The 46,262-nt window shown below is 72.3% G+C and carries 44 protein-coding genes; 15 read left to right on the top strand and 29 right to left on the bottom strand.

All coding sequences use genetic code 11. The annotated features are described in order from the left end of the window. Positions 1 to 99: 99 nt before the first annotated feature. Positions 100 to 804 (bottom strand): tyrosine-protein phosphatase, encoded by a 705-nt coding sequence (locus EJC77_RS12200; RefSeq protein WP_125612976.1) that lies wholly within the window; start codon positions 802 to 804, stop codon positions 100 to 102. A gap of 5 nt (positions 805 to 809) precedes the next feature. Continuing rightward, positions 810 to 1,421, bottom strand: coding sequence for a GNAT family N-acetyltransferase (locus EJC77_RS12195; RefSeq protein ID WP_125612974.1), 612 nt, complete (start codon positions 1,419 to 1,421; stop codon positions 810 to 812). Between the two features lie 124 nt (positions 1,422 to 1,545). Between EJC77_RS12195 and EJC77_RS12190 the strand changes: the two genes are divergently transcribed. The 4 genes from EJC77_RS12190 (at position 1,546) to EJC77_RS12175 (ending at position 5,348) form a co-directional block, all read left to right on the top strand. Further along, positions 1,546 to 2,244, top strand: coding sequence for a lysoplasmalogenase (locus tag EJC77_RS12190; RefSeq protein ID WP_125612972.1), 699 nt, complete (start codon positions 1,546 to 1,548; stop codon positions 2,242 to 2,244). Positions 2,245 to 2,265: 21 nt separating this feature from the next. Next, positions 2,266 to 3,216 (top strand): 1,4-dihydroxy-2-naphthoyl-CoA synthase, encoded by a 951-nt coding sequence (locus EJC77_RS12185; RefSeq protein ID WP_205787213.1) that lies wholly within the window; start codon positions 2,266 to 2,268, stop codon positions 3,214 to 3,216. A 6-nt stretch (positions 3,217 to 3,222) separates the two neighbouring features. Beyond that, the gene (gene menE, locus EJC77_RS12180) at positions 3,223 to 4,401 is read left to right on the top strand and encodes an o-succinylbenzoate--CoA ligase (RefSeq protein WP_125612970.1); all 1,179 of its coding nucleotides are present in this window, start codon (positions 3,223 to 3,225) and stop codon (positions 4,399 to 4,401) included. A gap of 68 nt (positions 4,402 to 4,469) precedes the next feature. Continuing rightward, on the top strand, positions 4,470 to 5,348 hold the full coding sequence (locus tag EJC77_RS12175) for a 1,4-dihydroxy-2-naphthoate polyprenyltransferase (RefSeq protein WP_125612968.1): 879 nt from the start codon (positions 4,470 to 4,472) through the stop codon (positions 5,346 to 5,348). A 50-nt stretch (positions 5,349 to 5,398) separates the two neighbouring features. Here EJC77_RS12175 and EJC77_RS12170 read toward each other — a convergent pair whose 3' ends face one another. Both EJC77_RS12170 and EJC77_RS12165 read right to left on the bottom strand, forming a co-directional pair. Further along, the gene (locus EJC77_RS12170) at positions 5,399 to 6,037 is read right to left on the bottom strand and encodes a TIGR03085 family metal-binding protein (RefSeq protein WP_125612966.1); all 639 of its coding nucleotides are present in this window, start codon (positions 6,035 to 6,037) and stop codon (positions 5,399 to 5,401) included. Positions 6,038 to 6,049: 12 nt separating this feature from the next. Then, positions 6,050 to 6,367 (bottom strand): DUF4229 domain-containing protein, encoded by a 318-nt coding sequence (locus tag EJC77_RS12165; RefSeq protein ID WP_125612964.1) that lies wholly within the window; start codon positions 6,365 to 6,367, stop codon positions 6,050 to 6,052. A 74-nt stretch (positions 6,368 to 6,441) separates the two neighbouring features. Between EJC77_RS12165 and EJC77_RS12160 the strand changes: the two genes are divergently transcribed. The 7 genes from EJC77_RS12160 (at position 6,442) to EJC77_RS12130 (ending at position 13,728) form a co-directional block, all read left to right on the top strand. Further along, entirely contained in the window at positions 6,442 to 6,843 is a 402-nt protein-coding gene (locus tag EJC77_RS12160; protein WP_125612962.1) for a PLDc N-terminal domain-containing protein, read from the top strand. 350 nt (positions 6,844 to 7,193) lie between these two features. Beyond that, the gene (locus EJC77_RS12155) at positions 7,194 to 8,378 is read left to right on the top strand and encodes an amidohydrolase (protein WP_125612960.1); all 1,185 of its coding nucleotides are present in this window, start codon (positions 7,194 to 7,196) and stop codon (positions 8,376 to 8,378) included. After that, on the top strand, positions 8,375 to 9,994 hold the full coding sequence (locus tag EJC77_RS12150; RefSeq protein ID WP_125612958.1) for an ABC transporter substrate-binding protein: 1,620 nt from the start codon (positions 8,375 to 8,377) through the stop codon (positions 9,992 to 9,994). The genes EJC77_RS12155 and EJC77_RS12150 overlap by 4 nt, the downstream gene beginning before the upstream one ends. A gap of 52 nt (positions 9,995 to 10,046) precedes the next feature. Beyond that, positions 10,047 to 10,988: an ABC transporter permease gene (locus tag EJC77_RS12145; protein ID WP_125612956.1), complete on the top strand. Its 942-nt coding sequence runs from the start codon at positions 10,047 to 10,049 to the stop codon at positions 10,986 to 10,988. A gap of 10 nt (positions 10,989 to 10,998) precedes the next feature. Beyond that, positions 10,999 to 11,898, top strand: coding sequence for an ABC transporter permease (locus tag EJC77_RS12140; protein WP_125612954.1), 900 nt, complete (start codon positions 10,999 to 11,001; stop codon positions 11,896 to 11,898). Next, positions 11,895 to 12,893 (top strand): ABC transporter ATP-binding protein, encoded by a 999-nt coding sequence (locus EJC77_RS12135; protein WP_125612952.1) that lies wholly within the window; start codon positions 11,895 to 11,897, stop codon positions 12,891 to 12,893. The genes EJC77_RS12140 and EJC77_RS12135 overlap by 4 nt, the downstream gene beginning before the upstream one ends. Then, positions 12,886 to 13,728, top strand: a complete 843-nt coding sequence (locus tag EJC77_RS12130) for an ABC transporter ATP-binding protein (RefSeq protein ID WP_125612950.1) — start codon at positions 12,886 to 12,888, stop codon at positions 13,726 to 13,728. Before EJC77_RS12135 ends, EJC77_RS12130 begins: the two co-directional genes overlap by 8 nt. Before the next feature lie 170 nt (positions 13,729 to 13,898). On the opposite strand, the gene EJC77_RS12125 is transcribed toward EJC77_RS12130, so the two are convergent. From EJC77_RS12125 to EJC77_RS12005, 23 genes are all read right to left on the bottom strand, one after another. Continuing rightward, entirely contained in the window at positions 13,899 to 15,335 is a 1,437-nt protein-coding gene (locus EJC77_RS12125; protein ID WP_125612948.1) for a DUF6519 domain-containing protein, read from the bottom strand. A 9-nt stretch (positions 15,336 to 15,344) separates the two neighbouring features. Beyond that, complete coding sequence (locus EJC77_RS12120) at positions 15,345 to 17,567, bottom strand: hypothetical protein (protein WP_125612946.1); 2,223 nt, start codon at positions 17,565 to 17,567, stop codon at positions 15,345 to 15,347. Continuing rightward, positions 17,564 to 20,686, bottom strand: coding sequence for a putative baseplate assembly protein (locus EJC77_RS12115; RefSeq protein ID WP_125612944.1), 3,123 nt, complete (start codon positions 20,684 to 20,686; stop codon positions 17,564 to 17,566). The genes EJC77_RS12120 and EJC77_RS12115 overlap by 4 nt, the downstream gene beginning before the upstream one ends. Further along, positions 20,683 to 23,247, bottom strand: a complete 2,565-nt coding sequence (locus EJC77_RS12110; protein ID WP_125612942.1) for a putative baseplate assembly protein — start codon at positions 23,245 to 23,247, stop codon at positions 20,683 to 20,685. The genes EJC77_RS12115 and EJC77_RS12110 overlap by 4 nt, the downstream gene beginning before the upstream one ends. Then, positions 23,244 to 23,612, bottom strand: coding sequence for a GPW/gp25 family protein (locus tag EJC77_RS12105; RefSeq protein WP_205787211.1), 369 nt, complete (start codon positions 23,610 to 23,612; stop codon positions 23,244 to 23,246). Before EJC77_RS12105 ends, EJC77_RS12110 begins: the two co-directional genes overlap by 4 nt. After that, on the bottom strand, positions 23,609 to 23,932 hold the full coding sequence (locus EJC77_RS12100) for a hypothetical protein (RefSeq protein ID WP_125612940.1): 324 nt from the start codon (positions 23,930 to 23,932) through the stop codon (positions 23,609 to 23,611). The genes EJC77_RS12105 and EJC77_RS12100 overlap by 4 nt, the downstream gene beginning before the upstream one ends. A 34-nt stretch (positions 23,933 to 23,966) precedes the next feature. Beyond that, on the bottom strand, positions 23,967 to 24,476 hold the full coding sequence (locus EJC77_RS12095; RefSeq protein ID WP_125612938.1) for a phage baseplate assembly protein V: 510 nt from the start codon (positions 24,474 to 24,476) through the stop codon (positions 23,967 to 23,969). 2,080 nt (positions 24,477 to 26,556) lie between these two features. Next, positions 26,557 to 27,024 carry a hypothetical protein gene (locus tag EJC77_RS12080; protein ID WP_125612936.1) on the bottom strand — a complete coding sequence of 156 codons (468 nt, stop codon included), beginning with the start codon at positions 27,022 to 27,024 and terminating at the stop codon, positions 26,557 to 26,559. Positions 27,025 to 27,051: 27 nt separating this feature from the next. Beyond that, positions 27,052 to 27,897, bottom strand: coding sequence for a hypothetical protein (locus tag EJC77_RS12075; protein ID WP_125612934.1), 846 nt, complete (start codon positions 27,895 to 27,897; stop codon positions 27,052 to 27,054). Then, positions 27,894 to 28,385, bottom strand: a complete 492-nt coding sequence (locus EJC77_RS12070; protein WP_125612932.1) for a hypothetical protein — start codon at positions 28,383 to 28,385, stop codon at positions 27,894 to 27,896. Before EJC77_RS12070 ends, EJC77_RS12075 begins: the two co-directional genes overlap by 4 nt. Before the next feature lie 8 nt (positions 28,386 to 28,393). Continuing rightward, entirely contained in the window at positions 28,394 to 29,251 is an 858-nt protein-coding gene (locus EJC77_RS12065; protein WP_125612930.1) for a hypothetical protein, read from the bottom strand. Further along, positions 29,248 to 29,487: a hypothetical protein gene (locus tag EJC77_RS12060; protein ID WP_125612928.1), complete on the bottom strand. Its 240-nt coding sequence runs from the start codon at positions 29,485 to 29,487 to the stop codon at positions 29,248 to 29,250. The genes EJC77_RS12065 and EJC77_RS12060 overlap by 4 nt, the downstream gene beginning before the upstream one ends. Further along, complete coding sequence (locus EJC77_RS12055) at positions 29,477 to 31,663, bottom strand: ATP-binding protein (RefSeq protein ID WP_240630185.1); 2,187 nt, start codon at positions 31,661 to 31,663, stop codon at positions 29,477 to 29,479. Before EJC77_RS12055 ends, EJC77_RS12060 begins: the two co-directional genes overlap by 11 nt. After that, positions 31,660 to 32,958, bottom strand: coding sequence for a Pvc16 family protein (locus EJC77_RS12050; RefSeq protein ID WP_164520394.1), 1,299 nt, complete (start codon positions 32,956 to 32,958; stop codon positions 31,660 to 31,662). The genes EJC77_RS12055 and EJC77_RS12050 overlap by 4 nt, the downstream gene beginning before the upstream one ends. Next, positions 32,955 to 33,791, bottom strand: coding sequence for a hypothetical protein (locus EJC77_RS12045; protein WP_125612923.1), 837 nt, complete (start codon positions 33,789 to 33,791; stop codon positions 32,955 to 32,957). Before EJC77_RS12045 ends, EJC77_RS12050 begins: the two co-directional genes overlap by 4 nt. Continuing rightward, positions 33,788 to 34,438: a phage baseplate protein gene (locus EJC77_RS12040; protein WP_125612921.1), complete on the bottom strand. Its 651-nt coding sequence runs from the start codon at positions 34,436 to 34,438 to the stop codon at positions 33,788 to 33,790. The genes EJC77_RS12045 and EJC77_RS12040 overlap by 4 nt, the downstream gene beginning before the upstream one ends. Before the next feature lie 7 nt (positions 34,439 to 34,445). Next, positions 34,446 to 34,973, bottom strand: coding sequence for a phage tail protein (locus EJC77_RS12035; protein WP_125612919.1), 528 nt, complete (start codon positions 34,971 to 34,973; stop codon positions 34,446 to 34,448). Between the two features lie 9 nt (positions 34,974 to 34,982). Continuing rightward, entirely contained in the window at positions 34,983 to 36,752 is a 1,770-nt protein-coding gene (locus EJC77_RS12030) for a phage tail sheath family protein (RefSeq protein ID WP_205787209.1), read from the bottom strand. A 179-nt stretch (positions 36,753 to 36,931) separates the two neighbouring features. After that, the gene (gene ccsB / locus EJC77_RS12025; RefSeq protein ID WP_125612915.1) at positions 36,932 to 38,008 is read right to left on the bottom strand and encodes a c-type cytochrome biogenesis protein CcsB; all 1,077 of its coding nucleotides are present in this window, start codon (positions 38,006 to 38,008) and stop codon (positions 36,932 to 36,934) included. Beyond that, a complete protein-coding gene (gene resB, locus EJC77_RS12020) occupies positions 38,008 to 39,741 on the bottom strand; it encodes a cytochrome c biogenesis protein ResB (RefSeq protein ID WP_125612913.1) in 1,734 nt (577 codons plus the stop codon). The genes ccsB and resB overlap by 1 nt, the downstream gene beginning before the upstream one ends. Before the next feature lie 33 nt (positions 39,742 to 39,774). Then, on the bottom strand, positions 39,775 to 40,530 hold the full coding sequence (locus tag EJC77_RS12015) for a cytochrome c biogenesis CcdA family protein (protein ID WP_125612911.1): 756 nt from the start codon (positions 40,528 to 40,530) through the stop codon (positions 39,775 to 39,777). 15 nt (positions 40,531 to 40,545) lie between these two features. Then, positions 40,546 to 41,148 (bottom strand): TlpA family protein disulfide reductase, encoded by a 603-nt coding sequence (locus tag EJC77_RS12010; protein ID WP_240630182.1) that lies wholly within the window; start codon positions 41,146 to 41,148, stop codon positions 40,546 to 40,548. 110 nt (positions 41,149 to 41,258) lie between these two features. After that, positions 41,259 to 41,921, bottom strand: a complete 663-nt coding sequence (locus EJC77_RS12005) for a histidine phosphatase family protein (protein WP_125612909.1) — start codon at positions 41,919 to 41,921, stop codon at positions 41,259 to 41,261. Between the two features lie 199 nt (positions 41,922 to 42,120). Here EJC77_RS12005 and EJC77_RS12000 point away from each other — a divergent pair, with 199 nt between their 5' ends. The 3 genes from EJC77_RS12000 to EJC77_RS11990 all read left to right on the top strand — a co-directional run bounded on the left by EJC77_RS12000 (position 42,121) and on the right by EJC77_RS11990 (position 44,187). After that, positions 42,121 to 42,678: a YceI family protein gene (locus EJC77_RS12000; protein WP_125612907.1), complete on the top strand. Its 558-nt coding sequence runs from the start codon at positions 42,121 to 42,123 to the stop codon at positions 42,676 to 42,678. A gap of 201 nt (positions 42,679 to 42,879) precedes the next feature. After that, positions 42,880 to 43,320, top strand: a complete 441-nt coding sequence (locus EJC77_RS11995) for a hypothetical protein (protein WP_125612905.1) — start codon at positions 42,880 to 42,882, stop codon at positions 43,318 to 43,320. A gap of 132 nt (positions 43,321 to 43,452) precedes the next feature. After that, positions 43,453 to 44,187 (top strand): DUF6264 family protein, encoded by a 735-nt coding sequence (locus EJC77_RS11990; RefSeq protein WP_125612903.1) that lies wholly within the window; start codon positions 43,453 to 43,455, stop codon positions 44,185 to 44,187. Between the two features lie 55 nt (positions 44,188 to 44,242). On the opposite strand, the gene EJC77_RS11985 is transcribed toward EJC77_RS11990, so the two are convergent. After that, on the bottom strand, positions 44,243 to 44,941 hold the full coding sequence (locus EJC77_RS11985; protein ID WP_125612901.1) for a redox-sensing transcriptional repressor Rex: 699 nt from the start codon (positions 44,939 to 44,941) through the stop codon (positions 44,243 to 44,245). Between the two features lie 109 nt (positions 44,942 to 45,050). Beyond that, entirely contained in the window at positions 45,051 to 45,335 is a 285-nt protein-coding gene (locus EJC77_RS11980) for a glutaredoxin family protein (protein WP_125612899.1), read from the bottom strand. Between the two features lie 106 nt (positions 45,336 to 45,441). On the opposite strand from EJC77_RS11980, the gene EJC77_RS11975 reads away from it, so the two are divergent. After that, positions 45,442 to 46,254 carry an HAD family hydrolase gene (locus EJC77_RS11975; RefSeq protein ID WP_125612897.1) on the top strand — a complete coding sequence of 271 codons (813 nt, stop codon included), beginning with the start codon at positions 45,442 to 45,444 and terminating at the stop codon, positions 46,252 to 46,254. Positions 46,255 to 46,262 lie beyond the last annotated feature (8 nt).

Raw genomic sequence — 46,262 nt, 5'->3', positions numbered from 1 at the left:
CAGGCGGTGGCCGCCGCCTGTGCAAGCACGCCGGCACCGACACCCGGCAAGCACCAGCAACACAGGTTAAATCTCAAGCTGAGCGCACCACTCTTCCACCTACAGGATAGTGCCGGTGCAGCGGGCGACCAGCGCCGCGACCAGCCCCGGGGTGACGCCGTTGGCGAGCAGGAACGCGCGCACGTCCAGTCCGGCCACGAAGCCGTCCAGCGCCCGGCCGCGCCCGGCGATCAGCGGGGCCAGCTCGTCGTCGCCCAGGTACGACTCATGCGGGTGCTTCACCGGGCTGATACGGTGCCAGTCGTTGATGCCGCGCGCGGCTGCCATATCCTCCGCCCGGGCGCGGCCGGCCTCCGCACCCGCCAATTGCAGCAGCATCGTGGCGATGAGCCCGGTCCGGTCGCGCCCGGCCGAGCAGTGGATGACGACCTTGCCCTCCGCCATGGCCAGCTCACGGAAGACGTCGGCCACGCGGTCCGGGAACAACCGGACGATGTCGCCGTACAGGCGTGGGTGGTTCATGTACGGGGTGCACAGGGCCTGGTACTCGGCATTGTCCGGGTCCTCGGTCGGCGCGTTGACGACAGCGAAGCGCGCCATCGCGGCATCGCCCACCACCGGGTCGGTGGGCCGTCGCCGGCGCTCACCCGGGTTGCGCAGATCGATCACCGTGCGGACGCCGTCGTCGTACACCTGCCCCCAACCGCGTTCGGTGAGCCACTCGCTGCGCCCCATGCGGTAAATGTCACCGATCAGCAGGCGCGCATTGACGGCCCCCTCCCAGTGCGGCACGGCATCCGGCATCGGCGTCAGCCACGGTCCTTGGCCAGGCGCAAGTCCAGCCCGCTGCGCACCATCGGCCATTCGCCCGCCAGGATGGAGAACACCACCGTGTCGCGCAGCGATCCGTCGGGCATGCGGCGTTCGGAGCGCAGCACGCCGTCCTGCTTGGCGCCGAGGCGGGCGATGGCCCCGCGCGACTGCATGTTCATCCAGTGGGTGCGGAATTCCACCGCCACGCAGCCGAGGGTCTCGAAGGCATGCCCCAGCAGCAGCCGCTTGCTGTCCGGGTTGGTGCCGGTGCCGTGCACGCCCGCGGCGTTCCACGTGTAGCCGATCTCGACGCGCGGCAGGTCGGCGGCGATGTTGCAGTATGTGGTCATGCCGATGACCCGGCCCGGTTCCCCCGTGGCGGCGTCGTTCAGGCGGGTGGTGAACGGCAGCATCATGCCGGACTCCTGCAGGGCCAGTCGGTGCCGGATCTCGCCGCGCATGTGCTCCGGGCGCGGGACGGCCGTGTACCACAGGTTCCACAGCTCACCGTCGGACGCCGCCTCGACCAGTCCGTCATGGTGGTCCTCGGCGAGGGGTTCGAGCGTGACGTATTTTCCGCGCAGGGTGACGGGTGCAATCGAGGTCATGGAAAAACCCTATAACGGGGGTGAAACGCGGGAGGACACCGGTGGTGCGGTGCTACATTTCAGGAACGTTGCCTGATGCCGCGGCAACGGTCCCCCGGTCCGCCCGCGAAGGATTCCAGGCCCCATGTTGACTGACCCGGCCGCGCACCCCGCCACCGTCTGGCTGATCCTGGCCGCCTGCCTGGCCATCGCCGACTGGCTCCTGACGGCGCGGCACCGAATCGGGCCACGGGCGATCAGCAAGCCGGGCACCATGGTGTTGCTGCTCGGGGCGGCCCTGACCATGGCCGGCACGGCCGGGTGGACCGTCGGCGCCGCCTTGATCACGGCCGGGCTGTTCTGCTCCCTGTGGGGCGACGTGTTCCTGCTCCGCGAACGGCCCGGCTCGCGGTTCCCGTGGTTCCCGGCCGGGGCCGCGGCGTTCGGGCTGGCCCACCTCCTCTACGCGGCGGCGTTCATCGACCTCGCCGCGGTGCGGTTGGCGGACGGGACGACCAGCCCCGAGGCCCTGTTCGCCGCCGCGGTGACGGGCGTGCTCACGGTGGGCGCCGCCGTCGTACTCGTGGGCCGGCGCATCGTGGCGGCGGCCGGCAAGGAGCGGGCGCTGGCGGCCGGCTACGTTGCGCTGATCTCGCTGATGGCCGCCACGGCCATCGGCACCGCGAATGCGTGGGCGGTCGCGGGGGCGCTGCTGTTCTATGCGTCGGACTCGATTCTGGCGTGGAAGCGGTACCGGGACAGCGTGCGGCTGCGCGACTGGCACGTCATGGTGACCTACCACCTGGCTCAGTTCTCGTTCGTGGGGCTGCTCGCCTTCGGGTAGCGCCCGGCTATCATCGAGACTGTGAGCGCGCAGAACATTCCCGAGCAGGTATCCGACATCTTCGACCCGATCCGGTGGCGCGTCGTCGAGGGTTTCGACTTCACCGACCTGACCTACCACCGGCAGGTCGAACGGGTCTCGACGGGCTCGACCACCGACCTGCCCACCGTGCGCATCGCCTTCAACCGGCCGGAGGTGCGCAACGCGTTCCGGCCCGGCACGGTCGATGAACTGTACCGCGCCATGGACCACGCCCGCATGAGCCCGGACGTGGCCACCGTGCTGTTGACCGGCAACGGGCCCTCCGCCAAGGACGGCGTCCATTCGTTCTGCTCCGGCGGCGACCAGCGCATCCGCGGCCGCGACGGGTACCGGTACGCGCAGGGGGACACCAGCGAGACCATCGACCCGGCCCGCGCCGGCCGGTTGCACATCCTCGAGGTCCAGCGGCTCATGCGCACCATGCCGAAGGTCGTCATCGCCGTCGTCAACGGCTGGGCGGCCGGCGGCGGGCACTCGCTGCACGTCGTCGCCGACCTGTCCATCGCCTCCCGCCAGCACGGCAGGTTCAAGCAGACCGACGCGACCGTGGGCTCCTTCGACGCCGGGTACGGCTCGGCGCTGCTGGCTCGCCAGGTGGGGCAGAAGACGGCCCGCGAGATCTTCTTCCTGGCGCGCGAATATTCCGCCGAGGACATGGTCCGGATGGGCGCCGTCAACGAGGCCGTGGACCACGAACGGCTCGAGGAGGTGGCCCTGGAGTACGCGGCCGACATCGCCCGGCAGTCCCCCCAGGCCATCCGCATGCTGAAGTTCGCGTTCAACCTGGCCGACGACGGGCTCGCCGGCCAGCAGGTGTTCGCCGGCGAGGCCACCCGGCTGGCGTATATGACCGACGAGGCGGTCGAGGGCCGTGACGCGTTCCTGCAAAAACGCGACCCCGACTGGTCCGGCTTCCCCCACTATTTCTAGGCGCAGATGAACGTCGAACCACTCCTGAAAGCGCTGGCCGCCGCCCTGGCCGGCGAGGGCCCGGCCGTCCAGGTCTCCGCCCCCGCCTCCGGGTCCGGCTCCGGGCACGACGGCGACCCGGTCGTCACGCTGGTCCCGCGCGAGGCACTGGGGCTGGGGGCCGGCAGTGACACGGACATCGCGGCAATCGTGGCGACGTCCGGCTCGACCGGGACACCGAAACGCACCATGCTCGGCGTCGACGCGTTGGCCGCCTCCTCGGCGGGCACGGCCATGGCGCTCGGCGGCGAGGGGCAATGGCTGCTGGCGCTGCCCGTGCACTATGTGGCCGGGTTGCAGGTGCTGGTCCGGTCCCTGTTCGCCGGTACGCGTCCGTGGGTCATGGACCTCTCCGGCGGCTTCACGGCGGAGGCGTTCACGGCCGCCGCCCGGGAACTGACGGACCGGATCCGGTACACGTCGCTGGTGCCCACGCAGCTGACCCGCCTGCTGGACGACCCGGCGCCGGAGACCCTGGCCGTGCTGCGCCGCTTCAACGCGATCCTGCTCGGTGGGGCGCCGGCCTCCGCCGGCCTGCTCGAGACGGCCCGCGGGCTGGGCGTGCGCGTGGTCACCACGTACGGCATGAGCGAGACGTGCGGTGGCTGCGTGTACGACGGCGTGCCCCTGGACGGCGTGCGGGTGGCCATCCGCGACGGCCGGGTCTGGCTGGGCGGCGAGGTGCTGGCCGACGGCTACGTGGACGACGCCGCCCGGACCGCGGACGCGTTCCTGACGGAGGACACGCCGGACGGCCCCGCGCGCTGGTACCGGACCGGGGACCTGGGCGAGCTCACCGCGGACGGACGCCTGGTCATCCACGGCCGCGCCGACGACGTCATCATTTCCGGCGGGGTGAAGATCTCCCCGGCCGCCGTCGCCGACGGCCTGCACCGGGTGCCCGGTGTCCGCGAGGTCTTCGTGGGCGGGGTGGACGACCCGGACTGGGGCCAGCGCGTGGCCGCCGCCGTCGTCGGCTCCTGCACCGAGGCGCAGCTGCGCACCGCCGCGGCCACCCTGCTGGCAGCCCACCTGGTACCCAAGACTGTGGTGTTCGTCTCCGAGCTTCCGGTGCTGCCCACCGGGAAACCCGACCGGGCGGCCATCCTGGCGCTGCTGGCCGCGGCCGCCGGCACCGGGAACTGAGCCCGACCCGGCACAATAGGGGGAGGGCGGCGCGCCCCCATCTCGAACCCTCGTAAGGAGCTTTAGCTGTGGCCACTGTCGGTCAATGGATTGAAGGGGCCCGGCTGCGGACCCTTCCGATGGCAATTGCCCCGGTGATCGTCGGCACGGCCGCCGCCTACGACCTGGGCGGGCTGCACTGGCCGCGCGCCGTGCTGGCCGCGCTCGTGGCCCTGCTGCTGCAGATCGGCGTGAACTACGCCAACGACTACTCCGACGGCATCCGCGGCACCGACGACATGCGCGTGGGCCCGCTGCGGCTGGTCGGCTCCGGCGTGGCGAAGCCCGGACACGTGAAACTGGCCGCGTTCGCGGCCCTGGGCCTGGCCATGGTGGCCGGGCTGGCACTGGTCATCCTGTCCCAGGCGTGGTGGCTGCTGCTGGTCGGCGCCGGCGCCGTGCTGGCCGCCTGGGGCTACACCGGCGGCCGCAACCCGTACGGGTACCGCGGCCTGGGCGACGTGTTCGTGTTCGTGTTCTTCGGCCCCGTGGCGACGCTCGGCACCACGTACACGCAGGCCGGGTCGGTGAGCGCGGCGGCGGTCATCGGTTCCATCAGTACCGGGCTGATCGCCGTCGCACTCCTCATGGCCAACAATGTCCGCGACATCCCCACCGACACCGAGGTGGGCAAGCGGACGCTGGCCGTGCGGCTGGGCGACGCGAACGCCCGCCGCAGCTACGTGGCCATGCTGGCGGTGTCCCTGCTGATCGTGATGGTCCTGGTGCCGGCGAAACCGTGGCTGCTGCTGGTGCTGCTGCTGGTGCCGGCCATGCTCATGCCGAGCTGGCTGATGCTCACGGGCAAGGCGCGCAAGGCCCTCATCCCGGTGCTCAAGCAGACGGGGCTGATCAACCTGGGCTTCAGCCTGCTGTTCGCCGCGGCCATGGTGCTGACGCACCTGTAGCGATTCAGTGCTGACGCACCTGTAGCGATTCAGCGTTCACGCACCTGTGGCTATGGGCGCGCCGCCCAGACGCGGAAGTCCTCGACGGCGTCCTGGGGGCCCGTGACATCGAGGCGCGCCGCGGCGCGGCGGCCCAGCGCGAACAGGGCCAGCTCCACCGGATCCGCCGCCACCGTCACCGTGCGCCCGCCCCGATGGACGACGATGGGCGGCTCCCCGGGCACTTGCACCACGACACCGACCGGGCTCTTGCGGAACGCGAGCCGGAGCTGGACGCGCAGCTTCGCCCACAGCGCCTCCTGCTGGCCTGCCGGCAGCCGGCGCGGCTCCCAGCCCGGCCGGGCGCGCCGGACGTCCTCATGGTGGATGACGTATTCGAGGTGGTAGACGGTGTCGCCCAGGTGGGCCATGGGGCTCCAGGCCGGTGGGCGGGCGGCGAACCGGTCGATCAGCCGGGCGTACCCCTCGGGCGTGCGGGCCGTCTCAACGAGGGTGCCGAGGTGTTTTTCGCTGCCGGGCGGGCGGCGGGCCAGGTCGTCGGCCAGTTTCAGCCAGGGCGCGTGCTCGCGCTGCACCACGTGGGCCAGCAGGTGACGGACGTCCCAGCCCGCACACAGCGTGGGTGCGTCCGGGTCCGCGGTGCGCAACGTGTCCACGAACGCGTCGCGCTCGGTTTCCATCCAGCCCATCGAGGCTCCCGGTTACGCGGTGCCGTGTTTGCGGGGGGCCCGGTCCGAGTCGATCCGGATCCCCGGGTTTTCCTCGACCAGAGCGTCCTCGGCGTCGGCGTCGGCCAGGGCCCGCTCCGAGAGCGTGGTGGTGGCCTGCGGGGCGAACCGTTCGGCGATGACGGCGGTGGCCGCCGCGCGCTGCTTGCGGAAGAAGAGGTAGGAGACCACGAACGCGCCGAGGACGCCGAACACGGCGGAGGTCAGCGGGCTGAAGTTCAGCAGCATGAACACGGTGAAGAACGCCGCGAACAGCACCAGCCGCAGGAGGGAGTACTTGAAGAAAGCCACGGGCGCCAGTGTAGCGGCCGAACCTGAGCGGTCGCCCGGGGGGTCGTTCTGGGGCCCGGACGATAGAATGAGGGATGCGTTACATCCCGGTGGTCTTCCTGGTGGTCGTGTACATCTACGGGCTGATCGACTGCCTTCGCAGCGATCCGCGGGACGTGCGCAGCGTCCCGAAACCGGTGTGGCTGGTGGTGGTGATCCTGTTGCCTGTCATCGGCGACGTCCTGTGGTTCTTCCTGGGCCGACCGCAGTACGACACGGCCCCCGCGGCGCCGTCCGGTGCCGTGTCCCGCGGCCCCGTGGCGCCCGACGACGACCCCGCGTTCCTGCGCAACCTGGAGTCCAGCCGCAAGAACCAGGCCGAGGCGGCCCGGCTGCGCAAGCTCAAGGATGAGCTGGAGGCGCGCGAGGCCGCCGTGCGCCGCAAGCTCCACGGCGAGCACGGCAGCCAGCACCCGAACGACGAGTCGACGAAGTAGGCGGGGGTCGGGCCTGGGCCCACGGCCGCGCAATCGGCGCCCAGGCAGCGCCTGGCCGCAGCCCCACGCAGCGCAGCACCCTGCCCCGGGGTTTCGCCAGCGGTCACACCGAGATCCCATCCTGGTATTCCATACTCCCTCCCGGCGTGCGCTGCCAAGGAACATGCCGAAGCCGAAAGCGCGCGGGACGTGCGCATCAGGCAGTCAATTCGCATTTTAAGCACGATGCCGTCATGTGACTTGCGTCTCACGCTGAAACCGCTACTCTTGTTTGGTATACAAAATGACGTCGTGTTCGATCGACGATCCCACCGCGCAGCGGTGGCGGACGAACCACACAAGGGAGTGTCATGAACGACGAAGACAGGTGGATCACGGGCCTGGGCACCGGGCCGGACGTCCTGGTGCGCGCCGGCCGCGTCACCGGGCTGGGCCGGTGCCCGGTCGATGCGCCACACATCGTTGACGCGGCCGGCGGGCTCGCGCTGCCGGCCCTCGTCGACGCGCACGTCCATCCGGACAAGACGCTGTTCGGCCAGCGGTGGCATTCCCGGCCGCCGGCGGACACGCTGCGGGAACTCATCGACTCCGAGGTCGCCGGCCGTGGCCGCATCGAGGGATCGGTGTTCGCCCGGTCCCTGCGCCTGTTCACGGCGCTGGCGGCCAGCGGCGCCCGAGCCGTGCGGGCGCACGTGGACGTCGGGCCCGGCTCGGGGCTCGACGGCGTTCACGGGGTGAGCGCGGCGGCGAAGCGGCTGGAGGGCATCCTCGACGTCCAACTGGTCGCCTTCCCCCAGCAGGGGGTGCTGTCGGCGCCGGGAACCGTCGCGCTGTTGGAGGCCGCCCTGGCCGAGGGGGCGACGGTGCTCGGCGGCATCGACCCGGTGGGGATCGACGGCGACCTGCACGGCCAGCTGGACGTGCTGTTCGCCATCGCGCGCCGCCACGGGGTGCCGCTGGACATCCACCTGCACGACGACGGCGCGCAGGGTCGGGAGGAAATGACGGCCATCGCCGCGCGAACCATGGCCGAGGGCATGGCCGGCCTGGTCACGCTCAGCCATGCCTTCGCACTGGGCGACTGCCCGCCGGCGCAGGCCCAGCCGGTCGCCGACGTGCTGGCCGCCGCCGACATCGCCGTGACAACATGCGCGCTGGGCGCCCATCCCCTCGTCCCGGTGGACTTGCTGCGGCGCAGCGGGGTCCGCGTCGGGCTGGGGTCCGACGGGGTCCGGGACGCCTGGACGCCGTTCGGCACCGCGGACATGGTGGATCGGGTGCACCTGCTCGCCTATCGATCCGACGCCCGCACCGATGCCGAGCTGTCCGATTGCTGGGATGTGGGCGCGCACGGCGGGGCCGCGGTCCTGGGGCTGCCACGGGCCGGGCTGCAGCTCGGGGACCGGGCCGACCTGGTGCTCGTGCCCGGGGAGAACACGGCGCAGATCGTCGTGGACCGGCCGTGGCCGCGCACCGTCTTGCGGGGCGGCGTGCCGATCGACTTGGCGGAGCGGCTGCAGGCGGTGGGCGCGTGAGGGGGCGCCGACTGGCCGCGGCGCTCACGGCCGCCCTCCTGGCCGCCGGCACCGTGTCCGGCTGTGCCGCCTCCCGCGCGCTGGCCCCGCTGGGGGCCGCCGACCTGACGACCGTCACCACCGCGGGGACGCACGACGCGGGGACCATCACCTGGAACCTGCCCTATGAGCCGTTCACGCTCGATCCGCTCAAGTCCTTCAACTACGCGGAGAACACCGCCATCGCCAACATGTGCGAAAGCCTGCTGCGGCTCAAACCCGATCTGACGACCGAGGGCGCGCTGGCCCAGAAGGTCGACTCCCCGAACCCGCTGACGTGGGTGTACCGGCTGCGTGGCGATGTCACGTTCTGGGACGGGACGGCGATGACGGCCCGCGACGTGGTGGCAAGCCTGCGGCGAAACCTGGATCCGGCCGCCGGCACCTATTGGGGCCAGTACTTCGAGAACGTGCGCAGCATCGACGCGTCCGGCCCCCTGGAGGTCACGGTCCGGCTCAAACAGCCGGACGTGCTGTTCAACAAGGCGATGGCCACCGCGGCCGGCGCCGTCATGAAGGCCGATTTCATCGCGCGCGCCGGGTCACGCCTGGGCAATCCGCAAACGGGCGTCATGTGCACCGGTCCCTTCAAGCTGGCCACCTGGCGCTCCGGCGACCACATGCTGCTCGTTCGCAACGACCACTACTGGGATCCTGCGCTGCGCCCCGTGTCGGGGGCCCTCGACTTCCGCTTCATCGCGGATGAGACGACGGCCGTCAACGCCCTGCGCAGCGGCGAGATCGACGGCCAGTACTTCTACCTGCCGCCGGCCAACATCTCGCTGCTGCGCCTGGCGGACCAGGGCAGGTTGACGGCCGGCAAGTCGCTCGTGGGCTTCACGCTCATCGGCGCGGCCGCGACCGGTCCGTTCGCCGACCCGCGGATCCGGCAGGCATTGCTGTCCGCGACCGACCGGCAGGCCGTCTCACGGGTCATCTTCCAGGACACGGCGTTGCCGGCCCGGGCCCTGGCCTCCGAGGAGTACTGGGGCTACGAACGCACGACGTTCGCCGACGCCTATGCGCACCTGCCCGACACCCGGGTCGACCTGGCGAAGGCCAAGGCCCTCGTGGCCGCGTCCGGGCAGGCCGGCAAGCCCATCACCATCGCCATCCAGGGCAGCAGCGCCGTGCACGCGATGGCCGGCAGCATCCTGCAAGCCACTGGACGGACGCTGGGGCTGGACATCAGGATCAGGACCGTCCCCGTCGAACAATACGGAAACCTGTACGTCGACCCGCAGGCGCGCAAGGGCATCGACGCGTTCTTCTCCACCTGGTACGGGAACGTCGCCGACCCCTTGGACGCGTTGTCGACGTTCACCCTCGGCAACCGGAACAACTACAACGACTATGCGACGGTGGACGCGGCACTGCGGGCCGCGCGCGCCGAACAGGACCCGGCCCGGCGCGCGAAGCTGGTCGTCGACATCCAGCGCCACGTCACCGAGGACGCGCCGTGGCTGCCGTTGGAGCAACTGCCCGTCCTGTTGTACCAGAGCAAGCGCATCACCGGCGCGACGGCGTCGTTCGCCTACCTCTACTACCCCTGGGCAGCAAAGCTGGGCACGCCGTGACCGCCGCCGCGCCCCGCCGCCCGAAGCCGAACTGTCGAAGGAGTGACACCCCATGAACCCGTGGCTGAAGTTCGTGTCCAAACGCCTGGCGGGCCTTGTCGTGGTGTTCTTCGCCGCCTCATTTCTCGTCTTCAGCCTGCTCTACCTGGCCCCCGGCTCGCCCATCTCGTTCTTACTGGGCAACCGCAGCGGGACCCCGGAGCAGATCGCGGCCATTCGGGCCCAGTACCATCTCGACGACCCGTTCCTCACCCGGTACGCGGCCTGGCTGGGCGGCATCCTGCACGGGGACCTGGGCCAGTCGATCGTCTACCGCCAGGATGTGGCGGCCCTGATCGGGGCGCGCATCCCGACCACGGCGGCCCTGGTGGGTTACGCGTCGGTCATCATCCTCATCGTCGGCGTCGCCATCGGCCTGCTCGCGGCCCTGCGGCCCGGCTGGGTCGACGCGACACTTCGCGGCGGCATGACGGTGGCGTTGTCGACCCCGCCGTTCGTCGTCGGCGTCCTGCTGATCCTAGTCTTCGCCCTGTCCCTGGGCTGGTTCCCGGTGTTCGGCGCGGGCCGCGGCTTCGCCGACACCGTATGGCACCTCACGCTGCCGGCCCTTGCCCTGGCCGGCGGCGGCGCGGCCTTTCTGGGCCGGATCACCCGGGCCGCCACGCGGGGCGAACTGGCCCGCGACCATGTGGAGACGGCGCGTGCACGCGGTTTGGGAGAGAGCCGCGTCATCACGCGCCATGTGGTGCGCAACGCGCTCATCCCGGTCGTGACGGTGGCAGGCCTGACCGTGGCCTCATTGGTGGCCGGGGCCGTCGTCGTCGAGTCCGTGTTCGCCGTCGACGGACTCGGCTCGCTGCTGGTGCGGGCCATCCTGCAACGCGACTTCGTCGTCGTCCAAGCCCTCGTCCTGCTTCTCGTCGTCACGTTCATCGTCATCAACACGATCGTGGATGTCATCTACCTGCTCGTCGACCCCCGGATCAAGGCCTAAGGAGCCCCCGATGTCAGTCATCTCACCCCCGACCGGGCGCCTCGAGGCAGGCCCGGCGACGCGGCGACGCACCCCGGTGCTCGCCGTCGCCGCGCGCACCGGCCGCCGGCTCGGCGCCTCGGGCACCGTCGCCGCGGCATTGCTGGCGGTTCTCGTGCTCGTCGCCGCATTCGCCCCCGTCATCGCCCCTTTCGACCCGACCGCCCCGGACCTGGCGAACGCGCTCACCGGACCCGGCGCCACGCACTGGCTGGGCACCGACGCCTTGGGCCGGGACACGCTCTCGCGGCTCATCGTCGGCTCCCGGATCACGCTCGTCGGCCCGATCCTGGTGATCGCGGTGTCCACGGCCGCCGGCACGGCGCTGGCCCTGCTCGCAGCCTATGCCGGCGGCCGCGTCGACATGGTCGTCTCGCGCGTCCTCGACGTCTTGTTCGCGGTGCCCGGGATCGTGTTCGCGCTGGTGACCGTGGCCATCGCCGGCCCCGGGTTGCCGGGCGTCGTCATCGGCCTGTCCATCGCCTACACACCGTACGTGGCCCGGGTCGTGCGCAGTGCGGCCCTGCGCGAGCGGGCGTTGCCCTACATCGATGCGGCCTGGGTCACCGGCCGCAGCGGGCTGTCCATCTGTCTGCGGCACCTGCTGCCGAATCTGGCCCCCATGATCATGGCGCAGGCCGTGTCCGCGCTCGGCCTGGCCGTCGTGGACATTGCGGCCATCTCCTTCCTGGGCCTGGGCGTCCAGCCGCCGGCCACCGACTGGGGCCTGATGGTCAAATCGGGCATTGACACGGCGTTGCGGGGCTATCCCACCGAGGCGTTGGCGGCCGCCGTGCTGATCGCCGCCTTCGTCGCCGCCATCACGGTCGTCAGCGACCGGCTCACCGAACAGGCAGGAGAACTGCGATGAACGATCATCTCGTTGACGTGAAGGGGTTGTGCATCGACGCCCCGGTCGGCAGGCTCGTCGACGACGTCTCGTTCCACATCGACTCCGGCGAGGCGCTGGGTGTCGTCGGAGAATCCGGTTCGGGGAAGTCGCTCACGGCGCGCGCGCTCATCGCCTTGACCGCCGACGGGTTGCGGGTGAGCGGCTCGGTCCGCGTCGCCGGGCACGATGTGCCCGGATTGCGGGGCCGGGCCCTGCGCCAGTTCCGGGGGCGCAGCGTGGGCATGATCTTCCAGGATCCCCGGGCGCATATCAATCCGGTGCGCAGCATCGGCGACTTCCTGGTCGAACCCCTGGTCCTCGAGCGCCGGCAACGGCCGGATGCGGCGCGGCGCCGAGTCCTGGCCATCTTGGACGAGGTCGGCGTCTCCGACGGCGCGCGGAGGCTGCGCCAGTATCCCCACGAACTGTCCGGCGGCCTGCTGCAACGGGTCATGATCGCCAGCGTCCTCGCGGCCGAACCGGCGCTGATCCTGGCCGACGAGCCGACGACTGCCCTGGACGTGACCTCGCAGGCGGACGTCATGGCGATCCTGACCGAACAGCGGCGCGAACGGGGACTGGCGCTGTTGTTCATCACCCACGATCTGGAGCTGGCCGCGGCCACCTGTGACCGGACCGCGGTGATGTACGCCGGCCGATTGGTCGAAACGGCGGATTCCACGGGACTGCAGGAACGCCCTGGGCATCCGTACACCAGCGGGCTGATGGTGTCCCGGCCCAGTATCGACCTGCGCGCCACCCGCCTCCCGGTGGTTCCCGGCCGGCCGGTCGCCGCGTTCGAGGCCGGGCCGGGCTGTGCCTTCGCCCCGCGCTGCCCGCATGCGCAGACGGCGTGCGAGCGGGAGCGGCCCGAGGCCCGGGAATCGGGCGGGACCATGGTCGCCTGCCACCGGGCGGCCGAGCTGGCCGGAAGTCTGCCCACCACGATTGAGGAGGTGAGCGTCCATGGCTGAATCGACGCTCGAACGCACACCCGTCCTGTCCGTCCGGGGCCTGTCCAAGCGGTTCCCGGATCCGAGCCGGCGCGGCGCCTTCACGACGGCGGTCGACGGCGTCGGCTTCGACGTGGCCGCCGGCGAGTCGCTGGCCATCGTCGGCGAGTCCGGCTCCGGCAAGACGACCGTGGCACGGATGCTGATGGGCCTGGAGACTCCAACGGGCGGCGAGATCACCGTCTGCGGGCGCGTGCGCGACCACCGCCGCCCCGGCCGCGGCGAGCGCAGGAAGCGGGCCCGGGAACTGCAGATCGTGTTCCAGGACCCGTACTCTTCCCTCGACCCCCGGCGCAGGGTGCGCACGATCGTCCACGACAGCCTGGCCCTGCGCGGCGTCCCCGCAGCGTCTCGCGGGGCGGTCGTGGACGACCTGCTCGAGGCCGTGGGGCTGCTGGCCCGCCACGGCGACCTCTATCCGCGCCAGCTCTCCGGTGGCCAGCGGCAGCGGGTGGCCATCGCCCGCGCGCTGGCGCTGGACCCGAAGATCCTGATCCTCGACGAGGCCGTCGCGGCGCTGGACGTGTCCGTGCAGGCGCAGGTCCTGAACCTGTTGGCCGACCTGCGCGAAGAGCGGGGCCTGGCCTACCTGTTCATCTCCCACGACCTGGCCGTGGTGAATCAGATCAGCGACCGGGCCATCGTGCTGCGCAACGGGCGCATCGTCGAGGAGGGACCGACGCCGCGGTTGCTGGCCGACCCGCAGCATGCCTACACGCGGCAGCTGCGGGCGGCGGTGCCGCGTCCGGGCTGGGTTCCGCAGCGTCGGGACCAGCCGGTTCCCGCCGCGAGGTGAGCCTGTCGAGACCCCCCGGTGATTGAGCCTGTCCTCCGCCCTCGACCACTGGGGGTAATGGCCTGGAGCCCGCGCCGAGGTAGACGGAAACTCTCGAGGTAGACGTGATCCACAGTCTACCTCGCAGGTTTCCATCTGCCTCGGCGATCGGGCGGGATCGTCAGCCGGACCTATTGGGCCAACGGCCCGAACCGGCGGCGCAGGTCCGGCGCGGTGAGCGTCAGCATGCCGTCCGCGTTGATGCTCCCGGCCGCCAACGGCGCGTAGTCGTGCGTTTCCCCGTGCGGCGGCAACGCCTGCGGAGCCAGCGCCGCCTCCCCCGGCCAGTCCACGTCGCCGGTCGCGGTGCGCGCCGGGATGAGCCAGTAGTCCCCGGTGCGGTACGTGTTGGTGCCGCCGGGCAGGAAGCCGGGCACGAACTGCACCTGCACGCCGTCCTCCAGGTCCAGCCAGCCGGTCGTGGGGTCGGCCGACTCGACGATCGCCACGGTGCCGTCCGGGCCGGCCCCGTCGCCCTGGTCCCAGCGGCGCAGCAGCGGATGGGCCGTATCATCGACGCCGACCCCCGCCGCCGGCGCTCCCTCCAGCAGCACCGTGAGCGAGTCGGGCTCGATCGAGTGCACGCGCAACAGCGCGGCCGCGTCGTGCCGGATGGTGTAGCCGTCGTCGACCAGCTCCACCCAGCCGCCGACGACGAGGCCCAGGTTCTCGTCCCGGCCCAACGTGAGCAGCTCGACCGTCGTCGTGTTCGCGGCCGCATCCACGGCGGGCGGGCCGGCGAGCCCCATGACGACCGAGCCGTTCTCCCGCGACCATTTGAACGTGGCCCCGCCGGCGGCCGTGCCGGGGTCGTGGACCTCGACCCGGTACAGCTGGTTCTCGAGCCCGCGGTAGCTGGCGGCCGGGTCGATCTGGCAGGCGTCGGTGGACGTGTCCGGCGCCTTCGCCCGGGCCCGCAGCGACGCGACCGTGGGCGGGGCGAGCGCGGCCAGCGCGGCCGGGGCGGCGGCCTGCCCGGTGGACCCGACCCCAGTGGACCCGACCACCAGGATGCGCACCTGCCACGACAGCTGGGCCCGCCCGGCCGTGTCCGGGCCGCCGAGCGCCACCTCGCGCAGCTCGGCGGCCTCCGCGTAGCCCAGGTGCCGTTCCCACACGTCGAGGTAGATGAGGAATTCGCCGGCCCCGCGCAGCGCGTCGGGTGTGCTCGCGGCGTCGAACGGGTAGCCGGCCTGGTCGCTGTACAGCAGCGGGGTGTCGTTCTCGCACAGCGCCCCGGCCACGTAGTAGCGGCCCGTGCCGATGACGAAGTCACCGCGGCCCAATCCATTCTGCAGCCGGGCGAGCAGGGCCGGGTCCAAGGGCCGGCCGTACGCATCGCTCAGCGCCGCGACGTCCTTGGGGTCGGTGATGACGGCAAAGCCCAGATCGGCCACAGGGCCGCCGTGCGGGCCGATGAGGTCCGCGGCCAGGGTCTGCAGGTGGTGGCGCGTGATGGCGGCCTGCTCGTTGAGGTCCGCGTCCAATTGGACGCGCCCCTGCTGAATGAGCACGCGGGTGTAGTGGTTGGCCGGGTCGAACGTGTCCCGGGAGAAGTCGCCCTTCATGATGCGCCCCTAACTCGTGTGGAAGATGCCGGTCTCGAAGCCTGCGGCCGTGTACTCGTCAAGGCGGGCGCGCAGGCCGGCCGCGCGCTGCGGCTGGTACAGGTCGTGGAAAGCGCCCAGCTCCGCCTCGTCACCGGCGCCGGTGCTGATCTCGACCGCGCAGCCGGGGCCCAGCTGGGCATACGCGGGGGCCCCGTAGCGCAGGCTCGTGAACGTGGGCCGCACGCGCAGCGCCGCCCGGTCCTGGGCGGCGGCCAGCGCCGCCGGATCGACCGGCTGGCCCGTCGCCGCCAGCAGGTCGGCGGCGGCCTGCCGGGCCAGGTCCGGCTGGCAGTGGAAGCGCCGCGGCGCCCGCGTGCCCGGGGCCAGGTAGCAGAAGCGCACGCAGCCGAGCTGGCGGCGGGCCACCCGCAGCGGACCCAGGAAGATGGTGTCGTCGGCCCGGTCGAGCACGTGCACCAGCACGTCGCCGATGACGGTGCAGCGGGCCATGGACAGGGCGATGAACGCGGTCCGCCCGGTGGGGTCGCCGACGGCCTGGCCGGCCGGGTCGGTCGCGTCGACGATGCTGTCCGACAGCACGATCCGCGGCGGCGCGGCCCGCAGGTCGACCGGCTCGGCGGCCTGCACCGCGATGCCGCCGAGGATGCTGTGCTCGATGCGCACGCTGGCCGCCGTGCCGTCCAGCGTGAGGCTGGGCTCTTCCGGGCGCTGCGGGGCGCAGTCGCAGTCCAAATTCCAGCCGGGGACCAGCGTGCAGTGCCGGATGGTCACGTCGCACAGGTCGCCGCCGGCGGTCGGATCCTCGTCCGGACCTACGCGTCGGGCCGCCGGGCCGTTGACCGCCAGGCCGCGCCCGACGACGAGCAGCCCGTCCAGCGTGAACCGGGCCGCGTCGCCGCCGGTGATGGAGAACGGGTCGGCCTGGTCCACGCGGTAGTCGAGCAGGCGCAGCACGGGCCGGGCGCCGTCGGCCGCGCGAAGTTGCAGGCTCTCCCCCGGGGTCAGCGCGAACTCGAAGCGTTCCTCGTAGGCGCGGCTGTCCATGATCTCGATGACGGCCGCGCGGGGCGGCACGCCGGTGCCCGGGTCGGGCACGGCCCGGTCGGCCGTCCACTGCGCGTAGGCGGCCATGACCTGCCCGTACTCGCCCGGCCCGGTGTTCTTGCGCACCCGGTACACGCGGGCACCGGCCGGCTGGGGGAACATGCGGTGGTATTCGCCGCCGCCCATCTCGGCGCTGAACCCGTAGTGGTACGTGACGGACACGCTCTTGGGCGGCGAGCCGGCCGGGAACACGAGCCGGCCGCGGACCGGATCGAGCAGCACCGTGCCGCGCGCCGGCCGGTAGGCGTGCCAGTCGGACAGGTCGGCCGGGATCACGTTGCCGGCCGGGATCGCGTCCCCCACCTGCCCTGCCCAGCCGGGGGCGGAGACGGACATGCTCGGCCCGTAGTACGACGGCGATGCGCTCGCCTGGGGCGGGTGCAGGGAGGTCCGCTGCTCGAACGCCCGCCGGCCGATCGGGCCGGGCAGCTCGAGCCCGGGCCCCGTACCGGGAATCGAGAACAGGGGCGCGTCGTTGCCGAGCACGCTGAACGTGAAGCACTGGGCGCCCTCCTTCTCCACGCAGCAGGCCGGCGCGTCCGTGACCGGGTAGGCGCCCAGCCGGGCCACGAACAGGCCAAGCGAGCCGATGTCGAAGCGGCCGCGCGCATGGACGGACACGGGCGAGCGCACGTCGACGGTGTGCGCCATCGTGTCGAACGGTCCGCCCAGCCGCTCCAGCGCACGGGTCCGGCGCAGGCCGGCCGTGCCGCCGCGGTCCGGGTGGACGTGGTTGACGTGCTGCGTCCAGCCCAGCAGCCGATAGAACTCGACGGCGTGGCCGGGCCAGCCGGCCACGTCGCCGGCCAGCTCGTCCAGCAGCGCCAGCGTGCCCTTGCGCCGCCGGTGGTTGATGGTGTGCGCCACGTCCCTGCGCACCGGGAGATGGCCGGCGGCCGCGGGCACGGGACGGTAACCGACCAGGTCGCCCAGGTACGGCACCACCCAATCCGCGGCCGTCTCGACGAACCAGTTCGCGTACAGTGCCGCGATGTCGTCGTCGAGCACGGTGAGCTGTTCGCCGGCCACGCGCAGCAGGGCCCGCAGGGGGAAGCCGGCGTCGGCGTCACGCATCCGGTACACGGCCGGCAGCAGCTCGTACAGGTAGTCCCGGCTCCTGCTCATGGCCGCACCTCGTTCAGGATCAGCGCGTCCGGCACGTCAGGACGCAGCCACGCCAGCTGGGCCGGGTGGAGCGCGCCGGCGTCGAACCGGTCCGGCAGCACGGTGACCCGCCGGCCCACCGGCGCGCTCGGCGGCGCGGCGCCGCCGAGGTCGCCCAGGCCGGTGGCCAGCGCGTCCGCGTCGAGCGCCTGGAACACGTCCAGGTCGACGTAGTCGACGCCGGGCACGGCGGCCATGGCCGCGATGACGGCGCTCGTGGCCACGCTGCGGCCCAGGCCGGCCGCGTCGAAGCCGAACCCGTCCAGCAGCGCGGCCCGCACGGCCGGTTCGACCGTGTTCCAATCCCGGCCGGGGCGCACGTGCACGCCGGCGCTGAGCACGAGGGCCAGCGGCTCACGCACCACGACGCGGAGGGGCAGGTGCGGGTCGCCGAACGCGTGCAGCGCCGCGACGAGGTTGCGGTACAGGTCGCTCGTCGCATCGATGGGGATGTCGGCCGCGCCGGCGATGGTCACCTGCACCAGCTGCCGGCGCCCATCCGTGAGCTTCGCGGCGCTGGCCTTCCCGACGCCTGCGAACGTGCGCGCGAAGTCGGCGTAGTCCGGCACGGACACGAGCCGGTCGAGGGCGGCCACGGCCAGCGGCACGTTCGCGCGTGCCACGTCGCGCGGCTCGGCGTCGGCGCCGCCGGTGCCCGGGATCGGGTTCACGACGGCGGTGGCGCCCAGCGGGCGGGTGGCCAGCTGGCTCAGCTGCCCGGCCCGCACGTTGCCGGGTGTGCCGAGGCCGCTGCGGTACACGGCGCGCACATTGTCGACGCCGGTGGGCGGGCGCTGGCCGCGCGCGCCGGTGCCAAACGTGACGCTCACGTGGCCGGCGTCGTCGGTCCCGGTCAGGTAGGACCGGTCGCCGGGCCCCATGAACGCCAGCCCGGGCGCCTGCGCCCACGCGACGTCGTCGACGCGCACCACGAGCGTGCCGGCCGTCCCGGCCGGGGTGGGGGCGGCCACGAGCGTCAGCGGTGCGGCCTTCAGCGTGAACGTGAGCAGCGGCACGGCCGCGTTGCCGCCGCCGAGGACCTCGGCGTGCGTGGCCCCGTGCGTGGCATGCACCACGTTGCCGTGCACGCGCACGGACTCGCGCGCGTACGTGTACGCCAGCGGTGCGGCGAACGTGAGGAACGTGTGCAGCGACTCGCCCGCGTCCGTCTGGCCGGCGGCCGGGTCGCCGGCCACGGACTGTTCGACGCCGGCGAGCATGACGAGCTCGGCGGCGTGCACGCCGGCCGTGCCGGGCGTGTCCGTTCGCACGCCCTCGACCGTGGCCCACCGCCCGGGCACGAGCCCGTCATAGAGCCCGTCGAGTTCCAGGGTGTTGCCGGCCACGTCGTCGGTGACGGGTTCGTCCGCCAACGCCAGTTCCTCCTGCCGACCGTACACCGTGCTGGCCCGCAGTGTGCCCATGACGTCGATCGGTTCGGCCGCCTGCGGTGCGGCGACCCCGATGACGGGCACGGACGGGTTCCACCACGGCGGGTCGAGCGTCAGCGTCGTGGACCGCCCCGACATGCCGTACGCGCTGCGCGAGACGGTGACGGCGTCCTTGACGGTGCACACGAGCACGGCGGCGTCCGTCCCGCCGTCGACCGGGCGGATCCGGGAGACGACGACGGCGCTGCCCGGCTCCACACCGTCGTAGGCGGCGTCCAGGTGCGCCTGTGCCGGCACCTCGTCGCTGGCCAGGTCCCACTCCTGCAAGATGGGAGCGGGTGTCGTGGCGGTGAGCTCGAGCGGCGCGTTGTGGCCGAACAGGGACGCCGCGTCGCGCAGCGCGTAGACGTGCAGGCCGGTGCCGGCGCTGACGACGGCGGCGGCCAGCGCCTGATACAGCACGGGGGCCAGGTCCGTGAACAGGCTGGCCAGCAGCTTCGGGTACACGTCACGGCCGCCGGCGAACGTGCCGGCGTACGAGCGTGACAGCTGCCGCGGGCCGGCAGGGGGCACCGACGGCGGCACGCGCAGGGAGGCCAGCAAACGGTCCAGCCCACCCTCCGCCTCGAACGCGGGGGCCACGGCCCGCATGCCGGCCAGCAGTGCGCCGAGGCGCTCGGTCTGCGCGAGCGTGGCCTCCAGCAGCGGCACGAGGCGCTGGTAGCCGTGGTCCCGGGCCACGGCCAGTTCCTCGCGCAGGACCGGCAACACCGTCGCGCGCAGGTGGCCGGCCAGCGTATGCCCGGATTCGGCGCGGGCGGCCAGGCCGGCCAGCAGGTCGGCGACGCGCTGCGCCGTGGCGCTCTCGGGCGCGCCGCCGAACGCGGACGCGACGGCGTCAACGGCCGGCCCGAGCACGGAGCCGGCCAGCGCGTTCCCGTACCAGTCGGTGAGCGTCACCAGGGTGCGGTCGTGGGCCGGATCGGGCGTGAGCGTGTGCACGCGGGCCGGGGTCAGCGCGCCGGCGCCGAGGTCGAGCAGCAGCGGGTCCCGGGCGGAGAGGTTCGTCGCCGTGCCGGCCAGGTACAGGGAGCCGGCGAGAATGGAGCCTGCGGTCTGCGGGCGGGACAGGCGCGGGCCGAGCAGGTTCCACGCCGGCCGGGCGTCCAGGTCGTCGGACGTCTCGAACGTTTGCATGGTCTCGCCGGGGCCGGGCACGCTGTTGACGGCGGCGCCGGCCGGGATGGTGACGGGGCCGGCGGTCGCGTCGATCGTGTAGGCCAGGTACGTGCTCGCGGCGACGCCGGGGCGCACCCGGTAGCCGACGAGGCCGGCGAGCCCGCCGATGGACAGGCGTTCGGTGGCCGTGCGCAGGTAGCCCTCGTTGGCGATGCGCTCCTGGTAGAACGTGAGCACGTCGGCCACGACCGACCACGCGTCCAGCAGCGAGATGGCCGGGTCGTCGGGCTCGCGCGTGGCCAGCGCGGCCAGCTCCGGGTGGTCGGCGCTGGAGAGCCGGGCCAGCATGGCGGCCAGGAACCGCGGGGCCGTGCCGACCCGGTAGGACAGCTGCGGCTGCCCGGGCGGGTTCGCCGTGGGCGCGGGCGTGGCCGGCGCCGTGGCGGTGCAGACGCCAGGGCAGCCGGCGGTGCAGCCTCGCGTGCATCCGGCGCATGGCTGGGAGCTCATCGTCCACCTCCGATCGAAAGGGACAGCCGGCCGTGCTCGGGGAAGTCCGGGTCGTTGTCGCAGCTCGGCACCTCCATGGGCCCGACGGCCAGGATGCCGGCGGCCAGCGCGCCGTCGTCGCGGCCGAACAGGCGCCGCAACCGGGTCACGACGACGCTCTCGACGCCGGCCACGGACGCGGCGGCGGCCACCAGCGCCGAGACGCGCACGCCGCCGCCGAACGTGAGCGCGTCCGGGTTGAACAGGGCAGGGCCGCCGTCGGGTCGTACGCCGGCGCCCAGCAGCCGCAGCAGCGCGGCGCGCACGTCGGCGCGCAGGTACCCGGGCAGCGCGCACACGCTCAACGCGACGTCCAGTGGCACGTAGGCGGCCGGCACGACGGCCAGGTCGTGGCCCATGCGCCGGAATGGTTCGAGCGCTGCGGCGACCTCGGCCAGCAGCGCCGGCGTGGGCGTCTCCGTGCCGAGCGGGTCGACGCCCACGCGCGCCTCGTACCAGCTGCCGGTCCAGGCCAGCTCGGCGGCGGCCGCCTGCAGCCGCGGCGGGCGCGGCAGGGGCGTCTGGGCGAGCTCGGCGTAGTCGGCGGCCGTGATGGCGCGCAGCTTCTGTTGCCGGAACGCCTGCGGCGCCATGAGCTTGGCCTCGGCGACCGGTTCGCGTTCCAGCCCGCCGGCGGCCGGCAGCGGGTTGCGCGGGCGCACGTCGAGGCCGCTCCACGAGGCGTTGCGCAGGGCGAGGAACGCGATGGCGCCGGCGCCGACATTGCCGGCCGTGCCGTTGCCGACCCGGTACGACGGCGTGCCCACGGCCCCGGCGGCCGGCCGGCGGCCGAGCGTGCCGTCACCGAAGCGCAGGTGCGCGGTGCCGTCGTCGTCCATCTCGACGACGACGTGCCGGTCGGTCGGCCCGCTCTCCAGCAGGTCCGGGCGCGGGAGCCAGCTGCCGGCGTCGGGCGCGCCGTCGAACAGCACGCCCAGCTGCGGCAGGGCGGCCCGCGGGTCGCGGGCGAAGGCCAGCGCGGCGGGCCCGGATGAGGGCACCGGATCGGTGAACGTCAGCGGCGCGCCGGCCAGCGCCGGCGTGATCGGTTCGGGCACCTCGGTCAGCTCCAGCACGGCGCCGGGGCAGGCGCACTCGCCGGTGACGGTGTCGACCGGCACGGGCGGCCAGGGCGGATCGGTGACGGTGGACCCGTCGTCGACGAGCAGCACGTTGCCGCGGGCCACGGACACCCGCCAGACGTCGTCGCAGTCCGGCGCGGGCCGGCGGGCGGCCAGGCACAGCGGGAACGCGAGTGCGTCGGCCGGGTCCCAGTCGACGCCGACGAGCCAGCCGCCGGGCGCGGGCGCGGTGACGCGGGTCAGCCGCACGGCCTGCCGGTGCGCCGGGTCGGCGTCGGCCGGGTTGCCGGTGGCCGGGCCGCGCACCTCCTCGAACACGAGCACGTCGCCGGCCGCCAGGGCCAGCGGCGCGGCCGGGATGGGCGGGCCGTCCCGCCATGAGACGGGCGGTTCGGCGTCCGGGTTGGCGGCGCGCCACAGCGCCTTGTCGACGAGCGTGGCGCGCGTGGCGCCGGCCGGCAGCGCGGCCGGGGCGCATCCGGCGTCGGGCACGGCCAGGTCGATCTCACTGTGCGCGGCCAGGAATTGCAGCGTCGTCCCGGCATACCCGGCCGGTTCGAACACGCGGTACGAGCCCGGCGGCAGCGCCCGCACGGCGTCGTCGGTGAGCACCGTTCCGACGGCAGCCCCCGGGCCCGCGCCGGCCGTGATGAAGTACAGCGCCTCGGCGGGCACGGGCGGGGTGTCCTGGCCGGTCCACACGGTCACCCAGGCGCGCGCGTTCAGGCCCTCGTGCAGCACGTAGTCGACGAGCCGCACGTGCCGGCGCACCGAGATGCGCGTCCGCGCCGTGCCCAGGTACGCCTCCGTGGCGACCGCGTCCTGGTGGTAGCTGAGCTGGTCGGCGGCGTAGGCCAGGACCTCGACGAGCGCGACGCCGACGTCGGCCAGGTGCGCCTCGCGCCACTGCGGCATGGTGACGGCCATCCGGTCGAGGATGAGTTGCCGGAAGCTCGCGTAGTCCTTGGCCAGGTAGTCGATGGTGGGCGACGGCGGCTGGGCCGGGGGTGCCGGGCAGGCCGGCGCGCAGTCGAGGTCGGACGGGCAGCCGGCCTTGAACGAGAACGACGCGCAGCCGTAGCGCGGGTCGAAGCCGGGGTACGGCCCCCACGCACCGGTTTCGTCGACGGCGCCGATGCACAGCTCATAGCAGGAGAAGTCGCCGGGCGGCTCGACCGTGACGTCCAGGCACGCCTCGGCGTCGGGATCGCCGTCCATGCCGTCGGCGCCCACGGCGAGCGAGCGCACCGTGATGGAGGTGATCCGCTCGCCGCCGGTGATGCGCACATTGGCCGGCCGCAGCCCGTCGGGGTGGTCGACGTCGGCGAGCGGCGGCACGGCGGCCAGGAAGTGCACGCTCACCGACCGCTGGTCGTCGGAGACCTCCACGTAGGCGATGCCATTGGTGGGGGTGTTGTCGGGGGCGCCGGTTCCGGTCATGGCGCGCCTCCCGTCGTGAACGTGCCGGTCCGCGTCTCGCCGCCCTTGGGCGCGTAGCTGACGGTGACGTGCAGGGACGCGTCGACGCTGTCGACCTCGACGGCCTGGACGTCGATCACGTCGCCGAGCCAGCGCTGCAGCCCGGCCTGGACGGTGAACTGCACGGCGGCGGCCAGTTCCGGGCTGTTCGGGCCGAACACCAGGTGCAGCAGCCCGCTGCCGAAGTCGGGGTGGTTGACGCGCTCGCCCGGGTTCGTGAACAGGAACTGCTCGATCATGTCCCGCAGATGGTCCTCGGACGTGGTTGCGGCCGTGTGGCCGAGCGGGTCGAAGTGGAGCGGGAAGTCGATGTCCACGGCGCTCACATCCCCGTGGCGCGCAACTGTGTGAGCGTGACGGCCAGCGGCGTGCCCGTCGGGGCGCAGACGGCCTGGCTGTCGGCCAGCAGCAAGGGCGAGCCGTCCGACGTGAGGTGGGTCGCCGCCGTCGTCCATTGGGCGCTCACGCACGGTCCGTTGCCGGCGGGCGGCGGCGGCAGCGCGCAGCCGGCAACCAGGTACCCGGCGGCGACGGTGACCGTGGGCTGGCCGCCGACGCTCACGTGCGGGTTCGGCACCGTGGGCTGGGCCTGGCCGCCGTGCGCGCACAGGACCGTGGCGCCCACATGGAGCAGGAATCCGGGCATCCGATCCCCCTTCCTCGAAAGTACGGCGCACGCCTCACTTGACGGCGAGCGCCCCGTTGTTGATGCTGACGATGGGGCCGGTGAGCGTGATCGTTGCGCCCTGGCCGTTGCTGATGGTGATGCCGGTGTCGCTGACGGCGATCATGGCGCCGGTGTTGTTCTTGATCAGGATGCCGCCGGTGGGGCCGGGCAGGTCGCTGATCGTGAGCCCGTTCTGCAGGCCGGTCTGGAACACGATGCTGGGGCTGGCCGGGTTGCCGGCCAGCGCGGCGGCCGGGACCTCGGCGGCGCTGCCCCAGAACCCGCCCGTCCAGATCGGGAAGTCCGGATCGCCCTGTTCGTATTCGATCCACACGCCCGCGCCGATCTGCGGGACCATGTAGGAGCCCATGGACTTGCCCACCAGCGGCAGGCACGGCATGGCCCAGCTGCCGGGGACGAGCCCGGAGACGTCCGGCACGATGGCCTGGATGCGGGCCCGCTTTTGCGGGTCGGCGTTCACGGCGACCGTGCCGCGGTACTTGCCGTAGTACTTCTCGCTCATGCGGGCACCCCCGGGACGGTGGAGACGAGGCCGTTGCGGGCCAATTGGAAGCTTTGCCGGTATTCGCCGCGCTTGATCGAATGCTTGACCTCGGCGACGTAGTACAGGCCGTCGAACGCCGTGCCGGCCCCGCGGACCCCGACAAGTCCGCGCGGCATGAGCGGGCGGCCGTAGCGCAGCACGTCGAGGCTGCCCTCGCCCGTGACGACGTCGGCCGACGTGGCGGCGTGCGCCAGGCCGATGAGGATGGCCTGGGTGGGGGTGTACTTGGCCGTCTCGGGCAGCCGCGTGATGTCCGAGGGCGGTGGTGCGATGAGGCCCAGCGGCGGGTTCAGCGGCGTGATGTCCGGCAGCACGATCGGCACGGGCACGTGGGTCGTCTCATCCTGGACGTATACCTGGGGCAGGCTGCGCGCCTGGGGGTGGTAGGTGAACGTGACGGAGGCGTTCGTGTACGCGTCCATGTCCAGGTTCAGCGCGTGCTGCACCGGTCCTGTTTTCACCTTCGGACCCCAGTAGGCGATGCTGGCGCCGGGCAGCGGGCCGGGAACCAGGTAGAACACGTAGCCGACCTTCTCGGCCAGCGCGGTGACGTATTTCAGGTCGGTGCCCTGCTGGGCCGGGATGCGGCTCGTGGGGAGCGGCACGTCCAGCATGATGGACGGGATGATCATGGGCACGACGCCCAGGGCCGCGTACTTGGCCAGCACGAGCGCGACGGCGGCCTCGGCCGGCATGGCCGGGTAGGGCAGCCCGGTCAGGTCGACCTTGTCCATGAGGGTGGTCAGGTCCTCGCCGGTGACCTGTAGGACGGAGTGGGCGGCGTCGGCGCCCGGCAGCACCTGGGTCTGGGTGACGACGCCGTCGATCAGCACGAGCGGGGTGCCGTTGACGGTGACGGCCACGATGACGCGCACGATCGGGAGGGGGCTGCCGCCGGCGACGAGGAACACGGTGGGCAGCGGGGAGTTGTTGCCGAGCGTGAACGCGAGGGAGAACGCGCTCACGCTCGTGTCCCGGGACGTGACCTCGATGCCGGTGAGCGCGTCGAGCACGGCCTGCGGCACCGGCGCCGGAATGCCGGGGCCGATCATGAGCGTCATCTGCACGGAGCCGGTCATCAGCCCACCCCCGGCATGCCGAAGGGCAGCGTGATGCGCAGGATGCGGCCCGGCATGGCNGCACAGCTCGTCCGGGTCCATGGCCCGGTTCGCGTCGGCGAGGCGCCACGCCAGTTCCGGGTCGCCGAGGGCGGCGGCGGCCACGTTGTCCAGCCGGTCGCCCTGCACGACCGTATGCGTACCGGCCGGGGCCAGTTGGTCCGGCTGGGGCGCGAAGCGCCGGCGCAGGTAGGCGATGGGCGTGCCGTCCGGCGTCGTCCAGACGGCCGTGTCGGTGCCGGCGTAGCGGCTGGTGGGCGGGAAGTTCGCGGCCATCAGGGCACCCCCGTGATCCCGAGCGTGCCGAGCGGTTGGCTGGNGGGCGGCGGCGGCCAGCCGCTCCTTCTGCCGCAGGTAGCTCATGAACAGCGCACCGGCCTTGTGCGCGAAGCCGGTGTCGTCGACGGTGAGCACGCGCATGCCCAGGCTGATCTTCGCCAGGATCGGGTTGAGGTCCACGTCGAATGCCTCCTCGGTGATGGAGAAGTCGGTGAGGCGTACCGGCAGCACGCGGTTGCGGCTCCACACGAACAACGGCAGCGGCGCCTCCATGGGCAGGATCTCCAATTGCCCGGCCTGCTGGCGGGCGTTGTTGGCGTCCAGCGCGGCGCTGGTCGGGTAGACGAGCGTCTCGAGCGCGGCCAGCTGGCCGAAGATGCCTGTCCCCGTGCCGGCGCCGAGTTCGAGCTGGTCGGTCGCGTCGATCTCGGCGTCGAGCTTGATGGTCTCCGTGGGCGGGCCCTTGATGCGCAGCGGTTCGGACCGGTCCGGGGTGTCGGTGCCGGCGGCGTGGACCTGCAGGGTTCGCGAGAGGGTGTCCGGGTTGTACTGCAGCGCGATGACGCGCAGCACGGCCGACGTGTCCGGGTCGATGAGCACGATGCCGGCCCGGGCCAGGCGCGGGGAGATCGGGGCGGGCGTCATGGCAGGGCCCCGGCGAACAACGCCATGACGTCCCGGCCCACGCCGTTGGCCGGGGACAGTGCGTCGGTGACGGCCCGCACGGCGTCCCGCGCGGCCGGCCCGGCCAGGATGAATTCCCGGCCCACCTCGCCCAGCCGGGATTCCCTGAGCGCCAGGGCGAGCGCCAGCACCGGCGGCCGCCCGGTGCGGGCGAAGGGGGCCGCGGCGATCCGCCTGGCCACCCCCAGCATCTCATCGGGTGAGACGGCAAAGGTGAACGGCCCGGCCCGATCGTTGGCGTACGAGAGGGCCGGATCCTCCAGCGGGACGAACCACGCCATGTCGACCAGGTGGTGGTAGGAGGCGAACACCACCGAGGGGACCGGTTTCTTCTGCGCCCCGACATGGGTCAGCTTGACCTGCAACGCGCGCACGTCGCGGGGCGACGCGGGGCCGAGCAGGTCCACCAGGAACGGGTCTGTCATGAGGTCTCCCTGAGTCATCGTGGGCCCCTAGCCGAACCCGAACGCCAAGCCGACGCCCGCGGCGCCGAGCACGCCGCCGAGGACCGCACCGCCCACGCCGCCGAGCCCGAAACCGAGGAGCCCGCCGGCCAGCCCGCCCAGCACGCCGCCGATGATTCCGCCCAGGAGGCGGCCACCCTCGCCGGGCATCGCGAAGCCCCGGTTCCGGTTGAACAACCTGACCGCCGCGATGAAGTTGCCCCCCGGCCCGCCGGTCCTGTTGCCGATGACCTTGGTGGTCGAGGCGATGCCGCGCTGCTTCTCGAAGGCCCAGTCCGCGTAGCCGTAGTAGGTGCCGGCATCTTCGCCCGCGGCGCTGAACGCGGCCGTGCGGAAGTCGTAGTTCACCGTGGTCGCACCGGCCGGGAGGTCGTCGTCGCCCAGCCCGGGGGCGTCCCAGGAGTGGGCGGTTACCGGGGGCCGGGCCATGGCATTGCCCTGGACGCCGACGTCGTAGGCCTGGTCATCGCCGTTGTAGTAGGGGTCCTTCTCTCCCTGCTTGTAGTCGACGTGGTGGAAGCCGTTGGTGGTGTCCGCGTCCTGGTAGCTGTACTCCGGCAGGATCGTGCTGGGCTTGCAGGGCTTGCCGTCCAGGCGTTCGCGCATCACCTGGATGAAGACGATCTTGGTGCTCTTGTCCCCCGGCTCCGGCGTGTAGTCGAAGTTGACGGCCCCGGTGGCGCTCATGGCCTTCCCGGGCCGGCTCGACGGGATGCGCGAGTAGTCCCTGCCGGTCGACGTGGCCTGCGCGGTGGGTGCTGTTCGGTGTGCGGGCGCCGACACGGGTGGCGCAGCGGCCCGAAGCCGGCGCGCGGCGATGTGCGCGGTGCTCATGGCCGTTCCCCCGGCTCGGGGCCGCCGGCGAACGCGGCCGCCGTGAACAGCGCCATGACGTCGCGACCCACGCCGTTGGCCGGGGACAGCGCGTCGGTGACGGCCCGCACCGCGTCCCGGGCGGCCGGGCCGGCCAGCACCAGGCCGGCGTCGATGTCGCCGGCGCGTGAATGGCGCAGCACCAGGTCGATGGCCAGCAGCGGTGCGGCGGCCCGCCCCTGCCGGGCGAACGGTGCGGCGGCGAGGGCGTGGACGACGTCGGCCAGCTCCGCGGGTGCGGCGGTGAAGGTCAGCACGGTGGCGGGGTCCAGCGGCGGGGCGGCGAACCAGTCTGGGTCCACCAGGTGGTAAAAGGATGAGAACACGAGGGAGGGCACGGGCGCCTTGCGCGGGCCGACGGGGGTGAGCCGGGCCTGCAGCGCGCGCAGGTCCCGGGGGGTGGCGGCGGCCAGCGCGTCCAGCGGGTGCGGGGTGTCGTCGTGGTCCATGGCCGCCCCTACCCGAACGCCCCGGCCAGTCCGCCGCCGACCGCGCCGAGGATGCCGCCGATCACGGCGCCGCCCACCCCGCCCAGCGCCAGGCCGAGCAGCCCGCCGGCCAGCCCGCCCAGCAGCCCGCCGACGATGCCGCCCAGCAGGCTGGCGCCGCCCCTGCCAGGCATCTTGAACCCCTTGACGTCGTTGAACAGCTTCACGGCCGCGTCGAATTTGCTGCCCGGCGCACCGGTCTTGGTGCCGATGATCCGCGTCGTCGAGGCGATGCCGCGCTGCTTCTCGTAGGCCCAGTCGGAGTAGCCGTAGTAGGTGCCGGCGTCCTCGCCGGCGGCGCTGAACGCGGCGGTGCGGAAGTCCCAGTTGATCTGCGACGAGCCGGCCGGGATCATGCCGTCCGTCGCGTTCGGTGTGTCGCTGGCGGCGGCCGGAACCGCCGGCTTGGCGACGGCGTTGCCCTGCACGCCGAAGTCGACCGGGTCGTCGCCGTTCATGAACGGGTCCTTCTCCCCGGGCGTCGGCGAGTCCACGTGGTAGAAGTCGGCCGTCGTGTAGGCGTCCTGGTAGGTGAATGCCGGGTCGATCTTGCCCGGCTTGACCGGCGTGCCGTCGAGCTTCTCCTGCATGACCTGCAGGAACAGGATCTTGGTGCTCTTGTCGCCCGGCTCCGGGACGTAGGAGAAGTCGATTTTCCCGGATCCGGTGGTGCTCATGGCCTTGCCGCCGGCCGCGACCCGCGAATAGTCGGTGCCGGCGGATATGGTGGGGGCCGTGCGGCGCGCGGGAGACGATCCGGGGGCCCGTGCGGGGACGTGCGCCGCGTCGGCGTGGCGGGGGCGTTGCACCGTCGAAAGCTGCTTCATGGCCAGATCCCTTCCACGATGGCCGCCGCGATCCGGCCGCCAAGCTCGGCCGGCGACGTCCCGCCGTCGTACGCGATGTCGGGGGCGCGGCGGGCGGCGTCGGCGCGGGGTCCAGGGGCGTCGGCGCCGGCCAGCCGCCGGGCCAACGCCGCCGCCACGGCGGCCCGCAGGGCGCCGGCGTCGCCCACCGGCACCCCCTCGACGATGAGCCGGTCGATGCGCACCTCAAACTCCATGGCCGGCCCCCTCCCCCACAGGCTCCACCGGCAGCGACAGGCCCGCCTCGCCCAGCGGCTTGTCCAGTTTCCGGAATTCGTTGCGCGCGGCCGCCAGCACGAGCGGCATGGTCACGGTGCCCCGGTCCGTGCCGTCCGCTCCGGCGGCCAGGAACGCCGCGTTGAGCGCGATGTTGGCGATGGACCCGCCGGTCACGTTCAGCCGGGCCAGGCGCTCGTGGTCCAGCCCGGTCACTTTCGTGGCGGCCGGGAACGCGCGCTCCCACATGGCCCTGCGCTGCGCCGGGGCCGGGAAGGGGAACGTGACGATGAACCGCAGCCGGCGCAGGAACGCCTGGTCGAGGCTGTCCTTGCGGTTCGTGGCCAGCACGGCCAGCCCGCGGAACGCCTCCACGCGCTGGAGCAGGTAGTTGATCTCGATGTTGGCGTAGCGGTCGTGGCTGTCCTTGACCTCGCTGCGCTTTCCGAACAGGGCGTCGGCCTCGTCGAAGAACAGGATGGCGCCGCCGTCCTCGGCCGCGTCGAAGAGCCGGCGCAGGTTCTTCTCCGTCTCGCCGATGTACTTGCTGACGACGGCGGACAGGTCCACCCGGTACAACAGCAGCCCCAGGTCGTTGGCCAGCACCTCGGCGGCCATGGTCTTGCCCGTGCCGCTCTCGCCGGTGAACAGCACGCTGATGCCCAGCCCGCGGTTCATCCGTTCGGCGAACCCGTAGTCGCCGTACACGGTGCCGCGGGCGGCGACCTGGCCGGCGATCTGGTGCAGCAGGGCGGTCTGCTCGGCCGGCAGTTGCAGGTCGTCCCAGGTGGCCTTGGCGTCGATGCGCTCGGCCAGGCGGTCCAGCGCCGGCCGGGCCCGCGCCAGCGCCGCGGCCCACAGCCGGCGCCCGTCGCCGGAGGCGTCGGCGGCATCGGCCGACTGGGCCAGGTCCCCGATCGTGGCCAGGCTGAAGTCGAACTGCCCGGCGAGCCGGGCGGGCAGGTCCCCGCCGCCGATCCCGGCCATCCACGCCTGCCGTTGTTCGGCCGTCGTCGGCCTGGCCGCCTCGAAGGAGAGCGTGCCGGCCCGCGGCCAGCGGTCCCGCGTGCCGAGGAACACGAGCCCGCCGCCGCGGCCGAGCCATTGGCGAACGACGGCGGCATCCGGATCGGCCGGGTCCAGCTCGGTCGCATCCAGGTACAGGCACACCGGCGCCAGCAGCGTCTCGCGGCGCCACAGCCGCGTGGCCGTCTCCAGCGCCGGCGCCGTGGTCGGCAGCGCGTCGGCGCCGGCCTTGAACAGCCGCAGGCCCAGGGCGCGGGCGGCGTGCGCGGCGACCAGTTCCTTGCTAGACGTGTCCCGCCCGAGCAGCTGCACGACCAGTTGGCCGGCCTCGCCGCGGGCGCGCATGACGGCGGCGGCCACGGATTCCGCGACGGCCAGCTGGGAGCCGGGCAGCCCGGACCCGGCGGCCACCAGCTCGACCAGCAGTGGGGCGAGCCGGACGTCCAGGTGCACCAGTCCCTTGAGGAAGTTCACGATGCGCTCGTCCACGGTCAGCCGCCGGTTCACCAGCGGCGTGCCCGGATCATCGTCGACGTTCACCAGCTGCCAGTAGCGCAGCGGCCGGTCGGGCGACAGCGCATCCCACGCCGGGTCGTCGAACGTGCCCAGGGCCAGCCCGAAGCTGGGGAACGGCCGGGTGTCGTCGTGCTGGGCCCGGGCGCACAGCCCGGCCGTGCGCGTGTCCAACTCCATGGCCGTGCACAGCAGCATCGTGCGCCGCTCGAAGTCCGTCAGGCCCAGCGCCCGGCACAGCGCGTCCAGCGGCAGGTCCTGACCGGTGGCGTGCGCGGCCGGCGTGGCGGCGGGCAGGGTGCCGGGCAGGGTGCCGGCTGCGGGCGCCGGGCCGGAGACGGTGCCGGGCGCGGTGCCGGCCTCGCGCCGCCGGAACAACCCGCGCCGGGGTTCCGCAACGGCCACGTGCAGTCCCGTGCGAGCGGCCTCGGGCCCCGTCGGCCCGGCACCCCTCGGCACGGTCTCCGTCCGCCCGGCGTCATCGGCCGTGGCCAGCCGCTCCAGGGCGGTCCTGACCTCGGCAAGCGCGTCGGCCAGCTGGGTGGTGGCGGCGGCCAGCCATGGCTCGTGCGCCGTGGGCTGACCGGTGGACTGGGCCGTGGTCTGGGGGCCGTTCACGGGACCGTCACCTGCTGGGCGGGGTCGAAGGAGGGCAGTGGCGGGCTCCCGGCACGGATGACGGGGATGCTGTCCACGCCGTCGACGCGCAGCCGCACGACGTAGGTGCCGGGGTCCATCGCCGGCACGGTGACCGTGAGCGTGGTGGGCGTCGTGTCGAGGTTCGGGTCGTTCGGGGCCGGGTTCACGATCGACGCCGGCACCACCTGCCGGTCCCCGATGATCGCCAGCACGCTCTGCCCGGGACGGATGCGCGGCACGCACGTGAGCGTCAGCGTGCCGCCGGCGGCCACGGACGTGGGCGTGCGGGTGATCTGCGGGGCGAGCGCGAGCGCGGCCTCGTTGCTGGCCAGGGCCGGCTGGCCGGGGTGCGCGGTGACCAGGGCGACCGTGTGGAAGCCGATCGTCCACCGCCCCCAGGCCGTCGCGTCGTGCGCCTGGTCCGGCAGTGCGACGTCGAGCCGTGTGCCGGTGACGCCCACGGCCCCGGAGGGGACACCGGGCGCCAACTCGATCGGCTCCGGTGCCGGCACCCCCGCCGGCGGCCGGTACAGGGCCGTGAACAGGGCGACGGTGTCCGCGACGGCCAGCGCCGTGCCGGCGACCGTGACCGTCTCGCCGAGCCGGGCGGCCGGCTGGCCGTCGGCGGGCGTGAGCGCCGTGAGCACGGCCGCGGCGCCGGAGAGCGTCCGCACGCCCGTGTCCTGCGCCCCGCGCGTGAGCACGGGCAGCGCGGATGCGGCCGGGGTGCGGCTGTCGATGAGCAGCACGGTCGCCTCGTACGCGGCCGAGACCCGGTAATTCGTGGCGAACGCGGTCCACAGCTTCGAAATCTCCTCGACGCCGTGGCGCAGCGGCGTGATGCGCACGCGCTCGGGCTGGCCGCCCACGTCGTTGCCGGCCAGCGCGGCGGCCAGCTCGTCCGCGCCCAGCACGGGGTGGTCGTGCAGCACGCTCATGGCGGCGGCCAGCACCCGGTGGCTGACGGCGTCCTGGTCGGCGTCGTCGCGCGCATACGCCGTGAGCAGGTACCGCAGGTCCAGCGCCAGCGGCGGGCGGCCCGACTCGCCGGCGTGCACCTGGGCCGGCAGGTCCTGGTTGCGCCAGCCCAGGTTGACGGCCGTCTCGTACAGGAACAGGTTCACCGAGGTGCCGGCCAGCCCCTTGCGTGCCGTGTCGGGCGTGCGCGTCGTGACGTCGAGGTCGGACAACTCCGTGTCGAGCGCCGGCAGCCGGGCCTGCAGCAGGTTGCGGATGGCGTTCGTGGTGGCGGCGATGGCCAGCGTGTTGCTCACCGGGCGCCTCCCCGGCGGCGCAGGTATTCGTCAAGGCCCATCGGCTTGGACGGCTCCGCCCGGCGTGCCGGGGGCGGGGCGGGCACGGCACGGATCTCGACCCGGCCGATGCTCACATGCACGACGGCGGGGGCGCCGGCCGCGGCGCCGTCGCCGGCCGCCCGGGGTTCGGCGGAACCGGGCGGCGGCACGGGGCGCGAGGAGCCCGCACGGCGGGCGTCGGCCTCGTCCCGCCCCGGGCCGGTGTCCGTGTCTGGGCCGGTGTTCGTGTCCGGCCAGGCCGGCGCGGCGGGCCGCGGCGCGATCGGCGGGTCCTGGGCCCGGGCCGGGTTGCGCGGCCCGTCCGGGGCCGTGTCGATCGGACGCGTCCGCGCGCCGGTGGCGGCCGCACCGTCCACGGCGGTCGTGCCCGCCGCGCCATCGGGTGCGCCGCCAACCTCTCCGCCGGCCGCCCCGCGCCGCCGCGGCGCCTCCACCAGGCCGTCCGGGCGCGGCCACAGCCCTGATGCGCCCGATCCGGCATCGGGGCCGTCGGCCCGGCCGGCCGCGTCGTCGGCCGGCCGCCCCACCTCGGGGCGCCGGGACGGCCGTCCGCCGTCGCGGGCCGCCGCTTCGAGCGCGGCCGGCTTCGCGAGCCACGGCGGGTCGGCCGGCGCGCCGTCGTGTCCGGCGGCCTCGGCTGTGCCGGGCGCCTCCTCGCTCCACGGTTCGGGCCCTTGCGGCGTCTCGAAGCGCGACGGCAGACGCGGGGCCACGGCCGGCGCCTGCGTCGGGCCCGGCTGCCCGGCGTCCGGCATCTCCCGTGCCACCAGGGAGGCCAGGAAGCCGTTCACGACGCCACCAGCTCAAGGTAGCGGCGGCGCCGGTGCGGGTGCATGGCCAAGATGTCCTTCTCCGCCCATCCGTAGGCGCGGGCCAGGGTGTGCACGTCGCGCAGCAGCCGCAGCGCCCAATGGTGCAACTCCGCCCACAGGAAGCCGACGACGTCGAACGGGGCCACCCAGTCGTGGCCGCAGGCGGGGCAGTGCAGCGCCACCTCGAGCCGGGCCAACGGGTCGGCCGCGGCCAGTCGGCGCTCCACGGCCGCGAAGTCCTCCCCCGGCCCGTGCCGGTCCGCGATGGCGCGCGCCCGCTCCCCGGCCGGCAGGGCGGCCACGGCCAGCAGGTCGGCGCTCGTCACGGCGCCCGGTGCGGCACCCGCGGGCGTGCCGTCGTCGTCCATGTCGGTTGGCGCGAACGACAGCTCCACCGCCTCGGCGCAGGCCGGGCACGCGGCCACCGCCTCCACGCGCGCACCGAACAGGTCCGCACGCAGGCGCATCAGGGCCGCGTCGCGGCGGCCGAGCGGCCACCGGGCGAGCGCATCGCCGTCGGCCTCCGGCGTCGCGGCGCCCAGCAGCGCCAGGGCCCGCCACGTCGGCGACTGGTCTTGCCCCTGCTCCCACACCGCCAGCAGGGCGGGGACTGCGGGCGCGGCCACGTCGGCCTCACCCGGTGAGGCCGCTGAACGACGGCTCGGCCGGCTCGGGCACCGCGGGATCCCGCGACCAGCCCTCGTTCTCCAGCTTGATGTGCGAGATGGCGACGGCGTTGGCATTGGCGTCCAGGTCCGGCAGCGCCTGGTACTCGGACACCCAGCACCGGTAGATGTTGTAGGCGAGGGCCAGCTGGCCGGCCTCGTTGTAGACCTCCAGGATGATGTCCTTGCGGAAGTCCTTCAGCGAGACCTCGGCGCCCAGGCCCGCGCCGAAGTTCCACACCTTGTTCGCCCACGCCTCGAACTCCACGTCGTGCGTGACGCCGCGCTCGACCGTGATGGCGTCGAACTCGGTGCGCCCGGGAGACTTGCGGCTCGAGGACGGGTCTCCGCCCTCGCGGTGCTTGACGACCTCGGTGGTGCGCTTGAGCCCGCCGACCTTGCTGACGCCCGCCACGTACCGGCCGTCCCACTTGATGCGGAACTTGAAGTTCTTGTACGGGTCGAAGCGTTGGGCGTTGACGCTGAACTGGGCCATGATGCCCCCCTAGGCCTGGACCGCCCCAGCGATCTGCTGGAGGGTGATGATGACGAACTCGGCCGGCTTGAGCGGGGCGAAGCCGACCACGATGTTGACGATGCCGGCGTCGACGTCGTTCTGCGTCGTCGTCTCCTTGTCGCACTTGACGAAGTATGCGTCCGCCGGTTTGGCCCCCTGGAAAGCGCCCTGGCGGAACAGGTTGTGCAGGAACGCCCCAATGTTCAGCCGGATCTGCGCCCACAGCGGTTCGTCGTTCGGCTCGAACACGACCCACTGGGTGCCCCGATACAGGCTCTCCTCGATGTACAGGGCGGTGCGGCGCACCGGCACATACTTCCATTCGGAGGCCAGCCGGTCGTCGCCGGCCCGGGTCCGGGCACCCCACACGAGGGTGCCGGCGGCGGGCAGGGTGCGCAGGCAGTTCACGCCCAGCGGGTTCAACTCGCCGTTCTCCGGGTCGTTGAGCGGGACGGAGAGGGCCACGACGCCGTTGACGGTCGCATCAAGCCCGGCCGGCGCCTTCCACACGCCGCGGGCCGAATCCGTGCGGGCGTAGATCCCGGCGACGGCCCCGCACGGCACGACGTCGTAGCGGCCGTTGCCGCGCAGCGGGTCCACCTCGGTCAACCGGGGGAAATACAGCGCCGCGTTGGCGCTGGTGGTGCCCAGCGTGGCCACCCCCTGCTTGGCCGCGTCCTTCGTGGTCCACGCGACGGGCGGGTCGACCAGCAGCATGGCCCGGCGCGCCTCGCAGTACGCCACGGCGTCCGGCAACAGGCCGCCGTAGTCCATGTCGCCGTCGACCGTGAACGGCGGGATGCACAGCATGTTGAACAGGTCGGCGTCGGCCAGCGCGTACAGGCCCTGCTTGGCGGCTTGCTTTCCGGTGCCGGTGAAATCGCCCGTGTCGATCGGCCCGCCGTCGGTGGCCGCGTCGGCGGCAGCGACACCCACATCGGCGGCCGCCGCCGGGCGCGTGGCGGGCAGCGGGGTGACGGCGGCGACGAGCGTGGATTCGTTCTTCAGCACGGCGTCGACGAGGCGGGTGTGCCCGGGGGTGACCGAGACATTCCGGTGGACCTCGACCCTGCCCGTGGCGCCGTCGCGCACGGACAGGTTGAACAGGTTGGCCGCGTCCGGACCTGTGACGTCCTGGTCGATGGTCGCCTGCAGGCCGTTGCCCCAGGCGCCGGGGTACAGGGCGCGCAGGCCGAGCCCGGACACGGTCAGGGACGCGAAGTCCGGTGCCGTGGCCGTCTCCGCCGCCGCCTGGGCGGCCGCGACGACCGTGTCGACGGTCGCACCGGAGGCCGTGGAGGCCGCCGTCGCTGCCGCCGCGATCGCCTGGGCCACGCCCATGGCCGGGTCGGTCGTGTACGTGCCGGCGGCGGTCTGTGCCGCCACGGCGACGGTCGCCGGCGTCGATCCGGCCTTGGCGGCCTCGTCCGTCGCGGCCTTGACCACGGCCGCGGCCGCCGCGACCGCCGCCGCGCGGTCGCCGTCGTTCGCGAACAGCGGGTGGAACAGCCGCACGATGATCGCCTGGCTGCCGCCGTTGCGGTAGAAATCGCGCACCGCGTACCCGAGGGTGGCCTGCGCCCAGAGCCCACCGAACGTCCGCTCGAAGTCGGCATAGCTGTTGATGGTGACCGGGGTGTCCGTCGGACCGCGCACGGCCCGGCCGATGAAGGCCGTGATGGACGTCGCGACCCCGGTGATGGTGCGGACGCCGCTGCTGATCTCTTGGACGTAAACGCCCGGATAACTCGTTGTCACTGGCATTGTGACCCCCGCCAGAGTATCGATTGAATACCGATACCGTTGGGGCCCTGCCCCCAGGGCCCTCAACGGTGAATGTGAAAGTACGTCACCCAATCACTGTTCATGGTGCGCGCGGACACCGCGTAGTGTCAATGGGAAGGGGTTCCCGATCGACGAGTCGACGAAGCAGCGGGTCAGCTGCCGACGCCGGCGTACGAGTGCAGGCCGGAGAAGTAGACGTTCACGATCGTGAAGTTGAAGACCACGCACAGGTAGCCGACGATCGAGAGCCAGGCGGCACGCGTGCCGGTCCAGCCACGGGTGGCGCGGGCGTGCAGGTAGCCGGCGAACACCACCCAGATGACGAACGTCCACACCTCCTTGGTGTCCCAGCCCCAGAACCGGCCCCACGCCTTTTCGGCCCAGATCGAGCCGAACATCAATGTCAGCGTCCAGCCGACGAACGCGATCCCGTTGATTCGGTAGGACATGTTCTCCAGGCTCAGCGCCGTGGGGACCAGGCGCATGAACGGCAGCCTGTCATCCCTGCCACCGGCGATGGCACCCTCACGGCGCGACTGGATCAGTTGCAGCACGGACATGGCGAACGTGAGCGTGAACAGGGCCGAGGACAGCACGGCGATGGAGACGTGGATGACGAGCCAGTAGCTCTGCAGTGCCGGGACCAGATGCCCGGCCGGGGTCCAGAACGACACCGAGGCGGCCGCGAGCATGAGCAGCGACAGGCCCGTGACGAACACGCCAAGGAAGCGCAGGTCGCGACGGATGAGCACGACGAGGAACACGGCGCTGACCAGGAAGCCGCCGGTGGTGCAGAACTCGTACATGTTGCCCCACGGCACGCGCCCGGCGGCCAGTCCGCGGAACAGGACGCCGGCGCCGTTGGCGGCGACGGCGAGCAGCGTCAGCGCCACGGCCACGCGGGCCACGGCGCGGCGCGGGCCGGCGTAGCGCATCGAGTCGCCGGCCGTGACGCCGTCGGCCGGCGCGCCGTCGTGGCGCTTGCTGCTGGGGCGCTCGGCAATGTCGGCGGGGCCCACACCCAGGATGGCGGCGCCGACGCCGGCCAGCTGGCGGTCCCGCACCACCTGGCCGGACGCGGCCGCACTGGTGGCCGCCACCTTCCGCGTGGTCTTGGAATACGTCATCAGGTCCCAGGCGAACGCGACGAACGCGACCGCGTAGGCGATCCCGGCGACCAGCATGAACCGTTCGCTCAGCAACGCAAAACTCTCATTGATCGGTGGCATTAGAGATCCTTACCCGCCGTGGCGGCGTCCCGTGTCGATTCTCGGTGGTCCTGCGAAGTGTCCTGCGAGTTGTCCTGCGAGTTGTCTTGCGGCGCCCCCGTACCATCATCCGCCGCGGCGGTCTCCGGCACCACCCACGTGGCGCGCAGCGCCTTGCCGATGGCGACGGCCTCGCCGGCCAGCCGGTGGTCCTCGCCGCGGGCCAGCAGCCCGTACTCGACCATGGTGCGCCCGTCCGGGTGGTTGCCCGTGCGGATCCAGACGCGCCGGCGGCCCAGGAACAGCGAGGCGACCAGCCCGGCCAGGGCCAGCACGGCGAAGATGAGCACGTAGACCTGGCCGGGGTCGTGGCGGACGTCGAGCGCCGCGTAGCGCTTGAGGCCGTCGAAGCTGATGGAGCCCTTGCCCTCGGGCAGGGTGTACTTCCCGCCCGGGCCGAGCACGATGCCGCCGGGCTTGAGGTTGCGGCCGTTGAGCTGCTTCATGCCGGAGGTGTCCAGCGTGAACACGTTGCGCGGGATGCCGCCGTCCAGGCCGAGGTCGCCGTAGAACGAGTTCAGGTTCAGCTGCGGGTTGAACGGGTCGGGGTCGGAGCCGACCGCCAGCCCCTTGTCGTTCAGCATCGCCGTGGGCAGGAAGAACCCGACGAAGCCGAGCTGGCTCGGCTTCGCGTCCGGGACCTTGATGACCATGAGGGACGTGTACGCCCCGTCGGTCGGGACGGCGACGACCGGGCCCTGGAACGCGACCTTGCCGGCGCCGTCGCGGACCGTCACGACGGGCGCGTAGCCGTTCCCGACCAGGTAGACGTTGGTGCCGCCGATCGAGACGGGGTCGTTGACCTTCAGCGTCTGCTGCACCGGCGCGGCCGTCGGCGAGTCCTTCGTGGTCAGCGTGGCGTTGAAGTCCAGCGGCTGCCCGTAGTGGGCCTTGGATTCGCGGTCGTACTTGACCGTCAGCTTGTCCAGCGTGATCGAGTACGGCCCCAGCTGGTTCTCGTTGAAGTACGTGCCGGGCTTGAACGTGTCATACCCGACCAGCGTGTTCACGAACGTGTCCCCCTCCACGACGATGCGCTGGCCGGAGTAGCCGAATAGCCCGGAACAGGCGACGGCGGCCAGCACGCCGATGAGGGACACGTGGAACACGAGGTTGCCGACTTCCTTCATGAAGCCGATCTCGGCGCCGACGGACGGCCGCTCGCCGTCGCGCACCTCGACCCGGTAGCGGCGCTTCTTGAGCACGGCGGCGGCATCCCGCACGGCGGCCGCGGCGTCGACGCCGTGCGCGGCCGGGATCTCGAGGGTTCCGTACTCGGCCAGTCGCGAGAGCCGCTTGGGCGTGCGCGGCGGCGCCGAGCGCATGGCCTTGTAGTGCACCTTCGCGCGCGGCACCACACAGCCGATGAGGGACACGAACAGCAGCAGGTAGATGGCGGCGAACCACGGCGAGGAAAAAACGTCGAAGAGCTTGAACCAGTCCATGATCGGCCCGGCCGTCTTGTGCTCCTGCAGGTATGCGGTGACCTTGGCGGCGTCCTGCCCCCGTTGCGGGAACATCGAGCCGGGCACGGCCGCGACGGCCAGCAGCAACAGCAGGAACAGGGCCGTGCGCATGCTCGTCAGCTGGCGCCACGCCCAGCGCAGGCTGCCGACGAACCCGAGGGCGGGCAGCGCGACGTCGTCGGCGGCGGGCTTGGTCTTCCGTGCTTCTTTCACCGGGTTCTTTTCCATCAGATTGGCATTGTCTTTAGATTGGCATTGTCTTTAAATGGGCAGGGTCACTTCATTGGCAAACCAGAATTGCAGCTGGTTGATCCAGGTGCCCCACAGGCCCGTGACCATCAGCAGGCCCAACACGATCAGCATGCCGCCGCCGAACCATTGCAGGCCGCGCCGGTGCGTGCGGAAGAACGCGAGCGCCCCGAGCCCGCGCCGCGCGCCGAGCGCGATGAACAGGAACGGCAGGCCCAGGCCCAGGCAGTACACGAACGTCAGGAACGCCCCGCGGGCGGCGCTGGAACCGTCGGAGAACGCGAGTGCCTGCACGGCGCCGAGCGTGGGGCCGGTGCACGGGGCCCAGCCGAGCCCGAACGTGATGCCCAGCACCGGCGCCCCCCACAGGCCGGCCGGGGCCCTGTTGTGCACCTTCGCCTCGTTCTGGAGCCAGGAGAAGCCGCCCAGGAACACGACGCCCATGATGATGACCACAACGCCGAGCAACTGTGTCACCCACGCGGCGTCGGGCCCCTTCAACCAGGCGCCGAGCTGCCCGAACACGGCACCGATCAGCATGAACACGACCGAGAAGCCGAGCACGAACAGCCCGATCCCGGCCACCATGCGCCCGCGCCGCCGCGTCGCCAGGTCGGCGCCCGTCAGCCCGCTGACGTAACCCAGGTACCCGGGCACCAGCGGCAGCACGCACGGCGAGGCGAACGACACCAGCCCCGCCAGCAGGGCCACGGGCAGGGCCAGCAGCATGGAGCCGCTGAGCACCGTCTGGGCGAAGGGATTGTTCATGGCCGGACCGGTGCGCTACTTCTCGCCGACCACGGTGGTGATGAGCGCCCTGAGTGTGCCCTTGTCGGCCTGGCCGAGGATCCGGGCCGAGATGCGGCCCTGCCTGTCCAGCACGAGCGTGGTGGGCACGGCCGCCGGCGGCACGCCGTACCGGGTCAGCGCGAGCAGCACGCCGCCGTCCTTGTCGTTGAAGCTTGGGTACGTCAACCCGAACGTGCGGTCGAACGCCTCGGCCGTGGCCTTCTCGTCACGGATGTTCACGCCATAGAACTGCACGCCCTGCGGCGCGAATTCCGTGTGCAGTGCCTGCAGGCCGGGCGCCTCCGCCCGGCACGGCGAACAGGCCGCGTACCAGAGGTTGAGGACGGTGATGTGGCCGGTGAACGAGGCCGAGTCGACCTTGGTGCCGTCGAAGAGCGTGCCCGTGAGGCCGGTGACCTGCCTGCGGTCGGCGGCCTTGTACTCGGTCACGGACCCGTCGCCGGCGATGTAGTTCTTTCCGTCCCCGGCGTTGGCCTGCTTCGCCAGCGGATCCGTGGACGCGCACGCGGCCAGCCCGAGGGCGAGGGCGGCGCCGGTCGCTGCGAGCAGGCCTCTGCGGCTGATGGAGGAAGTCACGAATTGGTCCATATCCATAAACACTGTGGGGTACTGGTGGCCGCCGGGTCCGGGGCACATCGATCTTCTACTTTACGTCGAAAACCTGTGAGTCCACACCCGGGCCGCCATCAGGCTCCCGGGGTGGTGGCGGCGCCGGGCAGCAGGGCCGCGGCCGGTTCGCTGTATTGCACGCCGACCACGTCGTCGCCGTCGAACGTGAGGCTGGTCAGCGACGCGAGCGTGCATTCGCGCCGGCGCGGGTCGTGCCACAGGCGCTTGCCCTCGGCGCGCCGGCGGGTCGCCCAGATGGGCAGCTGGTGGCTGACCATGACGGCCTGCGCGCCGTCGCCGCCCAGTTCAAGGGCACGACGACGGGCGTCGCGCGCCGCCGCCAGCATGCGTTCCGCCTGGGCCGCGTAGGGTTCGCCCCAGGACGGGCGCAGTGGGTTGCGGAAGTACGGCCAATGCCGCGGCTTGAGCAGCTCCCGCGGCGTCACGACCAGGCCCTCGAAGTGATTTCCCGCCTCGATGATGCGGGGGTCGGTCGCAATGTCGAGGCCCAACGCCTCGGCCGTGGGCACCGCCGTCTCCTGTGCCCGCGTCAACGGTGAGGCGACAAGGTAGACGGGCGCGCCGCCGTCGTTCCGCAGTTGCGCAAAGTGATCGGCGACCATGGCGGCCATCGCCTGGCCACGCTCGGAGAGGTGGAAGTCCGGGAGCCGGCCGTACAGCACGCGGTCGGGGTTGAATACCTCACCGTGGCGCAGGAGGTGGACAGTGACTCGGGGCATGCCTCCCAGTTTCCCAGAGTTGGCGGGGTTCGGGTTAATCAGGCAACTCCCAGAAACGCCGGGCCGCGGCGCGGTCCGGGAAACTTTCAAAAAAGTTTGCCGAGTCGGGAATAGTAGATGCAAACGCATGCTTGTACCCCGTGAAGGCCGGACAGACCCGGCCTGGAACAACACTTTCCACTTAGCCAAGGAGACGACCATGACCGCCACCGCCATTGAAACCACCGGACTCGCCGCAGGCGCCTGGACCTTCGACGCCGCACACAGCGAGGTCGGCTTCACCGTCCGCCACGCCGGCATCAGCAAGGTCCGCGGCAAGTTCACCGATATCGCCGCCTCCCTGGAGCTGGGCGAGACGGCCGAGGAATCGTCCGTCACGGCCACCATCCAGGCCGCCAGCTTCTCTTCGGGCGATGAGGGCCGCGACGGGCACGTCCGCAGCGCCGACTTCTTCGACGTCGAGACGCACCCGACCCTGTCCTTCGCCTCCAACTCCGTGTCCATCGACGACGACGCGTTCGAGCTGGCCGGCGAGCTGACCATCCGCGGCATCGCCAAGCCCGTCGTGTTCAAGGGCGAGTTCAACGGCGTGGCCGTGGACCCGTTCGGCGCCACCCGCGCCGGGTTCGAGGCCAAGACGGTCATCAGCCGCAAGGAGTTCGGCCTGACCTGGAACGCGGCGCTGGAAGCCGGCGGCGTGCTGGTCAGCGACAAGGTCACGATCACGCTGGACGTCGCCTTCGTGAAGGCCGCCTGACCCCTCCCCGAATGGGTCTCGACGGGCTCGACCACCGGTGGTCGAGCCCGTCGAGACTCGCGGTGGTCGAGCCTGGGCCCACGGCCGCGAGGGGCCCCGTCCGAGCTTGCGAGGGCGGGGAGCGGCTGGGGAGCGAGACCCGCGGATTTCCAGCATCTACCGCCCATTGGTTTCTGCGCGCGGCGGGTCTACTGTTGGCCCATGAGTGATCCCCATGCCTTCCCGGATCCCGGCCGGCCGGACCGGCTGGGCCGGTTGCCCGGCGGCGGATTCTCCGGGTTGTTCAGTGTCCGCGGGCTGCCATCGCTGTTGAAGATCTCCTACATCCTGTGGCTGGTCTCGGCCGGCTTCTGGCTCATCGGCACGTTCTTCCTGTTCCTGATCTCGCTCTTCACGTTCAGTGGCCGCGGCCTGGCCTCGGCAATCGTGTCGCTGGCCCTGATTGCGGCGATCCTGGTTCTCCTGTTGAAACTGAAGGAGGGCCGGCAGTGGGCCCGCATGGCGCTGAGCGTCATCGCCGCATTGACCATCGTGCTGACATTCTTCGGCGCCGGCACCGGCCTGCTCGGCGTCGTGGCCACGATCCTGATGTGGCTGCCGGAGTCCTCCGCATGGCTTGAGGGGCACGGGCGGGCCACCTGAGCCCGCCCGGGGCGGGCAAACGCCAAGGTGGCCGCGATAGGGTTGAACCAGGCCGTGTCGCGGCCCTCTCGCGTCATGCCGGGGCACACCGCGATCCACGGTTCCCCGATCCCACGACCCAGGACCGCCGCGATGAGCACACCCGACATCCCGCCCCACGACCCGCCCGGCACCGACCCGGCCGCCGGCTCCAGCGCGGGTGCCCAGCCGGACCCGCAACCGGATGCCCAGCCGCCGCGCCGCCCCGGCACCTACGGCGAGATCGCCCCGGGCGTGCCTCGCTACGGACAGTACGCCCCGGAGGGGTGGCGGCCGCCCGGCCAGCAGTCGGCGCCCGTGCCGCCGGCGCCCTACCAGCCCCCGTTCCAGCCGCCAGGCGCGAGTCACCCCGGCCAGTGGACCCGACCGGCACCCGGGCAGCCGCCGGCACGCGTGCGGCTGGCGGCGCGGCTCATCACGATCGCGGGCGTCCTACAGGCCGTGTCAACGGTCGTCCTCGTGTTCTCCATGTTCGCCCCGGCCGCGCAGTCGGTGCTGCGGGAGGCGTTCAAGGCGGCCGCCGCCGGCGACCCGCAATTGGAGGCCGCCCTGACGGATCCGGCGCTGCTGACCAGCGTGCTGGTCATCGCCACCGCCCTGAGCCTGGTCGGCGCCGTCCTGTATTTCTGGATGGCCACGTCAATTCGCAGGGGTCGGAACTGGGCCCGCATCGTCTCCACCGTGCTGGCGGCCATCTCGCTGATCGCCCTGTTGCAGCCGAACTTCCTGGCGGTCATCCAGATCGGGCTGGGCGTGGTCGGCGTCGCCATGCTCTACCGATCCCCCGCCAAGGAGTACTTCACCCGCCCGACGCCGCCGCGATACTAGCGCCTTGTGGCCTCCCCGGGCCGAAAAGTGCGGGGGCGTTGTTCGGGGGGCCCGGCTACGCGCCCGGGCGGCCCTCGTCCAGGCCGGGCTCCTGCAGGCGCTGGGCGTGGTAGGCGAGGATCTGCAGCTCGGTGGCCATGTCGACCTTGCGCAGGTTCACATGGTCGGGGACCTGCAACAGCACGGGCGCAAAGCTGAGGATGCTGTGCACGCCGGCGGCCACGACCCGGTCGGCCACGTTCTGGGCGGCGCCGGCCGGCAGGGCCAGCACCGCCATGTTGGCGCGCGTGCGGGCCAGGATCGGTTCCAGGTCGGCGACGTCGCTCACGCGCAGCCAGCCGACCTCCGTGCCGATCACCATCTGGTCGGCATCGAACAGGGCCACGATGTCGAAGCCGCGCGATTCGAAGCCGGCATAGCCGGCCAGCGCCCGGCCCAGGTTGCCGGCACCGACGATGGCCACGCGCCATTCGTGCGTCAGCCCCAGCACGTGGGCGATCTTCCGGTTCAGCGGATCCACCTCGTAACCGACCCCGCGGGTGCCGTACGAGCCGAGGTGGGACAGGTCCTTGCGCACATTCGCCGACCCTACACCCGCATACTCGGCCAGCGCCTCGGACGAGACGCGTTCCACGCCGTCGGCCAGCAGTGCGTTGAGCGCACGCAGATACAGCGTCAGCCGCGACACCGTGGCAGGCGGCAGCTGGGGGGCCAGGTGCCCCGGTTCGTCCGGGATGTTCGCGTCGGTCACCATTGAAACTCCAAGTATCCAGGCCGCGCAACGGACGGATCGGTCCGTCAACGCCAGCCTACCCAATACTCTAGGGCCGTGTTCGGCGCGCAACAAAAGGACCGTGCCGGGTTCAGTGCCCCGATCCCATGGCCTCGGTCAGGATGCGGGTCAGCCGGGCCGCGTCGATGTGCCAGAAATCTCGCTGCACGCCGTCGACCAGGACCACGGGAACCTCCTCGGCGAAGCGGCGGGCGAGCGCGGCGTCGTCGTCAATCAGCCGCTCCGTCCAGGGCAGGCCGACGGCGGCGCTGACGCCGGCGACGACGGCGCGGGCGTCCTCGCACAGGTGACAGCCGGTCTTCGTCACCAGCACCAGCTCGGGCAGCGGTCCCGTGGCCGCGGCTTCGTTCTCCATGCCACCACGGTATCCCCGGAAACGAATTCACCCCAATGGCGCCCGCCGTTGGCCCGCATGGTGCGCGCCACCACGAGGGTTCGCCGGAATTGACTAGACTCAGTGCATGCCCGACGTGACGATGGAACATGCCGGCCTTCTTCCGGCGGTGTCGATACGTCCGGGCGAGGCCGCTTTTTTTGACGTCGACAACACGTTGATGAAGGGTGCCAGCCTGTTCCACGTGGCCCGGAAGATGTACCAGAAAAAGGCGTTCACGCTGCGCGACGCCGCGGGCTTCGCGTGGAAGCAGGCCACGTTTGTGCTGCGCGGCGAAAGCCTCGAGGACGTCCATTCGATCCGTGAGTCGGCACAGAAGCTGGCCCGCGGGATCAGCGTCGAATCCGTCGCCCTGCTCGGCCAGGAAGTCTACGACGAGATGATCGAGTCGAAGATCTGGCCCGGCACGCGCGCCCTGACGAAGGAGCACCTGCGCTCCGGCCGGCGGGTGTGGCTGGTCACGGCCACGCCCATCGAGGTCGCCGCCGTCATCGCGGAGCGTCTGGACCTGACCGGCGCGTTGGCCACGATTCCGGAAATCGTCGACGGCGAGTACACGGGCAAGCTCGTCGGCGAGATCCTGCACGGGCCGGCGAAGGCGACGGCCGTCAGGGAACTGGCCGAACGGGAGGGCCTGGACCTGGCCCGCTGCTGGGCGTACAGCGACTCATTCAACGACGTGCCGCTGCTCAGCGCCGTCGGCCATCCGGTGGCCATCAACCCGGACGCGAAGCTGCGCAGGCATGCGCGGGAGCGAAACTGGCCGGTGTACGATTTCCGGTCCGGGCGCCGGGCCGCCACGTTCGGGTTGCGGGCCGCCACCGGCGCCGGGATCGTCTACGGGCTGTGGAAGGGCTTCACGAGGATGCGCCGGCATTAGGGCGTGTC

It is taken from the genome of Specibacter cremeus (assembly GCF_003946885.1).
Taxonomy (GTDB): Bacteria; Actinomycetota; Actinomycetes; order Actinomycetales; family Micrococcaceae; genus Specibacter; species Specibacter cremeus.
The sequence above is the reverse complement of the archived record's forward strand: the minus strand, read 5'-3'. Positions and strand labels throughout refer to the sequence as shown.

Bases quoted from the DNA above. Each gene is read 5' to 3' on its own strand.
- EJC77_RS12200 (WP_125612976.1), bottom strand. From the start codon at position 804: ATGCCGGATGCCGTGCCGCACTGGGAGGGGGCCGTCAATGCGCGCCTG.
- EJC77_RS12195 (WP_125612974.1), bottom strand. From the start codon at position 1,421: ATGACCTCGATTGCACCCGTCACCCTGCGCGGAAAATACGTCACGCTC.
- EJC77_RS12190 (WP_125612972.1), top strand. From the start codon at position 1,546: ATGTTGACTGACCCGGCCGCGCACCCCGCCACCGTCTGGCTGATCCTG.
- menE (WP_125612970.1), top strand. From the start codon at position 3,223: ATGAACGTCGAACCACTCCTGAAAGCGCTGGCCGCCGCCCTGGCCGGC.
- EJC77_RS12170 (WP_125612966.1), bottom strand. From the start codon at position 6,037: ATGGGCTGGATGGAAACCGAGCGCGACGCGTTCGTGGACACGTTGCGC.
- EJC77_RS12160 (WP_125612962.1), top strand. From the start codon at position 6,442: ATGCGTTACATCCCGGTGGTCTTCCTGGTGGTCGTGTACATCTACGGG.
- EJC77_RS12155 (WP_125612960.1), top strand. From the start codon at position 7,194: ATGAACGACGAAGACAGGTGGATCACGGGCCTGGGCACCGGGCCGGAC.
- EJC77_RS12145 (WP_125612956.1), top strand. From the start codon at position 10,047: ATGAACCCGTGGCTGAAGTTCGTGTCCAAACGCCTGGCGGGCCTTGTC.
- EJC77_RS12140 (WP_125612954.1), top strand. From the start codon at position 10,999: ATGTCAGTCATCTCACCCCCGACCGGGCGCCTCGAGGCAGGCCCGGCG.
- EJC77_RS12135 (WP_125612952.1), top strand. From the start codon at position 11,895: ATGAACGATCATCTCGTTGACGTGAAGGGGTTGTGCATCGACGCCCCG.
- EJC77_RS12130 (WP_125612950.1), top strand. From the start codon at position 12,886: ATGGCTGAATCGACGCTCGAACGCACACCCGTCCTGTCCGTCCGGGGC.
- EJC77_RS12125 (WP_125612948.1), bottom strand. From the start codon at position 15,335: ATGAAGGGCGACTTCTCCCGGGACACGTTCGACCCGGCCAACCACTAC.
- EJC77_RS12120 (WP_125612946.1), bottom strand. From the start codon at position 17,567: ATGAGCAGGAGCCGGGACTACCTGTACGAGCTGCTGCCGGCCGTGTAC.
- EJC77_RS12115 (WP_125612944.1), bottom strand. From the start codon at position 20,686: ATGAGCTCCCAGCCATGCGCCGGATGCACGCGAGGCTGCACCGCCGGC.
- EJC77_RS12110 (WP_125612942.1), bottom strand. From the start codon at position 23,247: ATGACCGGAACCGGCGCCCCCGACAACACCCCCACCAATGGCATCGCC.
- EJC77_RS12100 (WP_125612940.1), bottom strand. From the start codon at position 23,932: ATGCCCGGATTCCTGCTCCATGTGGGCGCCACGGTCCTGTGCGCGCAC.
- EJC77_RS12095 (WP_125612938.1), bottom strand. From the start codon at position 24,476: ATGAGCGAGAAGTACTACGGCAAGTACCGCGGCACGGTCGCCGTGAAC.
- EJC77_RS12080 (WP_125612936.1), bottom strand. From the start codon at position 27,024: ATGACAGACCCGTTCCTGGTGGACCTGCTCGGCCCCGCGTCGCCCCGC.
- EJC77_RS12075 (WP_125612934.1), bottom strand. From the start codon at position 27,897: ATGAGCACCGCGCACATCGCCGCGCGCCGGCTTCGGGCCGCTGCGCCA.
- EJC77_RS12070 (WP_125612932.1), bottom strand. From the start codon at position 28,385: ATGGACCACGACGACACCCCGCACCCGCTGGACGCGCTGGCCGCCGCC.
- EJC77_RS12065 (WP_125612930.1), bottom strand. From the start codon at position 29,251: ATGAAGCAGCTTTCGACGGTGCAACGCCCCCGCCACGCCGACGCGGCG.
- EJC77_RS12060 (WP_125612928.1), bottom strand. From the start codon at position 29,487: ATGGAGTTTGAGGTGCGCATCGACCGGCTCATCGTCGAGGGGGTGCCG.
- EJC77_RS12035 (WP_125612919.1), bottom strand. From the start codon at position 34,973: ATGGCCCAGTTCAGCGTCAACGCCCAACGCTTCGACCCGTACAAGAAC.
- ccsB (WP_125612915.1), bottom strand. From the start codon at position 38,008: ATGCCACCGATCAATGAGAGTTTTGCGTTGCTGAGCGAACGGTTCATG.
- resB (WP_125612913.1), bottom strand. From the start codon at position 39,741: ATGGAAAAGAACCCGGTGAAAGAAGCACGGAAGACCAAGCCCGCCGCC.
- EJC77_RS12015 (WP_125612911.1), bottom strand. From the start codon at position 40,530: ATGAACAATCCCTTCGCCCAGACGGTGCTCAGCGGCTCCATGCTGCTG.
- EJC77_RS12005 (WP_125612909.1), bottom strand. From the start codon at position 41,921: ATGCCCCGAGTCACTGTCCACCTCCTGCGCCACGGTGAGGTATTCAAC.
- EJC77_RS12000 (WP_125612907.1), top strand. From the start codon at position 42,121: ATGACCGCCACCGCCATTGAAACCACCGGACTCGCCGCAGGCGCCTGG.
- EJC77_RS11995 (WP_125612905.1), top strand. From the start codon at position 42,880: ATGAGTGATCCCCATGCCTTCCCGGATCCCGGCCGGCCGGACCGGCTG.
- EJC77_RS11990 (WP_125612903.1), top strand. From the start codon at position 43,453: ATGAGCACACCCGACATCCCGCCCCACGACCCGCCCGGCACCGACCCG.
- EJC77_RS11985 (WP_125612901.1), bottom strand. From the start codon at position 44,941: ATGGTGACCGACGCGAACATCCCGGACGAACCGGGGCACCTGGCCCCC.
- EJC77_RS11980 (WP_125612899.1), bottom strand. From the start codon at position 45,335: ATGGAGAACGAAGCCGCGGCCACGGGACCGCTGCCCGAGCTGGTGCTG.
- EJC77_RS11975 (WP_125612897.1), top strand. From the start codon at position 45,442: ATGCCCGACGTGACGATGGAACATGCCGGCCTTCTTCCGGCGGTGTCG.